Source organism: Ancylobacter vacuolatus (assembly GCF_030813595.1).
Taxonomy (GTDB): Bacteria; Pseudomonadota; Alphaproteobacteria; order Rhizobiales; family Xanthobacteraceae; genus Ancylobacter; species Ancylobacter vacuolatus.
The window spans coordinates 452,129-507,899 of sequence record NZ_JAUSUH010000003.1 but is presented as its reverse complement, the minus strand read 5'-3'; the positions used below and the strand labels follow the sequence as shown (position 1 = coordinate 507,899).

The window sequence follows — 55,771 nt, the reverse complement described above, 5'->3', positions numbered from 1 at the left end:
TCTTCACCCAGAAGCCGAAGGAGGAGCTTGCCGATTTCGCCGGCTGGGCGAAGCAGGTGACGCCCGGCCAGGGCGACGACCTCTACCGCAGCAATGGCGCCGGCGAGATGCTGGTCTATTCCGCTGCCGATTTCGAGGATTTCCGGGTCGAGCGCCCCAACATGCCCGCGAGCATGGAGGCCGACCTCGAACCCGTCATCCGCCTGCTGGCCGAGAACCGCTGGCCTTGGCGGATGCACGCCACCTATGACCAGACCATTTCGCGCGCGCTCGACGTGTTCGAGAAGGTCAATCGCGATGTGCCGCTGGAAGGGCTCAACTGGTTCTTCGACCATGCCGAGACCATCACCGACCGCAATATCGCGCGCATCGCCGCGCTCGGCGGCGGCATCGCGGTGCAGCACCGCATGGCCTTCCAGGGCGAGTATTTCACCGAGCGCTACGGCCCCCGCGCCGCCGAGCGCACCCCGCCGGTGCGGCGCATGCTTGATATGGGCGTGAAGGTGGGGGCGGGCACCGATGCCACCCGCGTCGCCTCCTACAATCCCTGGGTCTCGCTCGCCTGGCTGGTCACCGGCAGGACGGTGGGCGGGCTCGCCCTCTACCCCGCCGCCAACCGGCTGGACCGGGAGGCGGCGCTGCGCCTGTGGACGCATGAGAACACCTGGTTCTCCAATGAACAGGGCAAGAAGGGGCAGATCGCCGCCGGCCAGCTGGCCGATATTGCCGTGCTGTCGGATGATTATTTCACTGTCCCGGACGAGGCCATCGCCGACATCAGCTCGGTTCTGACGCTGCTCGGCGGCACGCCGGTGCATGGCGCCGGCGACTTCAAGGACCTCGCCCCCGAGCTGCCGCCGGCGATGCCGGACTGGTCGCCGGTGCGCACCTTCGGCGGCTATCAGCAACGCGCGGAAGCGGGCGCCACCCGGCACGCCTTCGCCCGGCTGTGCGGCTGCGCGAGGGAATGCAACGTCCACGGCCATGCCCATGCGGGGGCCTGGCAGGCCGAGGTGCCGACCTCGGACGCGCCCGGCTTCTGGGGTGCGCTCGGCTGCGCCTGCTGGGCGGTCTGACAGGCGCCGGGCGCGCGAGGAGGAGACGAAATGAGCAAAGCCACCGCGTCACCTGCGCCGCCCGCCGGCAGCTTCGCGCCATTGCGGCGCCCGGTCTTCGCCGTGCTGTGGGCGGCCACCGTGCTGGGCAATACCGGCAGCTTCATGCGCGATGTCGCCAGCGCCTGGCTGGTGACTGACCTTTCCGCCTCGCCCGCCGCCGTCGCCGCCGTTCAGGCGGCCGGCATGCTGCCGATCTTCCTGCTCGCCATACCGGCCGGCGTACTGTCCGATATTCTCGACCGGCGCAAATTCCTGATCTTCATCCAGATCATGCTCGGCTGCGTCAGCGCCACGCTGATGCTGCTGTCGGCGAGCGGCCTCGTCACCGTGTCGGGGTTGATCATGCTCACCTTTGTCGGCGGCATCGGCGCGGCGCTGATGGGGCCGACCTGGCAGTCCATCGTGCCCGAACTTGTGCCGCGCGGCGAATTGAAGAGCGCGGTGGCGCTCAACTCGCTGGGCATCAACATCGCCCGCTCCATCGGCCCCGCCGTCGGCGGCCTGCTGCTCGCCGCCTTCGGCGCGGCCGTGACCTATGGCGCCGATGTCGCCAGCTACCTCATCGTGATCGCTGCCCTGCTGTGGTGGAAGCGGCCGGCGAACACGCAGGACGAACTGACCGAGCATTTCGGCGGCGCGTTCCGGGCCGGGCTGCGCTATGCCCGCTCCAGCCGCGAACTGCATGTCGTGCTGCTGCGCGCGGCCGTGTTCTTCGCCTTCGCCAGCGCCGTCTGGGCGCTGCTGCCGCTGGTGACGCGGCAATTGCTGGCGGGGGATGCCGCGTTTTATGGCCTGCTGCTCGGCTCGGTCGGCGTCGGCGCCATTGGCGGCGCGCTGGCCCTGCCGATGGCGCGCGAGAGGCTGAGCCCGGACGGGCTGATGCTCGCCGCCGCCCTGGCCACCGGCGCCGCCTCCATCGCGCTCGCCCTCGGTCCGCCCAAAGCGGCGGCGGTGCTGGTGCTGCTGGTGATGGGCGCGGCCTGGATCGTCGCCCTGACCACGCTCAACGCCACGGCGCAGGCGATCCTGCCGAACTGGGTGCGCGGGCGCGCGCTCGCCGTCTACCTCACCGTGTTCAACGGCGCCATGGCCGGGGGCAGCCTTGGCTGGGGCTTTATCGCCCAGGAGATCGGCCTTTCCGCGACGCTAGGGGTGGCCGCCGCCGGGCTGGTGCTGTCGGGCCTCATCGTGCACCGCATCGCCCTGCCCAGGGGCGAGAGCGACCTCGCGCCGTCCAACCACTGGCCCGAGCCGCTGCTCGCCCAGCCCGTGCCGGGCGATCGCGGGCCGGTGCTGGTGCTGATCGAGTACCAGATCGCTAGCGAAGACCGGCCCGCTTTCCTGAAGGTGCTGGAACGGCTGTCCCACGCCCGCCGGCGGGACGGCGCCACCTCCTGGGGCGTGATGGAGGATGCGGCCGAGCCGACGCTGATAACGGAATGGTTCATGGTCGAATCCTGGGCCGAGCATCTGCGCCAGCATCACCGCGTGTCGCAGGCCGATGCCGATGTGCAGCAGCAGGTGCGCGCCTTCCACCGGATCGAGGGGCCGCCGGTGGTGCGGCACCTGCTCGCGGTCCCGGCGGGGCGGGGAGGGTGAGATGGGCGCGCGATCAGAGGGCGAGCCGCCAGAGCCGGCGCTGCGCGAACTGATCGAGGCGCTGACCGCGGCGACACTGGCGACGGAGGCCTATCGGCGCTGGCGCGCACGAACGGGGGCGGCGAGCCGGGAGGCGACGGCCGCTCTTGAGATCATCCGGAGCACCACGGCGCGCATCGAGGCTTCGGCCCATCTGCTGCTGGCGCGGCCGGAGGCCTAGGGCGTCGCCCCGGTCAATCCGCCATCTGCGCTTCCTGCTGGAGGGCGGCCAGCAGCGTCATGAAGCGCTCGCCCTGCACCAGCACATGGGCCCGGATTCGCTCGGCAGCGCTGGCACCGTCGCCGGCGAGCAGCGCCTCCAGAATGGCCTCGTGCTCGGCAAGCGAGGTGGCGATCCGGCGCGGCACTTTCAGTTGCAGGCGCCGATAGGGCTGCAGGGAGGTTTGCAGCCGTGTCGCCTCGGCCCGCAGCACGCGGTTGCCCGTCGCCGCGTAGATCGCGGCGTGGAAATGGGCGTTGGCGGGGTAATAGGCGTCGTCGTCGCCCGCCGTTACCGCCTGCTGGCAGGCGACATGCGCCTCTGAGATCGCGGCCCGGTCCGCCGGCCCCAGCCGCTGCGCCGCCAGCCGTGCGCAGGAGGCTTCGATCTCCGCCATCAGCTCAAAGGATTCGACCAGCTCGCGCGGCCCGAGCAGCGCGACATAGGCCCCCCGCCGGGGCCGCATCTCGATGAGGCCGGAGGCGGAGAGCTGGATCAGCGCCTCGCGGATCGGCGTGCGGGAGACATGGAAGCGCTCGGCGAGACCAGCCTCGTCAAGCCGTTGCCCCGGGCGCAGCCGCCCGGCGACGATGTCTTCCTCAAGGGCTTCGCGAAGCCTCGGCGTCTGTTCACCACGCACGGCATACCTCCGCGCAGAGAAAGCCATTTCCCGTGCTGCAATGCAAGAGGCATCATCTTGTATACTTGATGGTTGACTGGCGATGCAATTCCGTCATCATTCCATACAGAGGGCTGCGCTCCGGCGTGGCCATTGGCAAATTTCCACCGCTGGAACGGCCATGGGATCGAACACCTCCTTCGTGGCAGACCTGCTGGCCTCCATCGCCGAGCGCGGACGCACGCTGCTCGACCGCTCGCACCGGGTGAGCGGGGCGACGCGGGTGGAGACGCTGGCCGAGCGCTGCCAGACGCTGCTGTCCGGGCGCGGCGAAGCCTCCGGCGTCGCCCTCGCGGCCGATATTCTCGATCGCTACGCCCATATGAAGACCGGCGAGGCGATCGCCTTCTTCGAGGTGCTGGCCGAGAAATTCGGCCCCGATCCCGAAAGCCTCGCCGCCGCGATCGAGGCCTATGGCCGCAAGGTGCCCTCCGCCGTCGCGGACTTGCACCGGGCCAGCGAGCCGCGCCGGCAGGAGCTTTTTCGCCGCTTCAATCTCGCGCCGGGCGGCACGCTCTCGCTGGTGCGGATGCGCGAGCAGCTGATGGAGGCGATGGTGCGCCGGCGCGACCTCGCCGAGGTCGACCGCGATTTCGCGCACCTGTTCTCCTCCTGGTTCAATCGCGGCTTCTTGGTGCTCAAGCGCATCGACTGGTCGACCCCGGCCAATGTGCTGGAGAAGATCATCCGCTACGAGGCGGTGCATGCCATCCGCGACTGGGACGACCTGCGCGCGCGGGTCGATTCCCCGGACCGGCGCTGCTACGCCTTCTTTCACCCGGCGCTGGTCGACGAGCCGCTGATCTTCGTCGAAGTCGCGCTGATGAAGGAAAGCCCCGGCGCGATCTTCCCGATCCTCGACCCGGCCCGGCCGCTGCTGCGGCCGCAGGACGCCACCACGGCGGTGTTTTATTCCATCTCCAACTGCCAGAAGGGCCTTGCCGGCGTCTCCTTCGGCAATTTCCTCATCAAGCAGGTGCTGGACGAAATCGCCCGCGAACTGCCGGCGCTGACCACCTTCGTCACCCTCTCGCCGGTGCCGGGGTTCCGCAAATGGCTGGAGGCCGAGCGCCGGGCCGAACAGAGCGTTGTGCTCTCCGCCGCCGACCGCAAGGCGCTGGAGGCGCTCGACGCGCCGGACTGGGCGGAGAAGCCGGAACTGCGCGAGGAACTGGCGGGCGTGCTCGCCCCCATTGCCGCTTATTACTTCCTCGCCGCCCGCACGCCGAAGGGTACGCCGGTCGATCCGGTCGCCCGCTTCCATCTCGGCAATGGCGCCCGGCTGGAGCGCATCAACCCGATGGGCGACCTCTCGCCCAAGGGCCTCGCCCAGGCGGTGGGGCTGATGGTGAACTACCGCTACACCCCCGCCGATATCGAGAAGAACCACGAAGCCTTCGCCGGAAAAGGCGCGATCGTCGCGAGCACGCAGGTGCGCAAGCTGCTCAAGGTCGATCCCGCCTCCCGCGCCCTCGTCCCCGTCACCTGAAAAGCGTCATGTCCGACAATCATCTGTTCTCCGCCCTGGCGTCCGCCGCCCCCTCTCTCGACAAGAAGCTGGCCCTGCTGGCGGACGGTTCGGCCGTCACCTATGGCGAGATGCTGGCGCTTTCCGCCCGGCTCGCCGGCCTTCTCGTCGCGCGCGGGGTGAAGCCGGGCGACCGGGTGGCGGTGCAGGTTGAGAAATCCTGGCCCTGCCTCGCCCTTTATCTCGCCACGGTGCGCGCCGGCGCGGTCTACCTTCCGCTCAACACCGGCTACACCCTCAACGAGGTCAGGTACTTCCTCGGTGACGCCGAGCCGGCGCTGTTTGTCTGCCGGCCGGAAATCGAGGCCGAGGCCCGCGCGCTGGCGGGCGAGCTCGGCGTGGCCGCCGTCGAGACGCTGGATGGCGAGGGCGCCGGCTCGCTGATGGACGCCGCCGCCCGGTTCCCGTCTGACTTCGACGACGTGCCGCGCGGGCCGGACGACCTTGCCGCCATCCTCTACACCTCGGGCACCACTGGCCGCGCCAAGGGCGCCATGCTCAGCCATGGCAATCTGCTCTCCAATGCGCAGGCGCTGAAAGAATGCTGGCGCTTCACCGAGGCGGACGTGCTGATTCACGCTTTGCCGCTGTTCCACACCCACGGCCTGTTCGTGGCGGTGAATATCGTCCTGCTGAGCGGGGCGTCGATGTTCTTCCGCGCCAAGTTCGACCCGCGCGAGGCGATCGCGCTGATGGAGCGCGCCACCTGCCTGATGGGCGTGCCCACCTTCTACACCCGCCTGCTCGACCAGCCGGGCCTCACACGCGCGGCGACCGCGCCAATGCGCCTGTTCGTCTCCGGTTCCGCCCCGCTACTGGAGGAGACGCACCGGGCGTTCCGCGAGCGCACCGGCCATGCCATTCTGGAACGCTACGGCATGACCGAGACCTGCATGAACACCTCAAACCCCTATGACGGCGAGCGGATCGCTGGCACGGTCGGTTTTCCCCTGCCGGGCGTGACCCTGCGCATCACCGATCCCGCCACCGGCGCCGAACTCCCGGCCGGCGAGATCGGCATGGTGGAGGTGCAGGGCCCGAACGTGACCAAGGGCTATTGGCGCATGCCGGAAAAGACCGCGAGCGAATTTCACGACGGGTTCTTCGTCACCGGCGATCTCGGCCGCATCGATGCGCGCGGCTATCTCAGCATTGTCGGCCGCGGCAAGGATCTCGTGATCACAGGCGGCTTCAACGTCTACCCCAAGGAGGTCGAGGGCGAGATCGACGCCATTGACGGCGTGGTGGAAAGCGCCGTCATCGGCGTGCCGCATCCCGATTTCGGCGAGGGCGTCACCGCCGTGGTGGTGGCCGGCACGGGGGCTGATCTGACCGAGCAGGCCGTGCTGCAGGCGCTCGAAGGCCGGCTGGCGAAGTTCAAGCAGCCCAAGCGGGTGTTCTTCGTCGAGGAATTGCCCCGCAACACCATGGGCAAGGTGCAGAAGAACATCCTGCGCGACAGCTACAAGGATATCTACCGCCGGAGTGCCTAGCCGGCTGCGGAAAACGCGACAAGGTGGCGGATCAACCGCCCGACGCGACGATACCGAGGAAACGCCAACAGTCCGCCGGAAGGCGGCGACACGGAGGAAACCATGAACGCATCGCGACGCCTTGCGCGCGCCCTGACCCTTGGCTGCGCCCTCAGCCTGGCCGGTGGCCTCGCCCTTGCTACTTCGTCCTTCGCCCAGGACATTACCCTGCGCGCCTCGCACCAGTTCCCGGGCGGCAAGGGCGATCCCCGCGACGAGATGGTGCAGATGATCGCCCGCGACGTCGAGGCGGCCAATGTCGGGCTGAAGATCCAGGTCTTCCCCGGCTCATCGCTGTTCAAGGCGAACGAGCAGTGGGGGGCGGTCACCAAGGGCCAGCTCGATATCACCTCCTTCCCGCTCGACTATGCCTCGGGCCGCGTGCCGCAATTCTCCGCCACGCTGATGCCGGGGCTGGTGCGCAATTTCGACCGCGCCGACCGCCTCAACGAGTCGCCCTTCATGCAGGAGATCAAGGCGCTCATCGAGAAGAACGGCGCCCTCGTCATCGCCGATGCCTGGCTCTCGGGCGCCTTCGCCTCGAAGAAGGGCTGCATCACCGGGCCCGACAGCATCAAGGGACAGGTGACGCGCGCCGCCGGCCCCGCCTTCGAGCAGATGCTCGCCGCCGCCGGCGCCTCCATCGCCTCGATGCCGTCCTCGGAAATCTATTCCGGCATGCAGACCGGCGTGCTCGACGCCACCAACACCTCCTCGGAGAGCTTCGTCTCCTACCGCCTCTACGAGCAGGTGAAGTGCCTGACCGCGCCCGGCGAGAACGCGATCTGGTTCATGTATGAACCGGTGCTGATGTCCAAGCAGTCCTTCGACCGGCTCAACCCGGCGCAGCAGAAGGCGCTGCTCGACGCCGGCAAGAAGGCGCAGGCCTGGTTCGCCAAGGAAGTGCGCAAGGGCGACCAGAAGCTGATCGACACCTACAAGAAGGCGGGCGTCGAAGTGGTGGAAATGTCCGCCGCTGATTACGACGCCTGGCTGAAGGTGGCGCAGGAAAGCTCCTACAAGAACTTCGCCGAGAAGGTGAAGGGCGGCGACGAGCTGATCAAGAAGGCTCTGTCCGTCCAGTAACCCGCCCGTCCCGCGGCCCCGCCGGGCGCCGCGGGACTTTGGCCTGCGTAAGCTGTGAGGGCGCAGCCCCGCGATGAGGCGGGGGCGTCGTCCCCGCGCCGCGCCCCCTCCCTTCGACAAGCGAAAGCGCCCCATGGTCAGCCTGTTCCTGCGAGCGGTCGATCTTCTCTCCAAAGTCGCGGCCCTCCTTGCCGGGCTGTTGCTCATCGCGGCGATGCTGGTGATCTGCGAGATGATCTTCCTGCGCTACGTGTTCCGCGCCCCCACCATCTGGCAGACCGATTTCGTGGTGTTCTCCGCCACGGCCGCCATGTTCCTCGGCGCGCCCTATGTGCTCAAGACCCGCGGCCATGTAGGCGTCGACGTGATCGAGATCGCGCTGCCGCCCGGCCCAAGGCGGGCTCTCGGCATCATTGGCGCGCTGCTCGGCCTCACCTTCGCGGTGCTGATGACCATCGCCAGCGCGATGTTCTTTCACGAGGCCTATGTCAACGAATGGCGCACCTCGACGGTCGCGGCCATCACCCTGTGGATTCCGCTGCTGCCGCTGCCGGTCAGCTTCGCGCTGCTGTCGCTGCAATATCTCGCCGAGCTGGCCCGCCGCCTGAGCGGCGCCTATGAAGCCGAGGGTCACGCATGATGAGCCTTTCCCCCACTCTGTCCGGCGGGCTCATCATCGGCCTGCTGTTCCTGCTGCTCGCCACCGGCATGCCGATCGCCTTCGCGCTCGGCCTCACCGCCATTGGCGGGCTCTTGATGGCGAACGGCATCGGCGTGTTCGAGGTGCTGGCCGAGACCATGTTCGCCGGCATCGCCAACCTCGCTTATGTCTCGATCCCGATGTTCGTGCTGATGGGCGCGGCGGTGGCCGCCACCCCGGCCGGGCGCGATCTCTACGAGGCGCTGGACCGCTGGCTCAACCGGGTGCCGGGCGGGCTGGTGCTGTCCAATATCGGCGCCTGCGCCATCTTCGCCGGCATGACCGGCTCCAGCCCGGCGACCTGCGCCGCCATCGGCAAGATGGGCATCCCGGAGATGCTCAAGCGCGGCTACCCCGCCTCGGTCGCCACCGGCTCGATCTGCGCCGGCGGCACGCTGGGCATCCTCATTCCGCCGTCAGTGACGATGATCGTCTACGGCATCGCCACCGAGACCTCGATCGGCCGGCTGTTCCTGGCCGGCGTCATGCCGGGCCTGATGCTCACCGCCATGTTCATGGCCTGGGCGCTCTATGACTGCCGCCGCAAGAATTTCGATTTCGACGCGCGGGGCCGGCGTTTTTCCTTCGGACAGAAGATTGCGGCCCTGCCCAAGGTCACGCCCTTCCTCATCATCATCGTCGGCACGCTCTATGTGCTCTATGGCGGCGTCGCCACGCCCTCCGAGGCGGCCGGCGCGGGCGCCTTCCTCACGCTCGGCGTCGTCATCATCATGTACCGGCTGTTCCAGCCGAAGCCGATCTTCGAGATCTTCTCCTCCACCCTGCGCGAAAGCGTGATGATCATGATGATCATGGCGTCGGCGGAACTCTTCGCCTTCGCCCTGTCCTCGCTGTTCATCACCCAGACCGTCGCCGCCGCCATTGCCGGGCTCGACGTGAATCGCTGGGTGCTGATGGCGCTGATCAACCTGTTCCTGCTGGTGTCCGGCATGTTCCTGCCGCCGGTCGCCATCATCGTGATGTCGGCGCCGCTGCTCTACCCGATCATCGTGTCCTCGGGCTTCGACCCCTATTGGTTCGCGGTGGTGCTGACCATCAATATGGAGATCGGCCTCATCACCCCGCCGGTCGGGCTCAATCTGTTCGTGGTCAAGGCCATCGCGCCGCAGGTGCCGGCCCAGCAGGTGCTGCGCGGATCGGTGCCCTATGTGGTGCTGATGCTGATGGGCATCGTCATTCTCAGCCTGTTCCCGGAAATCGCCACCTGGCTGCCCACCTATGTCATGGGCCCGCTGTGAGGGCGGTCCCTGCCAGCCTGATCACGTCCGGCAGGCGCGGCCGCGCCCCTGCCGGACGTAAAGGCGCCTTGCAGATTTGATTCCTTCTAAATCATTGTTATTGCGTGGAAAAACCGATCCGGCTATTCCCATTCCGCTGTGACCCTGGGTCAATGTTGTCGGCATGGGACGAAATGACTGGTCGGGCCTCTACGCCTCGCATCGCTCGGCGCTGGTCGCCTATGCGACGCCGATCCTTGGCTCGCGCGAGGCGGCCGAGGACGTGGTGCATGACGCCTTCCTCAAATTCCCGCCCGCGAATGACGAGGCCGAGCGCGGCATCGGCTATCTCTACCGCATCGTTCGCAACCTTGCCTTCGACAGCTTGAAGCGGCGCAGGCTCGAATCCCGTACGCAATCGGACGCGCTTCCCGACTGGGCGCAGCCGGCGCCGGAAGCCTCGCCCGAGCGGCAGCTCATTGACCGGGACGAGGTCCGGCGGGTCGCGCGGCTGGTGAGCGAACTGCCGCCCGAGCAGCGCAAAGCGCTGGAAATGTACCGTTTCGCCGGCTGCACGCTGGAGGAGGTCGCCGCCCGGCTGGGCATTTCGGTGGCAACCGCCCATCGGCATGTGCGCGCGGCGCTGGCGCGACTGGCGCAGGAGCTCGACCGGGCGGGCGGGTGACAATCGCGATGTGGACATGAAAACTAGCGCGCAGCAGATCGTCTTCTGCATGGTAACGGTGCCGCTTCCTGAGAAGCGCGAATGAGCGGCGATGACGCGCCTTGACTGACGATGCAACATTGTCGCTCCACGAGGTGGCGGCGGACTGGCTGATGCGGGTGCGGGAGGCGCCCGGCGATGCCGCGCTGGCGCGCGCTCTCGCGCAATGGCTGGAGGAGCGGGACGAGCATCGCCGGGCCTATGCCAGCGTCGAGCGCTCCTGGCAGCTCATGGCCGCGCTGGCGCCGGCCGCTGCCTCGCCGCTTGCCGATGAGCGGCAGGAAGCTCCCCATTCCCGCGTCATGTCCTTCCCGCGACGGCTGTGGCGTCCGCTCGGCATAGCCGCGGCGCTGGCCGCCGGCCTGGCGGCTTTTCTCGCTTTTCCCGCGCTGCTTCTGCTGTTGGAGGCCGATTACCGCACCGGCACGGGCGCGCGGCAGGCGCTTGCGCTCGACGATGGCAGCCGGATCGAACTCGGCGCCGACAGCGCGGTGGCGGTGGACCTCAACGGCACCACGCGCCTCGTCCGCCTGCTGGCGGGCGAAGCCTTCTTCGAGGTGCGCCCCGATCCGGCGCGGCCCTTCGTGGTCGATGCCGGTGGTGTTGACGTCACCGTGCTCGGCACCCGCTTCAATGTGCGGCTCACCTCCACCGATGCCGGCGTCGAGCTGGCAGAGGGGGCGGTGAGCCTGGACTATCCCGGCCATGGGCAGGCGCATGCCCGGCTGGCGCCGGGGGAGAGCGCGCGTGTCGACCTGCGCACCGGCGCGCTGGTCAAAGGCGAGATCGCGGTGGACGACATCGCCGTGTGGCGCGAGGGCCGGCTGTTCGTCCAGGACGCGACGATCGCCGCCGTGGTCGAGCAGCTGCAGCGCTACCACCGCGCCTGGATCACCGTGCCGGACGGCGCCCTGGCGCAGCAGCGCGTCACCGGCCTTTACGATCTCACCGATCCCGACCGCGCTTTGCGCGCGCTGGTGGAGCCGCATGGCGGCCGGATGCGGGAAATCTCGCCCTATATGCGGGTTCTCTCGCGCTTCTAGGAGATTTTGCGCGGCGGGATGAAAAACCGCGCGGGCTCGATCGTCTGACTCCCGGGATGCGTTCGCTGAACGCACGGAACGATCTGGGGAGACGACTTGATGAGCGCGCCGATGCGCCCCGCCGACACTGTTGCGGCGCCGTCCACACCGAACCGCCGCGCGCTGCGCCTGATGGCGACCACCGCCTTCATCTGCCTCGCCGGCGTGACGGACGGCCTCGCCCAGACGGCGGCGCCGGTCGCCACCAGCGCGGCCCGCCCGTTCAACATTCCCGCCCAGCCGCTCGCCAGCGCGCTGAATGCTTTCGGGCGCCAGTCCGGCCTGCAGGTGACGCTGGCCTCCGCGACCTCGCGCGGCGTCACCTCGCGGCCGGTGCAGGGCAGCCTCACGCCGCACCAGGCCCTTGCCCGCATGCTGGAAGGCACCGGCATCGCCTTCCGCATAACAGGCGAAGGCACCGCCGTGGTCGGCCAGAGCGCGCCGGTGGAAAGCCATGCCGATGGCGCGGTCGAGGGCGAGCTGCTGGATGTCATCTCGGTCGCCGGCGACGGCATCAGCCGGGGCGGCGTGGCCGAGACGGTGATCGGCCCGCAGGCGCTGGAGCGGCTCAACCCGCAGAACCTCGCCGACGTGTTCCGCGAGCAGCCCGGCATCGAGGTCGGCAGCTCGGTGCCGATGTCGCAGAAGGTCTATGTCCACGGCATCGAGGAGACCAACCTCGCCGTGACCATCGACGGCAGCCGGCAGAACAACAAGGTGTTCCACCATATGGGCACCAACCTGATCGATCCCGGCGTGCTGAAGGCCGTGCGCGTCGATGCGGGCGTCGCCCCGGCCGATGCCGGCCCCGGCGCGCTGGCCGGCACCATCGCCTATGAGACCAAGGACGCGCGCGACTTCCTCGAGGCCGACGGCTTCGGCGGCATCGGCAAATACTCGTTCAACTTCAACGGCGACACCTCGCTCGCCAACATCACCGGCTATGCCCGCCAGGGCGGCTTCGAGACGCTGGGCTATTTCAATGTCGGCCAGGGCAACGAGTTCACCGCCGGCAATGGCGATGTGGTGATGGGCACCAGCACCAACCTCCTCAACGGCATCGGCAAGGTCTCCTATGAGGCCCCCACCGGCGACCGCTTCAGCCTCAGCTATGAGAGCGTCAGCGACGACGCCCCGCGCCCCTACCGCGCCAATGGCTCGGACTTTCCCGGCGCGCGGCCATGGGACCCGGAGCTGACGCCTTACGATATCCAGCGCCAGAACACGGTGTTCACCTACACCGACTCCACCCCCGAGGGCTGGTGGGACCCCAAGCTGGTGCTCGCCTACAGCTCGACCGAAATCTCGAAGCTCACCTATCTTAACCCCCGTTCCGGCCTGCCCTCGCCCTATACGGCCTCCGGCAAGACCGACAGCTTCAACGGCAAGTTCGAGAACAAGTTCGCCTTCGGCATCGGCGATGTCATCGCCGGCATCGACTTCTATGACGACACCGCCCAGCTCTACGATCCCTATGACGCCGCCACCGAAAAGGCGACCAATGTCGGCCTCTACGCGCAGGCGCGGCTGGAGCCGTGGGAGCGCACCCGCCTGTCCTTTGGCGGCCGCGCCGATAACCAGTGGTTCACCGGCACGACAGGCGAGTCCTGGGACAATGCCGGGCTGAGCGGCAATGTGTCGGGCGAGTACGACGTGGTCGAGAACTTCCTGACCGCGCGCGCCGGCTATTCCCATGTTTGGGCCGGCATTCCGCTGGCCGAGAATTTCTACATGAACCCGGCCTGGGACTATGACGGCGGCGCTGAGCCGGTGACCTCGAACAACGCCATGGCGGGGCTGAAGGCGACCTATCAGGGCTTCACCCTGGAGGGGAGCGTCTTCCGCACCGACATCTACAATGCCCGCGTCGTCACCTACAGCAACCGCGTCCTGGGTGCGATCCGCGCCCGCGACATCGAATCGCGCGGCTTCGAGCTGGCCGCCGGCTATGAATGGGACACCGGCTTCATCAGGGTGAAATACGCCGATATCGACGTCACCATCGACGGCGAGGCGGCGGATTCGGACACCGGCAACTACCTCGCCACGCCGGTCGGCCAGATGATTACCTTCGTCGCCGCCCACAGTATTCCCGAATGGGGCCTCACCATCGGCGGCAACATCGAGGTGGCGCTGGAGATGGACGACGTGCCGGCGCTGCTGCCGGATGGCGAGACGCTGACGACGACCATACCCGGCTACACCGTCGTCAATGTCTATGCCGAGTACCGGCCGGTCACCGCGCCGCACCTGATGCTGCGGCTCGACATCAACAATCTGTTCGACGAGACCTATGCCAGCCGCGGCACCTATGGCCAGGACATTGCCGATGTCGTGCCGCTCTACCAGCCGGGGCGCTCCTTCATCGTCACCGCCTCGGCGAAGTTCTGAGCCGCCGATGACGCCTCGTTCTGCCGCGCACGCCGCCGCGCTTGTCGCCCTGCTCGCCGCCGGGCTGGTGGCGCTCTGGCCGGCGGCGGCGGCCGCGCGGGAGATCGTCGACCTCGCCGGCCGCACGGTCACCGTGCCCGACAAAGTGGAGCGCCTCATCATCGGCGAGGGCCGCTATATCCCGGCCCTTGCCATTCTCGACCGCGACGAGCCCATCGGCCGCGTCGTCGGCATGATGGGCGACTATGAGCAGGTCGATCCGGCGACCTATGCCCGCTTCCGCGCGCGCTTCCCCGCCATCGCCGACATTCCCCGCTTCGGCCGCGCCTCGCCGGACAGTTTCAGCGTGGAGCGGGCTTTGGCGCTGCGCCCGCAGGTCGCCATTTTCGGGCTCGACGGGCACGGGCCGGGCGCGAGCAATGCGCGGGTGATCGAGGTGCTCGAACAGGCCGGCATCGTCCTCGTCTTCATCGATTTCCGCACCGATCCGCTGGTCAACACGCCCAAAAGCATCGAGGTGCTCGGGGCCGTGCTGGGCCGCGAGCGTGAGGCGGCGTCGTTCGTCGCCGAGTGGCGCGCCGCCTATGACGTCGTGCGCGATCGGCTGGCGCGGCACCGCCCGCCGGCACCGCGCGTCTTCATTGAGAGCCGGGTGGGCCTCATGCCCTGCTGCGAGACCATGGTGCGCGGCATGATGGGCGATTTCGTCACCGCGGCGGGCGGCACCAACCTCGCCGCCGGCGTCATCCCGGCCGATGCCGGCACGGTCAGTCTCGAATATCTGCTGGTCAACCCGCCGGACATCTATATCGGCACCGCTATCGGCAGCGCATCAAGCCCGCCCGACAGTCCGTGGATCGCGCTTGGGCCGGATGTCGCGGCCCAGCAGGCGGCCGAGAGCCTCGCCCGCGCCACAAGGCGCGTCGGCATCGCCGAACTGCCGGCGGTGAAAGCCGGCCGGGCGTTCGCCGTGTGGCACCATTTCTACAATTCGCCGTTCAATGTCGCGGCGCTGCAGGCGTTCGCGAAGTGGCTCCACCCCGAGCTGTTCGCCGATCTCGACCCGGAAGGCCTGCTGCACCGGCTGCACCAACGCTTCCAGCCCTTCCCGCTGGAAGGCACCTACTGGACCTCGTTGCAACAGCCGCCCTAGGCCGCCACGCGACAGTCGAACATCTTAAAGGCGCGCGAACAGAACGCTTGTCTTGCGTCCACGTGTCGGTTATCGTCGACATATGGACACGGATCAAGCTCTTTCCGCCTTCGCCGCGCTGTCGCAGCCGACCCGGCTCGATGTCTTCCGGCTGCTCGTCGCCCATGAGCCGGAAGGGCTGGCGGCGGGCGAGGTGGCGCGCCGGCTCGATGTGCCGCACAACACGCTCTCCACCCATTTTGGCATTCTCGCCCGCGCCGGGCTGGTCGCGGCGGAGCGCCAGAGCCGGCTCATCATCTACCGCGCCCAGCTGGAGGCGGTGCGTCATCTGGCTTCCTTCCTCCTGAAGGAGTGTTGCGGCGGCAAGCCGGAGATCTGCGCCCCGCTCATCGCCGATCTTCAGCCCTGCTGCCCCGCCGGGGCGCATCCGGCCGACGCCTATGACGCCCAAGGAAACTCCACTAAGGAGGCCTGCGATGTCGCCTGACAGTGCCGACGTCACGATCTTTCACAACCCCGCCTGCGGCACCTCGCGCAACGTGCTGGGGCTGATCCGCAATGCCGGGATCACGCCTGTGATCATCGAATATCTCAAGACACCGCCAACTCGCTCCGAACTGGTTTCGCTCATCGCCCGCATGGGCATTCCGGTCCGCGCCGTGCTGCGCGAGAAGGGCACGCCCTATGCCGCGCTCGGCCTCGACGACCCTGCCCTGAGTGACGAGGCGCTGCTCGACGCGATGATGGCCCATCCCATCCTCATCAACCGGCCGATTGTCGTCACCCCGCGCGGCGTCAAGCTGTGCCGGCCGTCGGAGAGCGTGCTCGACCTTCTCGACGCGCCCCAGCGCGGCGAGTTTCGCAAGGAGGACGGCCAGCTGGTCATCGACATCAACGGCAACCGCGCCGCCTAGAGCACTTCCCCGATTCATTGTATCGGGGAAGTGCTCTAGGCTATTGAATCCACGCGTTTTCTTGACGCGAACCGGTATCCACTTCGCTCGAAAACGCTCTGAACCCGAACCGGAACCCCCGATGTCCCAGACCCTGGCGCTCACGCCCCGGCCCGCCGCGCGGCTGTCCTTTCTCGACCGCTACCTCACCGTGTGGATCTTCGCGGCGATGGCGCTCGGCGTCGCTCTCGGCACGGTGTTCACCGGCCTGCCGGAGGCGCTGAACACGCTCTCGGTCGGCTCCACCAACATTCCGATCGCGATCGGGCTGATCCTGATGATGTACCCGCCGCTGGCCAAGGTGCGCTACGAGGAGTTGCACCTTGTGTTTGCCGACAAGCGGGTGCTGGTGCTCTCGCTGGTGCAGAACTGGCTGATCGGCCCGACGCTGATGTTCGCCCTGGCGGTGATCTTCCTGCGCGACTACCCGGAATACATGACCGGGCTGATCCTCATCGGGCTCGCCCGCTGCATCGCCATGGTGCTGGTGTGGAACCAGCTCGCCAAGGGCGACAACCAATATGTCGCCGGCCTGGTGGCGTTCAACTCGATCTTCCAGATCCTGTTCTTCTCCACCTATGCCTGGCTGTTCCTCACCGTGCTGCCGCCCTTGTTCGGGCTGGAGGGCAGCGTGGTGGATGTCAGCTTCTGGACCATCACCGAGGCGGTGCTGATCTATCTCGGCATTCCGTTTCTGGCCGGGTTCCTCACCCGCCGGCTGCTGATCGCCCGCAAGGGGCCGGACTGGTACGCCAACGTGTTCCTGCCCAGGATCAGCCCGATCACGCTCGGCGCGCTCTTGTTCACCATCGTCGCCATGTTCAGCCTGAAGGGCGGCGATCTGGTGCGCCTGCCGATGGACGCGGTGATCATCGCCATCCCGCTGACCATCTACTTCATCGTCCAGTTCCTCATCAGCTTCGCGATGGGCCGACTGATCGAGGCGGATTATCCGCGCACCACGGCCATCGCCTTCACCGCCGCCGGCAATAATTTCGAGCTGGCGATCGCGGTCGCCATCGCCGCCTTCGGCCTTGCCTCGCCCGTGGCGTTTGCCGCCGTCATCGGGCCGCTGGTCGAGGTGCCGGTGCTGATCCTCCTCGTGCATGTCGCGCTGCGGCTCGGCAGAAGGTGGTTTCCACGGACAGCGCCCGACGCCTGAGGGGCGCCGGCTGATATTTCGACAATTGTCGAAACAGAGCTTGACCGGCGATGGCGACGGCGCCTAGCTTATTTCCATGAATCTCGAACAAGCCGCACGCCAACTTGAATCCCTGGGCAATCCGACCCGCCTGCAGATCTACCGGACGCTGGTGCGGGCGGGTCATGCCGGCCTGCCGGTCGGTGGCCTGCAGGAGCGGATCGGAATCGCCGCCTCCACGCTGTCGCATCATCTGAAGCGCCTCGTCGACACCGGGCTGGTGACGCAGGAGCGCCACGCCACGACGCTGATCTGCCGCGCGCATTATCCCGCCATGGACGCGCTGATCGGCTATCTCGCCGACGAATGCTGCGCCGATGCCGGCTGCGTCGCCTCCGAAGCCGCGGCGAGCTGACTCTCTGGGCCTGTATTTCCAAGATGCCGGAAGGATAGAAAATGGACCCCGCATCGAAGCCCGACCTTCCGGTCGCCATCATCGGCGCCGGCCCTGTGGGGCTGGCCGCTGCCGCCCACGCCGTGCGGCGCGGCTTGACGCCGCTGATCTTCGAGCGCGGCCCCAGCATAGCCACCGCGCTGCGCAGCTGGGCGCATGTGCGTGTGTTCACGCCGTGGCGATACAATGTGGACGCCGCCGCCCGGGAGCTGCTGCTGGAGCGGGGCTGGCAGGCGCCCGATCCCGACGCCTTGCCCACCGGTGCCGACATCATCCGCGACTATCTGGAGCCGTTGGCGCGTCATCCCGCCCTCGCGCCGCATCTGCGCTGCGCTGCGCAGGTGCGCGCCATCGCCCGCGTCGGCCTCGACAAGCTCACCACCGCCGGCCGGGAGAAGGCGCCGTTCCAGGTCATCTGGCATGGGCCGGAAGGGGCCGAGCAGCGCACCGAGGTGCGCGCCGTGCTGGACGCATCAGGCACCTGGCACCAGCCGAACCCGCTTGGCGTCGATGGGCTGCCTGTTCCCGGCGAGCGCGAGGCGCAGGACCTCATCGCCTATGGCATTCCTGACATTCTGGGGTCTGCCCGCGCCGACTATGCCGGTCGTCGCGTGCTGGTCGTCGGCAGCGGGCATTCCGCCATCAATGCGGTGCTCGACCTGCTACGCCTGCAGGAGGAGGCGCCGGAGACCCGCATCCTCTGGGCGCTGCGCCGCAACGGGCTGCAAAAGGCGCTGGGCGGCGGTCTCGATGACAAGCTGGCGGAGCGCGGGGCGCTTGGGCTCGCGGCGCGGCGGGCGGTCGAGACGGGCCGGCTCGCCGTGCTCTCTCCCTTCACGACCGAGCGGCTGGAGCGGGCGGGCGAGGCGCTGGCCCTGACAGCGCGGGTGGACGGCGACCCGCGCAGCCTCACCATTGACCGCCTCATCATCGCCACCGGCTCGCGGCCCGACCTGTCGCTGTGCCGTGAAGTGCGGGCCGCACTCGATCCGGTCGTCGAGGCCCCGCTGGCGCTCGCGCCGCTGATCGACCCCAATCTGCATTCCTGCGGGACCGTGCCGCCACATGGCGCGACGGAGCTGGCGCATCCGGAACCCGGCTTCTACATTGTCGGCTCGAAATCCTACGGACGGGCGCCGACCTTTCTGATGATGACGGGTTACGAACAGGTCCGCTCCGTCATCGCCGCGATCGCCGGCGATCACGCGGCGGCGCGTGACGTGCAGCTGGTGCTGCCCGAGACCGGCGTGTGTAGCACCGCCCCGCGTGAAACCGGCGCCGCCTGTTGCGCGCCTCCCACGCCGACGATGCCCGCCGCCTCCACGGCCTGCTGTGGAGTGCCGGCGTGAGCGAGAATGTTCTTGTCGCCGGTGCCGGCGAGCATCGCCCGCCCGGCGCCCGCAGCCTGTTCGTCACCGGGCTCGGCATCGGGCAGGTCTGCTCCTGGGGCTCGCTCTATTACAGTTTCCCGCTGATCGCCGAGGCGATGGGCCATGAGCTCGGCTGGTCGAAAAGCGCGCTCTATGGCGCGGCGACGCTGGGGCTCGCCTTCGCGGGGCTTGCGGCCTACCCCATCGGCGCCGCCATCGACCGGGGCCATGGCCGGCTGATCATGACCACAGGCTCGGTTCTGGCCGGGCTGCTGCTGGTGCTGTGGTCGCAGGTTGAGAGCCTCGTTCTGTTCTATGTCGCGGTGGCCGGCATCGGCGCGCTGCAGGCGGCGACGCTGTACGATCCCGCCTTCGCCGTCATCGCCCGCCGCTCCGGCCCCTCGCATGCGCGGGCGGGGATCACGGCGCTGACCCTGTGGGGCGGCTTTGCCTCCACCGTGTTCATCCCGCTGGTGCAGCTGCTGCTCGATACGGTGGGCTGGCGCGAGGCGCTCATGGTGCTGGCGGCGATCAACATCCTCGTCTGCGCCGGCTGCTACTGGTCGGTGATCGACCCCGCCGCCGACGCGCCGACGCACCGCTCCTCTTCCTCGCCGGCCCCGCTCAGCGGCCGGGCGGCGGTGGCCTGGGCGGCGCGCCAGCCGGTGTTCTGGGCGCTGGCGGTGGCCTTCACTGCCTATTCCGCCGCCTTCTCGGCCTTCACCTTCCATCTCTACCCGATGTTGGTGGAGAAGGGGTTCGAGGTCTCCGCCGTGGTCGCGGCGATGACGCTGATCGGCCCGGCGCAGGTGGCGGGGCGCGTTGCCATCTGGGTGTTCGCGCCGCGCGCGCCGGTGCGGCTGATCGGCTCGGTCACTGTGGCGGTGTTCCCGCTGGCGCTGGTGGCGCTCGATGTGCTGCCGCCGAGCTTCCTGCTGATCGCGCTCGTCGCTTTGTTCTATGGCGCGGCCAACGGCATCACCACCATCGTGCGCGGGCTCTCCGTGCCGGAAATGCTCACCCGCGAGGCCTATGGCGCGGTGAACGGCGCGATGTCGGCGCCGAGCACGATCTCGCGCGCGGTGGCCCCGCTGGCGGCGGCGCTGATCTGGTCGATGTCCGGCTCCTATGACGGCGTGCTCCTTGCCATCATCGTCCTGACCCTGCTGCTCGCCGTCGGCTTCTGGCTGGCCGCCTTCCTGTCGCGCCGCGCATCATCCGAGGCTGCCCGATGACCACAGACGATTTCACCGACGCGCTCGACCCCGCCCATTTCGACCGGCCGGACGCGGACAAGCTGGCGCCCGCTAGCCCGCTGACGCATCCCCCGCGCATCCTGCTGCTGTATGGTTCGCTGCGGGAGCGGTCCTATAGCCGGCTACTGGTCGAGGAGGCCGCGCGCCTGCTCACCGCCATGGGGGCGGAAACGCGCATCTTCGATCCGCACGGCCTGCCGCTGCCGGACAGCGTGCCGGCGGAGCATCCCAAGGTGCAGGAGCTGCGCAGCCTGTCGGAATGGTCGGAAGGCCAGGTCTGGTGCAGCCCGGAGCGGCACGGCACCCTCACAGGCGTGTTCAAGTGCCAGATCGACTGGCTGCCGCTGGAATATCGCGGCATCCGCCCGACGCAGGGGCGCACGCTGGCGGTGATGCAGGTGTCGGGCGGCTCGCAATCCTTCAACGCGGTGAACACGCTGCGCGTGCTCGGCCGCTGGATGCGGATGATCACCATCCCCAACCAGTCTTCGGTCGCCAAGGCGTTCGAGGAATTCGATGAGGCCGGGCGGATGAAGCCGTCGCCCTATTATGACCGGGTGGTCGACGTGATGGAGGAACTGATGAAGTTCACTCTGCTCACCCGCGACCGCCGGGACTATTTCACCAGCCGCTACAGCGAGCGCCGCGAGGCCGCGCTCAAGGCGGCGGTGGCGGCGGAGGCGGATCTTTCCACCATCGCCATGACCGGGACGGCCCCGTCGCGGTGACAACGGCGGCTGATTATGTCGATCCGTCCCGAAATAAAGCCGATAGAAACAGCGCTTATCCGCCATTTCGCGCTCCAGAGGCGCTGACACTGTCACGGAACTGTCATCCCGGGCTGCTACGGCGCAGCGAGCCGCGAGAGATCGCGCGCGTCAGCCAGCCGAGAGGAAACCGGGCATGAGAGTCGGCATCAACGGCATGGGGCGGATCGGGCGGCTGGCGCTGCGGGCGGCGATGGGGGCCGCCGAGCGGCAGGCAAGCGATCCGCGCGCCGGCAACCGGCTCGACATCGTTCATCTCAACGAGATCAAGGGCGGCGCAGCGGCCACCGCGCATCTCATCGAATTCGACAGTGTGCAGGGCCGCTGGCGGGCACAGATCGAGGCGTCGGGCGAGGAGGCCATCACCATTGAAGGCACCCGCCTTTCCTTCTCCGCCCAAGCCGCGCCGGCCGATATCCCGTGGGGCGATCTCGGCGTCGATGTGGTGCTGGAATGCACCGGCAAGTTCCTCACCCCGGCCGCGCTGCAGGGGCATCTGGACCGGGGCGCCAGGCGCGTCATCGTCGCCGCGCCTGTTAAGGACCCCTCGGTGCTCAATGTCGTCGTCGGCGTCAACGAGCAGCTTTATGAGCCGGCGAGGCACCCCATCGTCACGGCGGCGTCCTGCACCACCAACTGCCTCGCCCCTGTCGTGAAGGTGGTGCATGAGGCGATCGGCATCCGCCACGGCCAGATCACCACCATCCACAACCCGACCAACACCAATATGGTGGTCGACGCCCCGCACAAGGATCTGCGCCGCGCCCGTTCCGCCCTGCTGTCGCTGCAGCCGACCACGACCGGCAGCGCCACCGCCATCGCGCTGATCTACCCGGAGCTGAAGGGCAAGCTGAACGGTCATGCGGTGCGCGCGCCTGTTCTCAACGCCTCGCTCACCGATGCGGTGTTCGAGATGCAGCGCCCGACCAGCGTCGAGGAAGTGAACGAGCTGTTCCGCGCCGCCGCGCAGGGCCCGCTCAACGGCATTCTCGGCTATGAGCCGCGCGCGCTGGTGTCAGTCGACTATGCCCGCGACACCCGTTCCTCCATCGTCGACGGGCTGTCGACCATGGTCACCGATGAGACGCTGCTCAAGGTCTATGCCTGGTACGACAATGAGATGGGCTATGCCTGCCGCATGGTCGATCTCGCCTGCCACATGCGCGAGGTCGGGATCTGACGATGACCGTTTCCTCAGTGGGTTCCTCCGGCAGCGGGCTGCGCAACTACGCCATCGTGACGGCGGCCTATTGGGGCTTCACCCTCACCGATGGCGCCCTGCGCATGCTGGTGCTGTTCACCTTCTTCCAGCTCGGCTATTCGCCCTTCACGCTCGCCTTCCTGTTCCTGCTCTATGAGGCGGCGGGCATCGGCGCCAATTTCATCGGTGGCTGGCTGGCGGCGCGCTACGGCATCACCCGCATGCTCACGGTGGGGCTGGTGACGCAGATCGCCGGCTTCCTGCTGCTGTCGGCGGTGTCGCCGGAATGGGGCAGCACGCTGCTGGTCACCTGGGTGCTGCTGGCGCAGGGCGTGTGCGGCGTCGCCAAGGACCTGACCAAGACCGCCTCGAAATCGGCGATCAAGATCACCGAGTCGCAGGCGGGCGGGCAGGCGGAGGGCCGGCTGTTCAAATGGGTGGCCTGGTTCACCGGCTCGAAGAACGCGATGAAGGGTGTCGGCTTCTTCCTCGGCGGCCTGCTGCTGCAGCTGGTCGGCTTCCGCTACGGGCTGTGGCTGATGGCGGGGGCGCTGTTCCTCGTCATGCTCGGCGTGGTGTTCTCGCTCCCCGCCATGATGGGCAAGGCCAAGGCCAGCGCCAGCGCCCGCGAACTCTTCGCCAAGTCGAAGGGCATCAACCTGCTGGCGGCCGCACGCGTTGCTCTGTTCGGCGCGCGCGACGTGTGGTTCGTGGTCGGCGTGCCGGTGTTTCTCTATGCCAATGGCTGGACCTTCACCATGGTCGGCGCGTTTCTGGCGCTGTGGACCATCGGCTATGGACTGGTGCAGGCGGCGGCACCCTCGCTGGTGGCGCGCAGCCGCGATGGCCTGTCGCGCGAGGTGCCGGCGGCGCGTATGTGGTCGCTGGGGCTCGCCCTCGTGCCGGTGCTGATCGCCGCCGCGCTGGCGCTCACCCCACCCGACCCGACACTGGTGCTGGTCGTCGGTCTTGCCGTGTTCGGCGTCGCCTTTGCGGTGAATTCCTCGGTGCATTCCTATCTCGTGCTCGCCTATGCGGGCTCGGAGAAGGCGGCGGAGGATGTCGGCTTCTACTATGCTGCCAACGCCGCCGGGCGCTTCCTCGGCATTCTCGCCTCCGGCTTCCTCTACCAGCTCGGCGGTATCACCGCCTGCCTCCTCGGCTCGGCGGTGATGTTGTTCGTCTGCTGGCTGGTGACGCTGGCGCTGCCGACCCAGGCGGACGCGCCGACATCGACCGTTCGTCCCGTCCGGTGACGCGCGCCTAGGCGAGGAGGGCTGGCGCAGCGGCTGCGCCGCGCGTGTTGACGAAGATGGCGTAGAGCGAGGTGTGGCCGCAGATGAACAGCCGGTTGCCGGCCGCGCCGCCAAAGGCGAGGTTGCCGACGCGCTCGGGCACGCGGATCTTGCCGAGGAGTTGCCCTTCCGGCGTGTAGCAGTGCACCCCGTCGCCGGCACTCGACCACAGTCGCCCGGCCTCGTCGACGCGAAACCCGTCCGGGGCATGGGGCGTCACCTCGGTGACGACCCGGCCATTCTCCAGCGTGTTGTCGGCGCGGACGGTGAAGGCGCGGATATGGCGGTTGCCGGCCTCGCGGCCGATGCCGCCGGAATCGGCGATATAGAGCACGCGTTCATCGGGTGAGAAGGCAAGGCCATTGGGCTGGTCGAAATCGTCGGCCACCACGGCCAGCGTGCCCGCGCGCGGGTCGAGGCGGAACACATAGCGCCCCTCCTGCTCGGGCTCCGCCCGGCCGCCCTCATAATCCGAGGCGATGCCATAGGTCGGATCGGTGAACCAGATCGTGCCGTCCGACTTCACCACCACGTCGTTCGGTGAATTGAGCCGCCGCCCCCGGTAGCGGTCGGCCAGAACGGTGAGCGTGCCGTCCGGCTCGGTGCGGGTGAGGCGACGGGTGCGGTGCTCGCAGGTCACAAGCCGCCCCTGCCGGTCGCGCGTATTGCCATTGGCGAAGTTGGAATCGGCCCGGAACACGCCGACGGCCTGCGTGTCCTCGCACCAGCGCATCAGCCGGTTATTGGGAATGTCGCTCCAGATCAGGCAGCGCTGGTCGGCGAAATAGACCGGCCCCTCGCACCAGCGCATCCCCGAATGCAGGCGCTCCAGCCAGGCGATGGGGAGGACGAGGTCGCGGAAGCGGGGATCGATGATCTCGAAGACATCAAGCATCGGGGTAGCCTCGGTGGAGATGGGGAGAGCCTGCGGCATGCCGGAGACAGAGGAACCCGGCCGACGGGCTTGCGCAACTGGTATAATGAGATACTCTTGCTACCATCGAGCGGCAGAAGACCGCCGATGCCTGGGAAATCCATCAAGAGCCCCAACAACGGGGCCAATGGGAGGAACGATATGCGCCTGAAAACCCTTTCGCGCGCCTGTGCGACAGCCTGCGCGACCTTTGCCCTCGTTGCCGCCGGCGCCCTGCCGGCGCTGGCCACGCCTGATAAGCCGGTGATCGCGCTCGCCAACGCCTATTTCGGCAATAGCTGGCGCCACCAGATGGTCGACGCCTTCAAGGAAGCCGCCGAGAAGGCCAAGGCCGATGGCAGGATCGCCGACTACATCATCCTGAATGGCGACGGCACCGTCGCCCAGCAGAACAGCCAGATCGCCGAGCTGATCCTGAAGAAGGTCGACGCCATCGCCGTCGACGCCGCCTCCGAGACGGCGGTGAACGGCATCATCGAGAAAGCCTGCAAGGCCGGGATCAAGGTGGTGTCGTTTGACTCCATCGCCTCCGCCCCGTGCAACTGGCAGCTCAATTTCGACTTCAAGGGCTATAAGCGCGACCAGGCCGAGTGGGTGCTGAAGAAGATCGGCGGCAAGGGCAATGTCATCGTCGTGCGCGGCGTGAAGGGCTCGGCGCCGGATGCCGACATGTATGGCGCGCAGGAAGCCGTGCTGAAGAACTACCCCGACGTGAAGGTGGTGGCGACCGTCTATGGCCAGGCCACCGCCTCCGTCGCCCAGTCGGCAGTGGCCAATGCGCTGCCCAGCCTGCCGCATGTCGACGCGGTGCTCGGCCAGGGCGGCTCGGACGACACCGGCATCGCCCAGGCCTTCGACCAGTATGGCGGCGAGTACGCCAAGAAGATGCCGGTGATCGAGGGCGGCGGTTCCTCCAACTTCATCCAGTGGTGGGCGAAGCAGAAGGACGCCAACGGCTATTCCACCATCTCGATGAACACCACCCCCGGCATTGGCGGCGCCGCCTTCTGGCTGGCCTATGAGCTGGTCAAGGGTGCCAACCCGCCCAAGCTGATGATCATGCCGGTCGCCACCGTCACCGACGACAACCTCAAGGACTATCAGAGCCTTCCGGCCGGCGTTATCGTCAGCCCGTCCTATTCCCAGCAATGGGTGCAGGACAATCTGCTCAAGGCGAAGGCGGGTAACTGACCCGCCGGCCGATCGCTTCCCGAGGCAGACCACGGAACCTGATGATGACGGCAGTCTTTCCTGCCGCGCAGGACACCCCGGCCGCCAGGGCCGGGGTGTCGGCGCCGCTTCGCCGCTCGCCCCCCGCCACCGGGATGGACCCTGGCGCCCCCCACCCGCCGGTCGTGCGTCTGTCCGGCATCTGCAAGGCGTTCGGCCCCACCCGGGCCAATGACGGCATCGACCTTATGGTCGCGCCCGGCGAGGTGCTGGGCCTCGTCGGCGGCAATGGCGCCGGCAAGTCAACGCTGATGCGCGTGCTGTGCGGCGTCACCCGCGCCGATGCCGGCAGCCTGCAGATCCGCGGCGTCGACATCGCCCCCGACCTCTATGACACCGCGCTGGCGCAGGCCGGCGGCATCCGCATCGTCCATCAGGAGCTGTCGCTGTGCGACAATCTCTCGGTGGCCGAGAATTTCTTTCTGGAAGCGCCGGAGGCGGCGCGGGCGCTGCCCGGCTGGCGCCGCATCTTTCGCGCCCGCGCCCGCGCCGCGCTGGACGAGGTGTTTCCCGATCACGGGATTTCGGTCGACGCCCGCGTCGCCCATCTCGCCATAGGCCAGCGGCAGATGGTGGAGATCGCCCGCGCCGTCGCCACCCCACAGGTGCGGCTCGTCATTCTCGACGAGCCGACCTCCTCGCTCGGGCTGGAGCGCAGCCGCCAGCTGCGCGCCTTCATCAAGGCCCGCACCAGAGAGGGGCTCGCCTTCATCTTCATCAGCCACAAGCTGCAGGAGGTGGTGGACATCGCCCACCGCGTTCTGGTGCTGCGCAATGGCCGTTCCGTCTGGTCCGGGCCGGCCGTGGAGGCGAGCGTGGAAGCGCTGGTGCAGGCGATGGGCGGCCCGGCTGAGGGGGTGATGCTGAGCCGCCGCGCCGCCCGCCCCGCCATCGGCGAGGGGGCGCGCGAAAGGGTCCGCCTGAGCGGCGCCCTCATTGCCCCGCTCGGGCGCGATGTGGTGCTGCGCGCCGGCGAAGTGGTCGGCCTTGCCGGGCTGGAGGGCTCGGGCCAGCGCGACCTGCTGCACGCGCTGCATGGACGGCCCGGCTCGGGCATCTCCCGCGCCGGCAAGGCGAGCTTCGTCTCCGGCGACCGGCAGAAGGAAGGCGTCTTCCCGCTCTGGAGCGTGCTCGCCAACATCGCCCTCGGCCGGCTGGAAAGCCGGGCGCCGCTGGGGCGGGTCGATGACGGGCAGGAGCGTGACGCCGCCCGCGCCGCCGCCGAAAAGCTGAAGCTCGATCCCGCCCGGTTCGATTCCCCCATTCTCGACCTGTCCGGCGGCAACCAGCAGAAGGCGCTGGTCGCCCGGGCGCTGGTGGGCGAGGCCGAGACGATCCTGTTCGATGATCCCACGCGCGGCGTCGATGTCGCGGCCAAGGAGGATTTCTACGCGCTCATCGGCTCGGTGGCACGGGCCGGGCGCCTCGTCATCTGGCACTCGACGGAAGATATCGAGTTCCTGGAGTGCGACCGGGTGCTGGTGTTCTCAGGCGGGCGCATCGTGCGCGAGCTGGTGGGCACCGCGATCACCGAGAAGGCGATCGTCGATGCGTCCTTCGCCGGCACCGGCGCTTTGGAGCGCGACGCCACCGCCGGCGCGCGCGGGCCGCTGGACCGGCTGGTCGATCTCGCCCCCTTTGCCAGCCTCGCCGCCGTCTTCGCGCTGATGGCCTGGGTGAACCCGCTCACCGTCTCGATGTTCGGGCTCGAATTGCTGCTGGGCCCGGCGATCGCGCTGGTGCTGGTGGCGCTGGCGCAGATGTTCGTCGTCGGCGGCAGCGAGATCGACCTCGGCGTCGGCGCCTTTGCCGGCCTCGTCAATGTGCTGAGCGCCACGCTGCTGTTCGACACGCCCTGGCTCGGCGTGGCGGCGCTCCTCGCCAGCGTCCTCGCCTATGGGCTGATCGGCGCGACGATCCAGCTGCGGCGCATCCCCGCCATCGTCGTCACTCTGGGGGCGTCCTTCATCTGGCTCGGCCTTGGCTACACGCTGCAGCCCACCCCCGGCGGCGCCGCGCCGGAATGGCTGTCGGCGGCCTTCGCCTGGACGCTGGCCGATGTGCCGGCGACGCTCATCCTCATCGCCGTGGCGGCCATCATCGCCCTGGCGATCGACCGCTCGCCGTTCGGCGTCGTGCTGCGCGGCTTCGGCAATAACGCGCAGGCGATGACGCTGGGCGGCTGGTCGCCGCTGCGCTACGCCATCCTGCGCTACATGCTGGCGAGCCTGTTCGCGCTGGCGGCGGGCCTGTCGCTCACCGCCATCAACACCGCCAGCGACATCAATGCCGGCGGCCCGTTCACCCTCATCAGCGTCGCCGCCGTGGTCATGGGCGGCTGCGCGCTGATCGGCGGGATGATCTCGCCGCTCGGCGTGGTCGCGGGCGCGCTCACCCTCGCTTTGGTGGGGGCGCTGCTCGGCGCGCTCGGCGTCTCCACAGACTATAACGCCGCCGTGCAGGGCTGCCTGCTGCTGTCCATGCTGGCGCTGCGCGCGCTCGCCGATCGCCGGGAGGCTCGCCGATGACCGCGCTGATGGAACGGCTGGAGCGCCACCGGTGGGTCTGGTCGGCGCTTGGCGTGCTGCTGCTCTGGGCGGTGCTGGCGATCACCACCGGGCGCTTCAGCCTGCATTCGCTGTCCGGGGTGGCGATCTCGGCGAGCTTTCTCACCCTCGTCGCCCTCGGCCAGATGCTTGTTGTCACCACAGGGCGCGGCAATATCGACCTGTCGATCGCCAGCGTGCTGACGCTGAGCGCCTATGCCAGCATCGTGGTGGCCGCCGGATCGGACGCCCGCCTGCCGCTGGCGCTGGCGGCGGTGCTCGGCATCGGCCTGGTGACGGGGCTCGCCAATGCGCTGCTGGTCGTCGTGCTGCGCATCCCCGCCATCATCGCCACGTTGGCGACCGGCTATATTCTCGCCACCGCCACGCTGATCGCCAATCGCTGGGCGGCGGGCTTCTCGATGAGCCCCTTCCTGAAGACGCTGGCCGCCGGCCGGGTCGAGGGCGTGCCGCTGATGCTGGTCATCGCGCTGATCGCGGTGGCGCTCGCCGGCCTGCTGCTGGGCCGCACCGTCTATGGGCGCCGGCTCTCCGCTGTCGGGCAGAATGAGCGCGCGGCGGCGCTGGCCGGCATCCGCACCGGCCGCGTCGTCACCGGCGCCTTCCTCGCCTCCGCCCTGCTGGCGGCGCTCACCGGCATGCTGCTCGGCGCCTATGTCGGCGGCGCCTTTCTGGAGATGGGCCAGCCCTATCTGCTGCAGTCGCTCGGCGCGGTGGTGCTCGGCGGATCGCTGATCTTCGGTGGTTCCTCCACCGCGCTCGGCACGCTGTGCGGCAGCTTCCTGCTCATCCTCATCGTCACCACCATGCAGATCGCCGGCCTGCCGGCGGGGACGCAGGACATCGTGCAGGGGCTCGTCGTCATCGCCGTGCTGGCGCTGGCGGGCGGGCGCGCGGTGCGCCGCCGCCGCGCCGCCCCCAAGCCGGAGGCTGTGGCGCCATGACCGCCGCCGTTTCTCCCGAGGCGCGCCTTCTGGCGCTGTTCGGCACAGAAGAGCCGGAGCCGCAGGCTCACCTGCTCAAGGCCGGAGCGCTGAGCGCCGAACTGATCGACGGCAATCTGCGCAATATCCGCTTCCACGGCGTCGAGGTGCTGCGGGCGATTTCCTTCGTGGTGCGGGACAAGGACTGGGGCACCTATGCGCCCGTGCTCCATGATCTCGTCATCGAGGAGGGGGCGGACCGCTTTCAGGTCCGCTACCGCGCCGCCTGCGTCGGGGCCGGCGGCGAGACGCTGGTCTATCGGGGCCGCATCGAGGGCCGCCACACCGGCCTCGTCTTCGAGGGCGAGGCGGTGCCGGAGGGCGACTTCCTCACCAATCGCTGCGGCTTCACCGTCCTTCACCCCGTGGTCGGCCTCGCCGGCACCGAGGTGGAGGTGGAGCATGTCGACGGGCGCCGCGTGCCGGCGCGCCTGCCTGAGCTGATCGACCCGGCGCAACCCTTCAAGGACATGCGGGCGATCACCCACAATGTCGCGCCGGGGGTGCGGGCGACCTGCCATATGGAGGGCGACGCCTTCGAGATGGAGGACCAGCGCAACTGGTCCGATGCCTCCTACAAAACCTATGTCCGCCCGCTGGCCTTGCCCTGGCCCTATGTCCTGCCGGCCGGCGTGCCGGTGCGGCAGCGCGTGACGCTCGCCATCGTCGCGGAAGCCGCCGCCACGCTGCCACCATCCGGCGACGCGCCGGTGGCGCTCACATCAGGCGCGACGCGGGGGCGGCTGCCGATCTTCGGGCTGGTGATCGCCCCCGAGGAGGCCGCCGCGACGCGGGGCGCCGGCGATGAGCTGGCTCACATCGCGCCGCAAAGCCTGCTGTTTCATTTCGACCCCACCGCCGGGCACGGGCCGGCGGAACTCGCGGCCTTCGCCAAGCTCGCGGCCGCGCAGGGCGGGGAGTGCGTGCTGGAATATGTGGTCCCGTGCGCGCGGCCGCTGGACGAGGAGTTCGGCGACCTCGCCGGGCAGGTGGCGGCGGCCGGGCTGCGGCTCGACGCCATCGCCGTCAGCCCCTCGGTCGACCGTCGCTCGACCCCGCCCGGCAGCGCCTGGCCGCCCTGTCCGCCGCTGGAGGAGGTCTATGCCGCCGCCCGCCGCGCCTTCCCCGCGCTGCGGCTCGGCGGCGGCATGTTCAGCTATTTCACCGAGCTGAACCGCAAGCGCCCGCCGGTGGCGCTGCTGGATTATGTCACCCACTGCACCTGCCCGATCGTGCATGACGCCGATGATCGCTCGGTGATGCAGACGCTGGAGGCGCTGCCCTTCATCCTGCGCTCGGCGCGGGCCATCATCGGCGCGCGCACGCCCTACCGCATCGGCCCCTCGACCCTCGGCATGCGGCAGAACCCCTATGGCGCGCGGGTGATGCCGAACCCCGAGCGCCGGCGGGTGCCGATGGCGCAGATCGACCCACGGCAGGACGGCCTGTTCGCTGCCGCCTGGATGGTCGGCACCGCCGCGCGCCTCGCCGAGGCGGGGGTGGAGAGCTTCACCGGCGCGGCCCTCACCGGCCCGTTCGGCCTGCTGGCCGGGCCGGGGGAGGGCGGGCGCCGCCCCGTCTTCCATGCCGCGCGGTGGCTGGCGGCGATCGGTGGCGCGCCGGCGATCGCCATGGCTTCCGCCGATCCGTCACGGGTGCTGGCGCTGGCCGGCGCGACGCGAGCCGGCGACCGGGTACTGCTGGCCGCGAACCTGACGCCACGCGAGCAGGCCCTGGCTCTGCCCTTTGGTGGCCGCGCCCTGCTGCTGGATGAGACGAGCGTGCATGCCGGCGAAGGCCCGCGCCCGGTGCAGGCGACGGGCAAGACCGTCACCCTGCCGCCCTATGCCGTGCTGCGGGTCGAGGGCTGAGCCTCAGATCATTTCACTGTTTCACGGAAACGGCGAAATGATCTAATTCTTTGTTTTGCCGCGTTTTCTTCACGCGAACCGGTACCCACTTCGCTCGAAAACACTTTAGCCCTGCCGGGTGAACAGCGCGCTGGAGCGGTCGAGATGCTTGACCATCAGCGCCTCGGCGCCGTCGGCATCGTGGCGGGCGATGTGGTCGATGATCTCTGCATGCTCGACCAGGGTGACGTTTTCGCGGCCGGACCAGGTGAGCATTTCCGTATAATATTGGCGCAGCCAGGACAGCATCGCCTCGCTCACCGCCTCGAAGATCGTATTGCCGGAGATCGCCGCGATCTGGGTATGGAAGCGCATGTCATAGGCGATGAACTGCTTGGGCTCGCTCACCGCCTTGGCCTGCTGGTCGAGAATGCCGCGCAGCCGCGCCACATCCTCGGCGGTGGCGCGCTGCGCCGCCTCGCGGGCCATGCCGCGCTCGAAAAAGCGGCGGGCCTGCTTGAGATGTTCGAGGCTGTCCGGCGAGGCGGAGAGCAGGATCTGCGCCGTGAGGTCCACCTGCTGGAACAGCGAGCGCGCCGAGAGCTGCTGCACCCGCGCCCGCTCGCCATGGGTGATGGCGATGAGGCCGATATTGGCCAGCGCCTGCATCGCCTCGCGGATGGCGGGGCGGCCGACGCCGAAGCGCTCCATCAGGTCGCGCTCGGAAGGCAGGGCGTCGCCCGGGCCCAGCTCGCCCGAGGTGATCAGCGTCTTCAGGCGGTCGAACACCTCATGGGACAGTTTTCGTCGCACTATGGTGTCGGAAACATCAGCCATTCACACGCTCCTGCCAGGTCTGGGCCGTCTCGCCTCGGATCGGCATGTTGAGCATACCAGTGGCGTCTTCCGCGGGCCAGCAAGCGTTGTGCCCGCTCTCCCGGCCTCACTGCATCGCCTTGGCGCTGTAGGGCAGCCAGGTGGCGATGCCCGGCACGGCGATGATGAGCAGCACCACGACGATCAGCGCCAGGATGAACGGCGCCGCCGCCTTGCTGCCGCGCAGCAGGTCGGTCTTGGCGATGCCGCAGGTGACGAACAGGCAGGCGCCGACCGGCGGCGTGATCAAGCCGATGGCGAGGCCGATCACGGTGACGACGCCGAACTGGACGGGATCGATGTCGAGCCGCTTCACCAGCGGCCACAGCACCGGCACCAGGATGATGATGTTGGCGGCGAGGTCCAGCAGCATGCCGGCGATGAGATAGACGCACAGGATCAGCAGCAGCACCAGCTGCGGGTTGTTGGTCAGCTCCAGGATGAACTGCGCCGCCGCCTGCGGAATCTGTTCGCGGGTGACGATCAGCCCATACACCGAGGCGGCGGCGATCATCAGCATCACGATGCCTGTCGTGACGGCGCTGTCGAGAATGATGCCCGGCAGGTCGCGCCAGGCGATGGTGCGGTAGACATAGCGCCCGACCAGCATGCCATAGACGACGGCGACCACCGAGGCTTCGGTCGGCGTGGCGATGCCGTAGCGGATCGAGCCGATGATGACGACCGGCATCAGCAGGCCCCACACGCTGGCGCGGGTGGCGCGGGCGATGGAGCCCAGCGTCGGGCGCGGGCCGCGCTGATAGCCCTGCCGCACCGCGATCAGCCAGGCGGTGACCATCAGCGCCACCGTCATCAGAATGCCCGGCACGATGCCGGCGATAAACAGGTCGCTCACCGAGACGCCGGTGACGACGGCGAACACGATCATCGGGATCGAGGGGGGAATGACCACGGAAATGGTCGAGGCCGCCGCCGTCACGGCGGCGGTGAAGGGCGCGCCATAGCCTTTCTTCAGCATGGGAGGGATCAGCGCGCCGCCGGTGGAGGAGGCTTCCGCCACCGCCGAACCCGTCATCCCGCCCATCAGCATGCCGGCGCCGATATTGGCGTGCGCCAGCCCGCCGCGCATCCAGCCGACCAGCGTGTCGGCGAAGTCGATGATGTCGCGGGCAATGCCGCTGCGGGCCATCAGATGCCCGGCGAGCAGGAAGAACGGCACCGCCAGCAGCACGAAGCTGTCCATGGCGGCCGTCATTTTCTGCACCACCAGCGCCAGCGGCAGGCCGCCATAGAGCAGCGCCATCACCGACGCCACGGCGAGGGCGAAGGAAACCGGCATGTTCAGGATGAGCAGCGCGGCAAAGGCGACGAAGAGAACCGTGGCCATGGATCTTACTCCTGGGGAACAGCCGGCGAGGGCGGGCGGGCGCCATAGGCCCAGCCGATCAGGATGTCGCCGATGATGAGGACGCACATGGCCGCATAGCCGGCATAGACGGTGCTCATCGGCACGTCGAGCACGGCGGAGGGCTGGTTGCTGGTGAGGCGGAGGAAGCCGAGGCAGGCGTAAAGCGTCCAGCCGCAATAGACGAGGACCAGCGCCTCGACGATCCGGCCGCAGGCCCGCTCCAGCCCCGGAAGGCGCAGATAGGTCACCGCGTCGAGCGCGATATGCGCCCGCTTGGTCCAGGCGAACCAGGCCGAGAGATAGCCGACCCAGACAAAGAGGTAGCGCGCCAGCTCCTCCGACCATGTCAGCGGATCGTTGAAGACGTAGCGGGAGATCACCTGGCCGAGGCACACGAGCACCATGGCGCTCAGCAGGGCGCAGAGCAGGCCGCGCGCCAGCCATTCTACGGAGGTCCAGAACTTCAAGAGCATGTCACACCTCTCCCGTGGAGGCGGGGGCCTCCGGGCTGCGGCTGCGTTGGCTTGCACACGGGCCGCCCCCCCGCGAGGGAGCGGCAATTTTGGCTGACGAACCGGCCGCAGCTGTGAGGGCTGCGGCAATTTTGGCTTGCGAACCGGCCGCAGCCGTCAGGGCTGCGGCAATCCTGGCTTGTGAACCGGCCGCAGCCGTGAGGGCTGCGGCAATCCTGGCTTACGAACCGGCCGCAGCCGTGAGGGCTGCGGCAATCCTGGCTTACGAACCGGCCGCAGCCGTGAGGGCTGCGGCCGGCGCGCGCGGCTCAGTTCGCGGCGGCCTTGATCTTGGCCACGACAGCGGGATCGATGTTCTTGAACGCCGAGGCGGTGTTGGCCGTGGCTTCCTGGAACGGGGTGATGTCGACCTGCTCGACGATCATGCCCTTGTCGGCCAGCAGCTTCAGCTGCTCGGTTTCCAGCCGGGCCGAAGTCTGGCGCTGGAAGGTCGTCGCCTCGATCAGGGCTTCCTTCAGGATGGTCTGCTGCGCCGGGGTCAGGCGGTCCCACACCTGCTGGCTGAACAGCACGAGGTGCGGGCCATAGACGTGGCGCGTCAGCGTCATGTACTTCTGCACCTCCCACAGCGAGTTGCTGTAGACGATGGTGACCGGGTTCTCCTGCGCGTCGATCACCCCCTGGCTGAGGCTGGTGAACACTTCGCCCCACACCATGGGTATCGGCGAGGCGCCCAGCTCCTTGAAGGCGGCGATGTGCACCGGGTTCTGCATGGTGCGCAGCTTCATGCCCTTGAGGTCGGCCGGCGACTTGACCTCCTTCTTGCTGGTCAGGCTGCGCCAGCCATTCTCCCACCAGGCGAGGCCGACAATGCCGCGGTCCTGGAACTTGGCGAGCAGGTCCTGCCCGACCTCGCCGTCCAGCACCTTGTAGGCATGCTCCGAGCTCTTGAACAGGAAGGGCAGGTCCACCGTGCCGAGCGCGGGCACGAAGGCGACGAGCGGGCCGGTGGAGACCACCGCCATGTCGACCGTGCCCAGCTGCAGGCCCTCGACCATCTCGCGCTCTTCGCCGAGCTGCCGGTCGGGATAGATCTCGATCTTCAGGTCGCCCTTGCTCTTCTCGGCGACGATTTCAGCGAATTTCTGCAGGGCGATATGGGTGGGGTGCGCGGTCTGCGTGCCGTGGCCGGCCTTGATGATGGTGGTGGCGAGCGCCGGCGTGGCGAAGGGCACGGCGGCGAGGCTGAGCGCGGCGGCGGCCGCGAGGGCGATGATCCGGTTCATGGCGTTCCTGTCCCTGTTGGATTTGATGCGTCCGGGGCCGTCGAGGGCCCCGGACGAGCCGGGCGGTTAGGCCCGGTGGCTGCCTCAGGCGGCCTTGGGCGGGTTGCAGATTTCCTCGACCGAGCGCTGCACGGCCTTGGGATCGAAGATGCGCTCCAGCCAGCCCTCGCGGAAAATCTGCGGCCGGGCCTGGTCGATGGCATAAAGCGCGCCGTCGGAGAACTTGCCTTCGGGGAAGATCTCGAAGGCGATCGCCAGCTCGATGGTGAGGTGGCCGAGCAGGAAGTCGGTGGCCGCCTGGCGCGGCACGCCGCGGCGCACCGCCTCCTCGGTGGCTTCGCGCAAGGCGAGGCACAGCGTGGCGCCGATGGTCTCGGCCAGCGCCGGCTCCATGATGGCGATCTGTTCGACCGTGCAGCGATGCGCCCGCATGACGGGCTTGTAGATGGTGCGGGCGATCTGCTCGCATTGGGCATAATGCTCGTCCGGGCCCTGCATCAGCGCGCAGACAATGTGCTGCTTGGCATGCACCCCGCCGAAGAAGTCGCTCTTGGCTTCCGCCGTCACTTCGTCGTTGAAGATCGGCGGGTGGCAGGGATGGGTGACGAAATAGGTGACGTCGTCGCGCTTGGGCAGTTCGCCCGCATGCGGGGCGGCGGCGTCCAGCATGATGATCGCGGTGCCGGGCTTCACCTTCTCGATGAAGGTGTGGGCGATCTTGCCGATCAGCCGGTCCGGCACGGCCATGAGCACAGCATCGGCATCGGCCAGCGCGTTGTCGCCGTCGACGCAGTCGAGCCCGGTCTTTTCCTTCAGGCGGGCACGGCCGGCCTCGGTCGGCTCGACATGCATCACCTCATAGGGCGAGCCCTGGAGATTGGTGGCGAGCCGGACGCCCATCTTTCCGCCGGCGCCCAGCAAGGCGATCTTTTTCATCTGAGGTCCTCTCCCTTGATCAGTGGTTGGTGGCGCCGCCCTTCGCGGCGCTGAAGAAGTCCGGCCGGCCCATCTGGCCGCCCTTGAACGCGATTTCGAGCCCGTCATGGGCGCCTTCGGCATAAGCGCGGCAGAGCGGCGAGCCGGGCGCCAGCGGCGCCAGCGCGGTCACCGCATAGATGCCCAGCGCCATGCCGGCATGGCCTGACGTGTCGCCGCCGGAAATGATGGCGCGCGTCAGCCCCGCCCGGCGCACCACCTCGTCAAGCACGCGCCCCAGCCCGTCGCCGATGCGCGCATTGACGAGCGACGGCGCGACGCCCGCCGCGTCGATCGCCTGCCCCAGCGCCGGCACGGCCGGGTCGTCCGGGCCGCTGGCGGTGAACACCAGCGGGTCCTGCCCGGCCTCCAGCACGTTGAGCGCCGCCGCCGCCCCGCGCGTGACCTCGGCCGCCCACGCGCCCGCCTCCACCGCGCGGGTGGCGTCGAGGCGGACGCCGCCAAAGCCATGGTCCAGCGCGTGGCGGATCTGCGCCGCCGTGATCGGCGAGCAGGAGCCGGAGACCACGGCGATACGTTCCGTGCGGGCGGGGGCCGGCGTCGGCACTTCCGCCGCCAGCAGGCCGGCGCGGCGCCAATAGGCGACCAGCGCATATTCCAGCCCCTGCGAGCCGAGGGCGAACAGCCGCGCGCCGCGATGTTCCCACACCAGCCGTCCGGCTTCGGCCAGCGTCTCGTCGTCGAGCACGTCGAGCGCCAGGAGGCGGGCGCCCGCCGCCCGCTCGGCCGCGAGCTGCTGCTCGGCCCGGCCGGTCTTCATGGCGACGAAATCGACAAGCCCGACCGGCATGTCGGTCTGCCGCGACAGGTGCAGGCGCACATCCGCCTCGTTCATCGGCGTCACCGGATGGCGCGCCATGACCGGGTGGCGGTCGAGCCGGTAGCCGGTGCCGTCAATACAGGCGAACAGGTTGCCGAAGGCCTGGTAGCGGGCAATGGCCGGCGCGCCGACAATAAGCGGATGCCAGGCCCCGCCAAGAAGGCGCTCGCCGATTTCGGCGGCGCGGCCGATCGAGCCGACATGCGGGGCGGAATCGAAGGTGGAGCAGACCTTGTAGTGGTTGATCGGCGCCTTCAGCCGGGCGAGCTGTTCAAAGATCGGCGGCAGCTGCGCGTCCATCCATTCCGGCGGCTGCGAGCGGGCGACGCCAGCAATGCCGATGGCGCGCATGTCATTGAATCGGGCGAGCTGCGCTGATGTCGGCGGGCCGAGGAACAGCACGGTCGGCAGGCCGGCAAAGCTCAGCACCTCCATCACCGCCGACGAGCCGGTGTAGTCGTCACCATAGAAGGCAATGAGCGGGCCGCCCGGCAACCGCGGGGCGGAAGCGCGCGGGGAGGGGCTCATGCCGCGTAGGTCTCCAGCGCGCGGGCGAGCGCGGAATGGTCGCGGGCATAGTCGGCCAGCGGCACATCGGTGATCGCCGCTTCCCAGGCCTGCCGCAGCGAGGCGACACCGGCGGCCGGGCCGTCCGGGTGGGCCATGATGCCGCCGCCGGCGGCGAAGATCAGGTCCGCCGTGCCGAGCGCGGCATAGGTGCCGGGCGCCTGCTTGGCCGACTGGCCGGAGGAGAACACCGGCATGGCGATGCAGGGCTTGTCGTCGAACAGCGGCGTGAGGCATTCGCGGGCGGAGGCGATCACGCTGTCATCGGCCTCGGAGAACTTGTTGGAGAGGCCGTTGACATGCATGTGGTCGGCACCGGCCAGCCGCCAGATCTTCTGCCAGGCGACATAGGACCAGCCGAGCATCGGCGCGCGCGAGAGATAGCCCCAGCCATTGCGGTGGGCGTGCAGCGGCAGCTGCGTGAAGCGGCCCAGCTCGATCATGCCGACAAGGCCGACCGAGTTGAGGCTGGCCATGACGCAGGTGCCGCCCAGCTCCTGCACGAGATCGTGGCGGCGGCGCATCTGGTCGATTTCGCCGGTGATGTTGAAGGCGAACATCACCTTCTTGCCGGTGCGGTCGGCATGGTCGTTGATGACGCGCATCACCGCGCGGGCGCGGTCCTCGAACGGGCATTGCGGCCCGTCGGACTGCAGCTCGTCATCCTTGATGAAGTCGATCCCCGCTTCGGCGAGCAGCTTCACCAGCTCCGCCGTCTCAGTCGGCCCGAAGCCGACGCTGGGCTTGACGATGGTGCCGATGATCGGACGGCCCTCGATGCCGGCGAGGCGGCGGGTGCCTTCAATGCCGAATTTCGGCCCGCCATAGGCCTGCGCGAACGCCTGCGGCAGGCGGATGTCGAGAAGGCGCAGGCCGGAGAACTGCTTCAGCTCGAACAGATTGCCGGCGACGGTCGCGAGCAGATTGGGCAGTGAGGGGCCGAGATTGTCCAGCGGCCAGGAAAGGGTGACGCGGGCGCGCTGGATTACCCCGCCCTGGGGATGGCCGGCGCCGGGGAGGGAGGGCTCGTCGACCGTTCCCAGCAGCTCCAGCGCCTCGATACGGGCGGCGGAGCGCTCCTTCAGTTCCGGCGTCTCGCCGGGAATGGCGACAAAGGTGCCGCTCGACTGCTCGCCCGCCATCGCCTCGGCGGCGCGGCGCGGATCATAGGCGGTCTCGATCAGATAGTCGGCTTCAATGCGGTGGGGCGCGGGCATGCGGCACTCCTGGCTCGGCACGCAAAGCCGCTCCGCCGCGCGTTTCCGCGCCGCCGCCTCAGCCTTCCATGCGTTTCCTCTTACGGTGAGTCTGCGCTCACTCATATCTTGAGGTAGTGATTATACCAGTTGACCCATCGAGACAAGCCGCCGCGCGCGCCGTTCCCGCAGTTCTCAGGCCGCAATAAGCGGGTTTACGAGGCGGGCCCGGCTGCGGGGCGGCGGCAGCCGGGGGAAGTGGCGGCCGGGCGGGCGGTTCGGCTGTACCGCCCCATCGCGCTCTGCCCCCGGCGCCGCCCGGTCGCGCGCAAAGAAAACATTTCCCCCGCCGCCCGGCTGCGGTATATCTCATCACGTAATACGTCGATCCGTCCCGACATATTGATACAAAGGTGATCCCATGCGCCGCTCGCTTCTCCTGATCGCCGCCGTCCTGCTGGTCCTGGCGCCGGGCGCCCGCGCCGACGACCTCACCGGCGCCGGCTCCACCTTCGCCTACCCGATCATCTGGAAATGGTCGGAGGCCTTCCGCGCCGCCACCGGCACCGACGTGGCCTACCAGTCGGTCGGCTCTTCCGCCGGCGTGAACCGCATCCGCGCGAAAACGGTGGATTTCGGTGCCTCCGACAAGCCGCTGAAGCCCGAGGATCTCGATCGCCTCGGCCTCGGCCAGTTTCCCATCGTGTTCGGCGGCGTCGTTCCGGTGGTGAACCTCGCCGGCGTGGCGCCGGGCACGATGCGCTTCACCGGCGCGGTGCTGGCGGACATCTATATGGGCAAGATCACCCGCTGGTCCGATCCCGCGCTGAAGGCGCTGAACCCGGACCTCGACCTGCCGGACACGCTGATCGCCGTCATCCACCGCTCGGACGGCTCGGGCACCACCTTCAACTGGGTGTCCTATCTCGCCAAGGCCAGCGCGGACTGGAAGCGCGAACTGGGCGAGGGCAGTTCCGTCGCCTGGCCGGTCGGCAGCGGCGCACGCGGCAATGAGGGCGTCGCGCTGGAGGTGAAGCGCACGCCCAACGCCATCGGCTATGTCGAGTTCACCTATGTGACGCAGGCCGGCCTCACCTATGGCCTGGTGCAGAACCGCGCCGGCCGCTTCATCGCCCCGAGCGCGGCCTCGTTCCAGGCGGCGGCGCTGGGGGTGGACTGGGCGCAGACCCGCGATTTCTACGCCACCATCAATGATTCCGCCGTTCCCGAGGCCTACCCGATCGCCGCCACCACCTTTGTCCTGCTGTACAAGGCGCCGGCGGATGGCGCGGCCAACCGGACGGCGCTGGACTTCTTCGACTTTGCGCTCGGCGAGGGCAGCGACTATGCCTCACAGCTCGGCTATGTCCCGCTGCCGGCGCCGCTGGTGCAGCAGGTGCGGACCTATTGGGCGGCGACGTTCAAGAGCGGAAGCGGAGCGGCGAACAGGAGGGCGGCGATGCAGGGTCAGGCGAATCTCGGGCAGGCGATTCTCGGGCAGGCTGGCGGTGTGCGGCGTCTTCTGTCGGATGACGCGGTGGCGATGTTCGATGCCCTCGCCCAGCCGACCCGCTTCGATGCCTTCCGCCTGCTGCTGCGCTACGCCCCCTTCGGGCTGAACGCCGGCGATGTCGCCCGGCTGCTGGCGGTGCCGCACAACACCATGTCGACCCATCTGGCGCATCTGGAACGGGCGGGCCTGGTCGCCTCGCGCCGCGAGGGCCGCTCGATCATCTACACCGCCACGGCGGGGAAGGCGGCAGAGGTGATGGAACTGCTGCTGGGCGAACTGCCGGCGCTGGCCGATGCCGGCGCCGCCTTTCCGCGCCTGCGGCCGGGCGAGGCGGCGGAGCGCCGCTATAATGTGCTGCTCGTCTGCTCGCATAATTCCGCCCGCTCGATCATGGCCGAGGCGGTGCTGAACCGCGAGGGCGGCGGGCGTTTCCACGCTTTCTCCGCCGGCAGCGTGCCGCGCGGCGCGCCGCACAAGCTGGCGCTCGAACTGCTGCGCAACCTCGGCTACACCACCGACGATCTGCGCTCCAAGAGCTGGGACGAGTTCGCCGGCCGCGCCGCCGAGCCGATGGATTTCGTCATCACCGTCTGCGATGCCGCCGCCGGCGAGAGCTGCCCGGTTTTCCCCGGCCACCCGCTGAGCGCGCATTGGGGTCTTGCCGATCCCGCCGCCGGCGCCGGCACCGAGGCGGAGCTGCGGGCGGCGTTTGTCCGCAGCTACCGGCAGATCGCCGCGCGCATGTCCGCCTTCGTCAACCTGCCGCTGGAATCGCTCGACCTTGCCAGCCTCAAGGCCCGGCTCGGCGCCATCGCCATCATGGACGGCGCCACCGAGATGACGCTCGCCGCCCGCGCCGCCGCTTAACCCTTGCCCTTGGCCGGCTCCGGCGTCACCGGCAGCACATAGATCTCCATCAGCGCCACCAGCGGTGGCAGCAGGAAGCACCACATGCCGGCCAGCAGATAGAGCAGCGCCGCCATGGCGCAGCCGGCGGCGAAGCTGGCGAGGAACACGCCGAAGCGCCGCAGCCGCTCGCGCACCTGTCCCGGCTCCGCGCCGGGATGCGGCTTCCACACATGGGTGAGGTCGAGCAGCAGCTGGGTGATGGTGCCCGTCATCACGGTGGAGGGTGGCGCGTCGGTGAGATGGGTGCGGTGCAGCGCGTTCTGCAGCGCCATGGCGCTCACCAGCGTCATGCCCATCATAATGGCGTTGGGCGTATCGGCCGCCAGCGGCGCACCGAACTGGATCGCCACCAGCGCGGCATGGGCGAGCAGGATCAGCTTGGCCGCCATCAGGATGCGGAAATCGTCGTAGCCGCGCGTCACCAGCCAGCGGCTGACCAGCCGCGCGGCGACGACGACGAAGCAGAACACCGGCACCGCGATGATCTTGGAGAGCGAGGGCATGTGGCCCTCGGCGATGGCGGCGGCGAAGGTGACGAGATTGCCGGTGACATGGGCGGTGAACAGGCCGTGCAGCGTCACGAAGCCGGCCGTGTCGACAAAGCCGGCATTGAAGCAGAGCAGGCCGGGCAGAACATATTTCATCGGGAAACCCCGCCGGAAGGAACGCACCCGGCAGGGCATAATCCAATACCCCGGCGAGGCAAGCCTCGGCCCGGCGAGGCACGCCGGCGCGGCGTCCTCCCGCACGCCCGCGCGGGGCAGGGAAGGGTAAGCCCGGTTCAATGCGCGGCCAGCAGCACCGCCTCGCCGAGGTCCAGCATCAGCGCGATCGGCGCCCCCACCGGGTGCGCGGAGACGATATCGGCGCCGGTCACGCGGGTCTCGATCAGGCCGAGCCCGTCCACCTCCACCCGGGTGATGGTGTGCGAGCCCTGGTAGATATGCGCCGCCACCACGCCGCTCACGGTGTTGGGGCCGGCCTCGTCAGGCAGGGCCGGGCGCACATGTTCAGGGCGCAGGAAGGCCCGCACCGCGCTGCCATGGATCAGGCCGCTGTCCCGCGCCGGTGCCGCCAGCCGGCCGACACCCGGCAGCACCAGCGCGGCCTCGTTCCCCGTGCGCTCATAGCGCGCCACGGGGAGGGCGTTGATCTCGCCGATGAAGGAGGCGACGAAGCCGTTCGCCGGGGTGCGGTAGAGCTCGATCGGGCTGGCCACCTGCTGCACCTCGCCCCGGTTCATCACCACGATGCGGTCGGAAAGGCTCAGCGCCTCGCCCTGGTCATGAGTGACGAAGATGGTGGTGAGCCCGGTCTTGCGGTGCAGCTCGGACAGTTCGACCTGCATCTGCGCCCGCAGATTCTTGTCGAGCGCCGAGAGCGGCTCGTCGAGCAGCAGCACCTTGGGGCGGATCACCACGGCGCGCGCCAGCGCCACCCGCTGCTGCTGGCCGCCGGAAAGCTGGCTCACCCGCCGCTCGGCGAAACCGTCCAGCTTCATCATCTCGATCGCCCGGCGCACCTCGGCCGCGATCTCCGCCTTGGGCAATTTGCGCATGCGCAGGCCGAAGGCGATGTTGTCGAACACATTCATATGCGGGAACAGCGCATAGGACTGGAACACCATGCCGATGTCGCGCCGGTAGGGCTCCACATCGGTGATGTCGACGCCGTCCACCACGATCTTGCCGGCGGTGGGAGTGAGGAAGCCGGCGATCATGCCGAGCAAAGTCGACTTGCCGCAGCCGGAAGGGCCGAGCAGGGTGAGGAACTCGCCCTGGCCGATCTTCAGCGACACATCGGCGACGCCGACCGCGCTGCCGAATTCCTTGCGGACGCGGACAAGCTCGACGGCGGCGGGGGCTTGGCTGGTGGCGGTCATAGGCGTCGGCTCTCCGGCAGTGCGGTCAGTGCGTGCAGTCAGTGGGTGTCGATCGCCAGCACCCGGCGCAGGCCGAAGGCCCGGTCGGCGATGAACATGATGAGGGTGGTGGTGATGATCAGCATCGCCGACACCGCCGACACGGTCGGGTCGGCATATTCGCGGATGTAGTTGTACATCGCGACCGGCAGGGTCTGGGTCCGGCTCCCCGTGACATAGAGCGAGGCCGTGAACTCGGTGAGCGAGAGCACGGCGGCGATCAGCCAGCCGCCCGCCATGCCCGGCAGCACCAGCGGCAATTCGATCCGGGTGAGCACATGGAAGGGCGAGGCGCCGAGATTGGCGGCGGCGCGGGCGAGGTTGGGGTCGATGGTGGCGAGGCTGACATAGACCGCGCGGGTGACGAACGGCATCACCAGCACCATGTGCGCCAGCACGATCATCCCATAGCCCTGCTGCAGCTTGAACGCCCCGCCGAGCAGCAGGAAGCCGAAGCCGAGGGTGAAATGCGGGATGATGAGCGGCGACCACAGCACCGCCTCCAGCACGCCGCGCCCGCGAAAGCTGTAGCGATAGACCAGCCAGGCGAAGGCCGAGCCGACGATCAGCGCCAGCGTCGAGGCGAGTGAGGTGACGATCAACCCGTTCTTGAACGCGCGCTGGAAGTCCGGGTAGGTCAGCGCCTTCTCGTACCACTGGAACGACACGCCCTCGGGCGGGAAGGCGAGGATCTCGGTCGGGTTCACCGAGGTCATCAGCACCACCAGGGTCGGCAGCGTCATATAGGTGAGGATGGCGACGACGAGGCTCCAGAAGCCGAGGGAGCGCAGGCGGGCAAAGGTCATGGCGTTCTCCCTCAGCGCACCGCCAGCCGCTTTTCCAAGCGGCCGGTCAGCGCTTTCATCAGCACGAGGCTGCCGAGCGCGGCGATCAGCGCGATCAGGCTCAGCGTCGCGGCGAAGGGCAGGTTCAGCACCGAGAAGCCCTGGAGATAGACGAGGTTGGAGATCATCAGCACCTTGCCGCCGCCGATCAGCTGCGGGGTGGAAAAGGCGCTCATCGTCCAGGCGAACACCACGACGATGCCCGACAGCATGCCCGGCAAGGTGAGCGGCAGGGTGATGCGCCAGAACACCGCGCCGGGGCTGGCGCCGAGATTGGCGGCGGCCTTCTCGCAGTCGCGGTCGACATGGCTGATCGCGGTGGCGAGCAGGATGATCATGACCGGCATGGAGAACTGCACCAGCGCCACCACGACGCCGAGCCGCGTGTACATGATCAGCAGCGGCAGATCGATCAGCGAGAGCTTGCGCAGCAGCGAGTTGATGAAGCCGTCCGAGCCCAGCATCAGCATCCAGGAAAAGGTCCGCACGATCTCGCCGGTGAACAGCGGGGTGATCGAGAGCGAGACCAGCAGCGAGCGCACCCAGTCGCGCTTCGCCCGCACCAGCGCGAAGGCGACGGGATAGCTCAGCAGCAGCGAGAAGATCGCGGTGAGCAGGCTGATGTAGAAGGTGTCCAGCAGTACCCACCAGTAGATCGGCCGGTTGATGCGGGTGAAATTCTCCAGCGTGAAGCCGCCGACATTCAGCGAGCCGGGCACGAATTCCCGCACGCTGTACTGCAGCACCTCGAACAGCGCCGCCGCCAATATCACCGCCGTCACGACGGCAGGGGCGAGAAAGGTGAGGAAGAAGGGGCGGCGCTGGATCATGGGGGCCCGAACGATTGAAGGCAGAGGTGGCGGTGTCGTGCGTGCTTCGAGACGCGGGGCGGCGCCCCGCTCCTCAGCATGACGAGGGTGCGGGGGCCGCGAGAGCGACGAAGGCCGTTCAGCCCCCGTCATCAGGGCCCCGACATGAGGCCCACATCATCCCGAGGTGCCCGGCGCAGCCGGGCTTTGAGGGACGCAGGCCCGGCCCGCCCCACCAGATGGCGTCATCCCGGACGGCCGGAGGCCGATCCGGGATCGCAGCGACGTCCGGGGCCGCCCGGCTTTGAGGGCGATCCCGGCTCTTCGGCTACACCTCCGGCCGGGATGACGCTGTGGGGGCATCGCCTATCGGGTCGCCCCACCCCTCAATGCATCATGTTCTCGGTGAACCACGCCTTCCACTGCGGCAGCAGAGTGGCGTAGGTCTTGTCCTCAAGCACGATGGTGCCCTTCTCGATCGCCTCCTGGCTGGTGAAGATGCCGGGCAGGCTGGCGATGGCGGGGTCGAGCTTGGCCTCGGCGGTCATCGGCGAGCATTTGTGGAAATTGCACAGCTGCGCCAGCATGGCCGGCTCCAGCGCGATGTTGAGGAACTGCAGCGCCAGTTCCTTCTTCTTCGAGCCGGCATTGATGCCCCACACATCGGTGCCGGCGACCGCGCCTTCCTTCGGCACGTCGATCTCCACCGGCATGCCGAGCTTTTCGAGATGGTAGCCATTGATGTTCAGCAGCACCTGCACCGGGGTTTCGCCGGTGCGCATCAGGTTCTGGCTGGTGGCGTCCGACTGGTAGAACGCCTTGATGTTCTTCTTCAGCTCGATGAGCTTGGGCTTCACCTTGTCCCATTCTTCCGGCTTCACGCCGGCGAGGCGGGTGGCGGCGATGATGATGTGGCTGGGGTCGAAATCGGGCAGGCCGAGCTTGCCGGCGACCTCAGGGCTCCACAGATCTTCCCAGCTCGAAATCTTGAAGCCCTTCGGCATCAGGTCGGTGCGGAAGGCAGGGGTGTAGACATAGACATAGTCCGCCACCGTATAGTCCGAGCGCTTGGCCATCGGGTAGAGCTTGGCGGCGTTCGGGATCTTCGACCAGTCGAGCTTTTCCATCAGCCCGTCGGAATAATAGAGATAGCCGACATGGGCGGTGGTGTTGATCAGGTCGGATTCCGGGTTGTCGCGCGCCACCTTCGCCTTGGCGAGCCGGTCCAGCGTGCCGCCGGTGATGTACTCCACCTCGACGCCGGTACGCTTGGTGAATTCCTTGCCGACGATCTCGACGCCGGCCTTCCAATTGCCGCCCCAGGTGCTGATGACCAGCTTTTCCTGCGCCGAAGCGGGAAGGGCGGCGCCGGCGGCCATGACGGCCAGGGCACCCAGTGCAATGCACAGCTTCTTCATGTTCCACCTCTGTGATTGGGGCGGCGGACCGCCCGATAGTCTGGCCGCGCGCCTTCAGGCGGGCGCGCTTTGCGCAGGTCGTGCCGTCGCGCCCTCGGGCGCGAAGGGCGTGTTCAGTAGCCGCGGCCGGGATCGACCTCGTGCAGCGGCGGCAACCCGGCCCGCACGCGGCGGATGCTCTCGGCGACATCCCGCGCCGCCAGGGCCGGCACGGTGATGCTGGCCATGTGCGGGGTGATCAGAACGTTATCGAGGCTCCACAGCGGGTGGCCCTGCGGCAGCGGCTCGGTGTCGAACACGTCGAGCGTGGCCTCGCCCACCTGCCCCGAGCGCAGCGCCGCGATCAGCGCGGCTTCAACCACCACCGCGCCGCGCGAGGCGTTGATGAATTTCGCGCCCGTCGGCATCAGGGCGAATTCGGCCTCCCCCAGCAGGCCGCGCGAAGAGGGGGTGAGGGGCAGCAGGCTGACGATGATCTCGTTCTCAGCCAGCACACGTTCCAGCCCCGCGCGCCCGGTATGGGAGGCGACGCCGGCAATGTCCTTGGGCGAGCGCGACCAGCCGCTCACCGTGAAGCCCATCGTCGCCAGCATGCGCGCCGCCGGCCCGCCAAGCTCGCCGAGGCCCAGCACCGCCACCTTGATCTGCGACAGCGCGCGCGGGTGCACATAGTCCCATGCGCCGCGCGCCTTGGCGCGCTCGAACACCGGGATGTCGCGGGCATAGCGGGTGACGGCGAAGACGATATAGCTCGTCATCATCGCCACCATGCCGGGGTCGGACAGGCGGGAGAACTTCACCGGCACCAGATCGTCGCGCCGCACCAGCGCATCGACGCCGGCACCGAGATTGGTGACGAGCTGGAGGTTGGGAAAGCGGGCGAAAAAGCCCTGCGGCGGCAGCCAGGCCAGCGCATAGCGGATGTCAGCCGGATCGCCGATCTCGGGGTCGACGCGGAAGTCGAGATCCGGCAATTCGGCGGCCAATGCGTCGCGCCAGGCGCGCGCATCGTCCACCGGGCTGGTGAACACCAGTGCATCGCGGCTCATAGGCGCGCCTGACGCAACGTCGCGACGCCATGGCCACGCGCGGCCGGCCCATGCCGCCGGGCATGTTCCCGCTTCATCAATCCCGTCTCCGAAGGCTTTGTTATTTTTCCTGTCAGGAAATGGTGCGCTGCGGAGATTGGATCGGAAAATACTTTTACCCGTTACATAACATAGGCAGTTCTTATGCAGCGTCGCCGCGCGCGCCGGTCGGGGTGAGAAAGGCGACGAGCGCCTCGCCGGTGGGGTCGCAGCTGATCCGCAGCGTCTGCGCGTCGCCGGCCAGCAGCGTCTCGCCGGGGCGCACCAGCGCCGAACCCGCCGCATCGCCGACCTGCCAGGTGCCCGTCACCGCGTGCAGCACCACCAGCCCGCCTTCGGGCGCGGCGAGCAGCGGGCCGTGGCCGGCGGCGGCGGGCATCACCTGCGCGTGCCAGCGCCCGCGCCGGGTCATCACATTGATCACCTCGGCCGGCCCCTCGGTCAGCACCGAGCGCGGCTGCAGCACGCTGTCGAAATAGAGCGGTTCGAGCCGCGCCAGCGGCCGCGTCTCCTGCGCGAAGGCGAGGCTGAGCGGCGCCCGGCTCAGCCTGGTGATGTGGCGGTCAATGCCGGGGAAGGAGGAGAAGGGGCCTTCCTCGACAATGGGCGCCAGGCTGATGCGGATGTCGAAATCCTCATGCGTGGCGCCGTCGGGCAGCAGCAGCACATCCTGCGTGACGCCGCCGCCATTCTTCCACGGCACGCGCTTGTAGTCCGACGGCCCGATCACCCGCAACGCGCTCATTGCCCCTCGCCCCTGCTCATCCTGTCCCGGTCTAGAGAGCCGCCGGCCCTTGAGGCAATCGCTGCGGGAAACAGTTTGCGGATGCACTGGATAGGCGCGGCCTATCGCTAGCGCACCGTCGCGCGCGGCGAGAGCGTGCCGGGCTCGAAAATGCCGCCGGGCGCGAAGGCCGCCTTGAGGTGGCGGGCGAACACTTCCACCGCCGGGCGCGGCGCCTGCCGGCGCAGGCGCAGGCTCACCAGCCGCACGGGCGGCAGCGTGTCGGTCAGCGGCACCGAGGCGACGCGCCCGCCATCATGGGTGATCTGGGTGCGCGGCAGCACGTTCTGGATCGTGTAGCCGCGCCCATGGCCGACCAGGCCGCGCGTCAGCTCATAGGCCCGCGAGCGGAAGGCGATCTGCGGTTCCACCCCGACCGAGCGGAACAGCCCCATGAAATAGTCGCGCGAATGCGGCAGGTCGAGCAGGATGAACGGCTCGTCGCGCAGATCCGCGAGGCTGATCCGCTCGCGCTGCGCCAGCGGGTGGTCCGGGTGCAGCACCGCATAGGGCGGCAATTCGGCCAGCGGCTCGGCCATCACTTCCTCCGGCCGGGCGAATTCATAGGACAGCGCCATCTCGGTGCGGCCAGACACCACCGCGTCGAGAATCTGCTGCTGGTCGCCCTCGTCGAGGCTCACCGTGATGCCGGGATGCGAGCCGGCGAAGGCCGAGAGCAGGCCAGGCATGAAATGGGTGGCGATGGTCCAGAAGCAGCCGACCGCGATCTCGCCGCGCACCTCGTCGGCCATGGCGCGGGCGTTCTGGCCGAAATCGCGGGCATGGTTCAGCAGCAGGCGCGCCTCATTGACGATGCGGGTGCCGGCGATGGTGGTCGTCACGCCTTTTGCATGGTGCCGCACGAAGACCTGCACGCCGTACTCCGCCTCGAACTGGGCGATGGCCGCCGAGATCGAGGGCTGCGAGACGTTCAGATGCCGCGCCGCCTCGGTCAGATTGCCGAAATCGGCGGTGGCCACGACGTAGCGCAGGGCGCGCAGCGAGATGTTCATCAGGATTTTCTATGTCGAGGAATGAATCAAAATATTTTACCGATCTATCGGCCCAACGCAATATTTCCTGACAGGAAAAGGATGCTTCAATGATCCGCACAGGGCAGGACTATCGGCAGGGGCTTCAGGACGGTCGCGAAGTCTGGATGGACGGCGAGCGGGTGAAGGATGTCACCACCCACCCCGCCTTCAAGCCGATCGTCGACGTGCGCGCGCGCATGTACGACATGGCGCATGAGGCGACCTATCAGGACCGCCTCACCTATGTCGAAGAGAACAAGCGCAACACCATCTTCTACAAGCCGCCGCGCGAGACCAAGGACTGGAACGACAAGGTCGAGGCCGTCGATCTCGTCATGAAGGACATTGGCGGCGTCGTCACCCGCGTCGGCGACGAGACCATCGGCGAAGTCTGGTCGCTGATCGACGGGCGCGACGTGCTGGCCGAATATGACCCGCGCTTTGCCGACAATGTCGACAAGCATGTGCAGAACATCTTCGACAACGACATCTTCCACATCTCGGCCAACACCGATCCCAAGGGCGACCGCTCCCTGCCGCCGCAGGAGCAGGACCCCGACATGATGGTGCACGTGGTCAAGGAGACCGATGCCGGCATCGTCATTCGCGGCGCGAAGTACGAGACCGCCGCCGCCTATGCCGACCAGGCCTTCCTCAAGCCCACCGTCGGCGCCTGGACCAATGAGACGCTGTCCGACTATGCCGTGGGTGGCATCATCTCGATGAGCGCGCCGGGGGTGAAGCAGATCTGCCGCTCCTCCTTCGCCGGCCGCACCGACCCGCAGGACTACCCGCTGGCCAACAAGTTCGACGAGGTCGAATCCCTCGTCATCTTCGACAATGTGCTGATCCCGTGGGAGAACGTGTTCTTCTACCGCCACACCAAGGCGGCGCAGTACATCCGCGCCACGCTGCACCGTTACTCGGCGTTTCCTTACGTCCACCGCCTGCTCTATGTCGCCGACATGATGATCGGAGCGGCGATGTGGAACGCCAAGCAGACCGGCCTCGACAAGCTGCAGTCGGTGCGGGAGAAGCTGGCCGATCTGGTGGTCTATCGCGAGGGCATCAACGCCCATCTCACCGCCTCGATCGCGCTGGCGGAGAAGAGCCCGGGCGGGCTGCTGATGCCCAACCAGTCGATGCTCTATGCCGGCCGCGTGCATGGCTGCGCCAACCTGCCGGCGATGATGCACATTGCCCGCGAATTGTGCGGCGGGCAGATCTGCGTCACCCCGAACGCCGCCGCCTTCCACAATGCCGGCTCGGGCGACTGGCTGAAGAAGTTCTACACGCTGAACAAGCAGTGGGAATCGGAAGACCGCCGCAAGCTGCTGGCCTTCGCCCGCGACCTCCTGAACTCCGACTATGCCGGCCACCGGCTCACCTTCGTGCAGTTCGCGCAGGCGCCGCACTTCAATCATCTGAACGCCGTCTACAACGCCTTCGACTTCTCCGGCCCGCTCGATTTCGTCCGCAAGGCGGCCGGGCTGTCGGACAAGGTGGTGGGCAAAGTCACTGGCACCAACTAGGGACCCCCGCCTATGCACGCCATCGACCCCGCCGCCTTCCGCCACGCCATGGGCCGCACCGCGGCCGGCGTGACCGTGGTGACGAGCGACGGGGCGCATGGCCGTGTCGGCGTCACCGTATCCAGCCTGTCCTCGCTGTCGTTGGAGCCGCCCTCGCTGCTGTTCTGCCTGCACCGCGACAGCCGCTGCCTGCCGGTGCTGCTCGCCAATGGCGTGTTCGCGGCGAACATCTTGGCGCAGGGCCAGCAGCGCGTGGCGGATAGCTTCGCCGGGCTGGTGCCGGAACTGCGCGAGGACCGCTTCGGCGCCGGGCAATGGGACGGCCTCACCACCGGCGCGCCGCTGCTGCAGGGGGCCTTGTGTCGCTTTGACTGCCGTCTGGCTGAGGTGTTCGACTACGGCACCCACCGCATCATCACCGGCGACGTGGTGGCGATCGAAACCCATGCCGAACACCCGCTGGTCTATTCCAACCGCAGCTACCGCCGGCTCGAAGTGGCGTGAGCGCCGTCCCCTGTCTCTTCATTCTCCAGCAAAGAGCCCCTTCATGCCGACGCACACGCGCATCCGCCCCTTCAACACCAAGGAAACCTACCCCGAGCAGAAGCTGAACAACGACCTCTCGCAGGGCGTGGTGGCGCGCGGGACCATGGTGTTCCTGCGCGGGCAGGTGTCGCAGGACCTCGACACGCGTGAGAGCCTCCATGTCGGCGATGCCGGCGCGCAGACCGCCAAGGCGATGGCCAATATCAAGATGCTGCTGGAAGAAGCGGGCAGCGAGATGAGCCATATCTGCCGCATCGTCGTCTACCTCACCGATATCCGCTACCGCGAGGCGGTGTATCAGGAAATGGGCAAGTGGCTGGCCGGCGTGTTCCCCTGTTCCACCGGCCTTGTGGTGCCCGCTCTGGCGCGGCCGGAATGGGTGGTGGAAATCGAGATCACCGCTGTCATTCCCGATCCCGCGTGAGGGCGCGGGCATGACCTTCTCCATTTCCGCCCGCTGCCCGCGCACCGGCCAGTTCGGCATCGCGGTGTCCTCCTCCTCGCCCTGCGTGGCGGCGCGCTGCGCCCATGCCCGCGCCGGGGTGGGGGCGGTGGCGACGCAGAACATCACCGACCCCACCCTGGGGCCCAAGGGGCTGGATTTGATGGCGTCCGGCCTGTCGGCGCCGGAAGCGCTGGCCCGGCTGCGGGCCGAAGGTTCGCATATCGACTATCGCCAGGTCGCGCTGGTCGATGCGCAGGGCCGCACCGCCGGCTTCTCCGGCGCCAGGACGCTCGGCACCCATCACATCGCCGAAGGCGAGGGCGTGGTGGCGGCCGGCAACCTCCTCTCCTCGCCGCATGTGCCGCAGGCCATGATCGAGGCCTTCGCGGACGCGCATGGACCCCTCGGCGATCGCCTGATCGCTGCCATGAACGCCGCGCTGCTGGCCGGCGGCGAGGAGGGCCCGGTGCATTCGGTCGGCATGCTCATCGTCGACAAGGTGGCGTGGCCGGTGGCCGATCTGCGCGTCGACTGGCATGAGAGCGACCCGATCGGCGCGCTGGCCGCTCTGTGGGAGCTGTGGAAGCCGCAGATGGAGGCCTATGTCACCCGCGCCCTCGACCCCTCCACCGCGCCGTCCTATGGCGTGCCGGGGGATGAGTGAGCGCGCCTCGAAGCACGCATCCCTCTCCGCCTGCCCCCTCCCGCCAGCCCCGCGAGGCCCCATGTCCGTCACCCGCCCGGCCCTGAAGCTCACCCATGAGGGGGCGCTGAAAATGCTTGCCGCCGCCGTCGCCAAGGCGAGCGCGATGGGGGTGCCTCAGAACATCAACATCGTTGATGAGGGCGGCAATCTCCTCGCCTTCGTGCGGATGGACGGCGCCAAGCTGCTCTCGCGCGAGACCTCGCTGTCGAAGGCGATCACCGCCGCCTCGCACCGCCAGCCGAGCTCCCGGCTGAACCCGGCCGACGAGATCAAGCTCTCGCTCGCCGCCGGCCAGCGGCTGACCAATCTGGAAGGCGGCCTGCCGATCATCATCGACGGCGTCTGCGTCGGCGGCATCGGGGTGGGCTCGGGCAAGGGGGCGGAGGATGTCGAAGTGGCGCGCGCCGCGCTGGCCGCCATCGGGGCGGAGGACCAGATCCCGTGAAGCTGCTGCACGCCCCCACATCGCCTTTTGTGCGCAAGGTCATGGTCGTCGCGCGGGAGACCGGCCTCACGGAGCGGATCGAGATCGTCTTCAACGCCGCCAGCCCGCTCGAGCGCGACCCGGCGCTGACGGCGCTGAACCCGCTCGGCAAGATCCCGGCGCTGCTGCTGGATGACGGCACCGCGCTCTATGACAGCGCCGTCATCTGCGAATATCTCGCCGACCTCGCCGGCGACACCGCGCTCTTCCCCACCGGCCCGGCGCGCTGGCCGGCGCTGACCCTGCAGGCGCTTGGCGACGGCCTCCTCGATGCCGCCGTCGGCCTGCGCTATGAGAGCGTGATGCGCCCGGAGCCGCTGCGCTGGCCGGACTGGTCACAGGGGCAGATGGCCAAGATCGCGGGCGGGCTCGATGTGATCGAGCAGGCTGCACACACTGGCCTCATTGCACCGACACTCCACCACATCGGCCTGATTACGCTTGGCTGCGCGCTCGGCTATCTCGACTTCCGCTATGCGGATTTGCAATGGCGGCAGGGCCGGCCGGCGGCGGCGGCATGGTTCGCCGCCTTCGATGCGCGCCCTTCCATGGCCGCCACCCGCCCGCATGAGCGCGTTGCCTGACCCGTCCCGGAAAAGCGTTAGATATCATGAGCCTGTCGCCCGTCCGCCTGTTCGTCCTCAGCGGTGCCAACACCAATCTCTATGGCCTCGACCCCACCGGCCCCTATGGTTCGCTGACCCTTGAGGATATCGCGCAGGACTGCCGGGCGCGGGCGCAAGCCCTTGGCGCAACGGTGGATTTCCGCCAGTCCAACCATGAGGGCGTGCTGGTCGACTGGATTCAGGAGGCACAAATGGGGGCGGACGGCATCGTCATCAATGCCGGCAGCCTGTCCTATACCTCGATCGCCCTGCTCGACGCCCTCGCGGCCGTGGCAAAGCCGGCGATCCAGGTGCATGTGAGCAACGTGTTCCAGCGCGAGAAATTCCGCCACCACGCCCCTCTGGCGGCGGCGGTGATGGGCTGCATCATCGGGCTGGGGCCCTCCGGCTACGGCGTCGCGGTGGAGGCGCTGATCGCGCATATACGACGGAAATGAAAAGTCAGTTCATTGTTTTAGAAAGATAATTTATCATATTGTGCTGCACGACGATATGACTCTATGATCCTCCCTCTCGACGGCAGGAGGGATCATGCTCAGGCTCGGCTACAAGGCGTCGGCGGAACAGTTCGACGCGCGCAGGCTGCTCGACTACGCCGTTCTGGCGGAGCGCTGCGGCTTCGATTCCGTCTTCGTCAGCGATCATTTCCAGCCCTGGCGCCACACGGGCGGGCACGCCCCCTCCGCCCTCGCCTGGCTCGGCGCATTGGGCGCCTCGACCTCGCGCATCGTAATGGGCACGAGCGTCCTCACCCCCACCTTCCGCCACCACCCCTCCATGGTCGCCCAGGCCTTCGGAACGCTGGGGCAGCTTTACCCCGGGCGCGTCATTCTCGGTGTCGGTTCCGGTGAATCGCTCAATGAAGTCCCCGCCACCGGCGCGCCGTGGCCGGAGATGAAGGAACGTTTCGCCCGCCTGCGCGAGGCCGTGCGTCTGATCCGCCAGCTCTGGAGCGAGGAGCGCGTAAGCTTCGAGGGAGCGTTTTACCGGACCGAGCGCGCCACCATCTATGATCGACCGGAAGAACCCGTGCCGATCTACATCGCCGGTGCCGGGCCGATGGTGGCGAAATTTGCCGGGCGCGCCGGTGATGGCTTCATCTGCACCAGCGGAAAATCCTGGGATTTGTACCGTGACACGCTGCTTCCCAACGTCGCCGCCGGGCTGGAGGAGGCCGGCCGGGCCGGGGATTACGACCGGATGATCGAAATGAAGGTCTCTTTCGACACCGACAAGGCCCGCGCGCTGGCCGACACGCGCCACTGGGCGGCGCTGGCGCTGTCGCCGGAGGAGAAGCACTCGGTCGAGGACCCGCTGGAGATGGAGCGCCTCGCCGATGCGCTGCCGGCCGAGCGGGCGGCCAGCCGCTGGATCGTCTCCGACGACGCCGACGAGCATGTCGAGCGCATCCGCCCCTATGTCGACCTCGGCTTCCGCCATCTGGTGTTCCACGCCCCCGGCGAGGACCAGGAGCGGTTCCTGCGCCTCTATTCCAGCGCCGTGCTGCCCAAGCTGCGCGCGGCCTTGGGCTGAGCCATGCCCGCGACCCCCGCCCGCCTCGAACTCATCGCGCTGCCGGATTTTCCCTTTGTGAACCAGGGAGATGATCTCTCCCGCTTGGTCGTCGAAGGTGTGGCGCGGGCGGGCGTGCCACTGCAGGATGGCGATGTGGTCGTGCTGGCGCAGAAGATCGTCTCCAAGGCCGAGGGCAGGCTCGTCGACCTTGCCGCCATCGAGCCTTCTGCGGAGGCGAAAACGCTGGCCAGTCAGGTGCTTAAGGACCCGCGCCTGGTCGAACTGGTGCTGCGCGAAAGCCGCCGGGTGGTGCGCGCCCGGCCGCATGTGCTGATCGTCGAGCACCGGCTCGGGCTGATCATGGCCAATGCCGGCATCGACCAGTCCAATGTCGATTCAGACGGGCGTGACGTGGCGCTGCTGCTGCCTGACAACCCGGACGCCAGCGCGGAAAGTCTGCGGGCGCGGCTCCATGCGGCGAGCGGGGCGGCGGTCGGCGTGGTAATCAATGACAGTTTTGGCCGGCCCTGGCGGCGCGGCACGATGGGAATCGCCATCGGCGCGGCCGGCCTGCCGGCGCTGATCGACCGGCGCGGCGACCCGGATTTGTTCGGCCGGGCCCTTCAGGTCACGATGATTGGCTTCGCTGATGAAATTGCCGCGTCGGCCTCGCTGCTGATGGGGCCGGCGGATGAGGGGCGGCCGGTTGTTCTCATGCGCGGCCTCACCTGGCGCGCGCCGCCGAACCCGGCGGCTGAACTCCTGCGCCCCGAAACCGAGGATTTGTTCCGATGAGCGGGCAGGTGATCGCGCTTTCCGGCGGTATCGGCGGCGCCAAGCTGGCGCTGGGCCTCGACCGCGTGCTGGCGCCGGGGGAGCTGACCATCATCGCCAACACCGGCGACGATTTCCGCCATCTCGGC

53 protein-coding genes and 1 pseudogene (2 of these 54 cut by a window edge) are annotated in these 55,771 nt (G+C 68.3%); 37 read left to right on the top strand and 17 right to left on the bottom strand.

Features of this window, described 5'->3' with window-relative positions; genetic code table 11:
- The 3 genes in view from J2S76_RS10120 to J2S76_RS10110 are tightly spaced (at most 30 nt apart) and all read left to right on the top strand, a layout consistent with a single transcriptional unit that may run on beyond the window.
- A protein-coding gene (locus tag J2S76_RS10120; protein ID WP_307060053.1) for an amidohydrolase crosses the window boundary here: on the top strand, positions 1-1,076 show its 3' portion. Its footprint begins 790 nt before the window's first position; the window shows 1,076 of its 1,866 coding nt (coding positions 791-1,866); the start codon falls outside the window, past its left edge; its stop codon occupies positions 1,074-1,076.
- A gap of 30 nt (positions 1,077-1,106) precedes the next feature.
- Complete coding sequence (locus tag J2S76_RS10115) at positions 1,107-2,717, top strand: MFS transporter (protein ID WP_307060051.1); 1,611 nt, start codon at positions 1,107-1,109, stop codon at positions 2,715-2,717.
- Position 2,718: 1 nt separating this feature from the next.
- Positions 2,719-2,937, top strand: coding sequence for a hypothetical protein (locus J2S76_RS10110; protein WP_307060049.1), 219 nt, complete (start codon positions 2,719-2,721; stop codon positions 2,935-2,937).
- A 13-nt stretch (positions 2,938-2,950) separates the two neighbouring features.
- Here J2S76_RS10110 and J2S76_RS10105 read toward each other — a convergent pair whose 3' ends face one another.
- Entirely contained in the window at positions 2,951-3,616 is a 666-nt protein-coding gene (locus J2S76_RS10105; protein ID WP_307060047.1) for a GntR family transcriptional regulator, read from the bottom strand.
- Between the two features lie 160 nt (positions 3,617-3,776).
- Between J2S76_RS10105 and J2S76_RS10100 the strand changes: the two genes are divergently transcribed.
- The 18 genes from J2S76_RS10100 (at position 3,777) to arsJ (ending at position 23,487) form a co-directional block, all read left to right on the top strand.
- Positions 3,777-5,144: a malonyl-CoA decarboxylase gene (locus J2S76_RS10100; protein ID WP_307060045.1), complete on the top strand. Its 1,368-nt coding sequence runs from the start codon at positions 3,777-3,779 to the stop codon at positions 5,142-5,144.
- 8 nt (positions 5,145-5,152) lie between these two features.
- Positions 5,153-6,676 (top strand): malonate--CoA ligase, encoded by a 1,524-nt coding sequence (locus J2S76_RS10095; protein ID WP_307060044.1) that lies wholly within the window; start codon positions 5,153-5,155, stop codon positions 6,674-6,676.
- A gap of 102 nt (positions 6,677-6,778) precedes the next feature.
- Complete coding sequence (locus J2S76_RS10090) at positions 6,779-7,801, top strand: TRAP transporter substrate-binding protein (RefSeq protein ID WP_307060042.1); 1,023 nt, start codon at positions 6,779-6,781, stop codon at positions 7,799-7,801.
- A 133-nt stretch (positions 7,802-7,934) separates the two neighbouring features.
- Entirely contained in the window at positions 7,935-8,441 is a 507-nt protein-coding gene (locus J2S76_RS10085) for a TRAP transporter small permease (protein ID WP_307060040.1), read from the top strand.
- On the top strand, positions 8,438-9,760 hold the full coding sequence (locus J2S76_RS10080) for a TRAP transporter large permease (protein ID WP_307060039.1): 1,323 nt from the start codon (positions 8,438-8,440) through the stop codon (positions 9,758-9,760). The genes J2S76_RS10085 and J2S76_RS10080 overlap by 4 nt, the downstream gene beginning before the upstream one ends.
- 163 nt (positions 9,761-9,923) lie before the next feature.
- Positions 9,924-10,424: an RNA polymerase sigma factor gene (locus J2S76_RS10075; RefSeq protein ID WP_307060037.1), complete on the top strand. Its 501-nt coding sequence runs from the start codon at positions 9,924-9,926 to the stop codon at positions 10,422-10,424.
- A gap of 101 nt (positions 10,425-10,525) precedes the next feature.
- Positions 10,526-11,506, top strand: coding sequence for a FecR family protein (locus J2S76_RS10070; protein WP_307060036.1), 981 nt, complete (start codon positions 10,526-10,528; stop codon positions 11,504-11,506).
- A gap of 99 nt (positions 11,507-11,605) precedes the next feature.
- The gene (locus tag J2S76_RS10065) at positions 11,606-13,936 is read left to right on the top strand and encodes a TonB-dependent receptor (protein WP_307060034.1); all 2,331 of its coding nucleotides are present in this window, start codon (positions 11,606-11,608) and stop codon (positions 13,934-13,936) included.
- 7 nt (positions 13,937-13,943) lie between these two features.
- Positions 13,944-15,089 (top strand): TroA family protein, encoded by a 1,146-nt coding sequence (locus J2S76_RS10060; protein ID WP_307060032.1) that lies wholly within the window; start codon positions 13,944-13,946, stop codon positions 15,087-15,089.
- Between the two features lie 82 nt (positions 15,090-15,171).
- Positions 15,172-15,576, top strand: coding sequence for an ArsR/SmtB family transcription factor (locus tag J2S76_RS10055; RefSeq protein ID WP_307060030.1), 405 nt, complete (start codon positions 15,172-15,174; stop codon positions 15,574-15,576).
- The gene (gene arsC / locus J2S76_RS10050; RefSeq protein ID WP_307060028.1) at positions 15,566-16,003 is read left to right on the top strand and encodes an arsenate reductase (glutaredoxin); all 438 of its coding nucleotides are present in this window, start codon (positions 15,566-15,568) and stop codon (positions 16,001-16,003) included. The genes J2S76_RS10055 and arsC overlap by 11 nt, the downstream gene beginning before the upstream one ends.
- 121 nt (positions 16,004-16,124) lie before the next feature.
- Entirely contained in the window at positions 16,125-17,204 is a 1,080-nt protein-coding gene (gene arsB, locus J2S76_RS10045; protein WP_307060026.1) for an ACR3 family arsenite efflux transporter, read from the top strand.
- Positions 17,205-17,280: 76 nt separating this feature from the next.
- Positions 17,281-17,598 carry an ArsR/SmtB family transcription factor gene (locus tag J2S76_RS10040; RefSeq protein ID WP_307060024.1) on the top strand — a complete coding sequence of 106 codons (318 nt, stop codon included), beginning with the start codon at positions 17,281-17,283 and terminating at the stop codon, positions 17,596-17,598.
- 41 nt (positions 17,599-17,639) lie between these two features.
- The gene (locus J2S76_RS10035) at positions 17,640-18,986 is read left to right on the top strand and encodes an FAD-dependent oxidoreductase (RefSeq protein WP_307060022.1); all 1,347 of its coding nucleotides are present in this window, start codon (positions 17,640-17,642) and stop codon (positions 18,984-18,986) included.
- Positions 18,983-20,242, top strand: a complete 1,260-nt coding sequence (locus J2S76_RS10030; RefSeq protein ID WP_307060020.1) for an MFS transporter — start codon at positions 18,983-18,985, stop codon at positions 20,240-20,242. The genes J2S76_RS10035 and J2S76_RS10030 overlap by 4 nt, the downstream gene beginning before the upstream one ends.
- Complete coding sequence (gene arsH / locus J2S76_RS10025; protein ID WP_307060018.1) at positions 20,239-20,991, top strand: arsenical resistance protein ArsH; 753 nt, start codon at positions 20,239-20,241, stop codon at positions 20,989-20,991. The genes J2S76_RS10030 and arsH overlap by 4 nt, the downstream gene beginning before the upstream one ends.
- 175 nt (positions 20,992-21,166) lie before the next feature.
- Entirely contained in the window at positions 21,167-22,210 is a 1,044-nt protein-coding gene (locus J2S76_RS10020) for an ArsJ-associated glyceraldehyde-3-phosphate dehydrogenase (RefSeq protein WP_307060015.1), read from the top strand.
- 2 nt (positions 22,211-22,212) lie between these two features.
- Positions 22,213-23,487 (top strand): organoarsenical effux MFS transporter ArsJ, encoded by a 1,275-nt coding sequence (gene arsJ, locus J2S76_RS10015; protein WP_307060013.1) that lies wholly within the window; start codon positions 22,213-22,215, stop codon positions 23,485-23,487.
- Positions 23,488-23,494: 7 nt separating this feature from the next.
- On the opposite strand, the gene J2S76_RS10010 is transcribed toward arsJ, so the two are convergent.
- Positions 23,495-24,421: an SMP-30/gluconolactonase/LRE family protein gene (locus tag J2S76_RS10010; RefSeq protein WP_307060011.1), complete on the bottom strand. Its 927-nt coding sequence runs from the start codon at positions 24,419-24,421 to the stop codon at positions 23,495-23,497.
- 180 nt (positions 24,422-24,601) lie between these two features.
- Here J2S76_RS10010 and J2S76_RS10005 point away from each other — a divergent pair, with 180 nt between their 5' ends.
- The 4 genes from J2S76_RS10005 to apnL are packed head-to-tail and all read left to right on the top strand — an operon-like array spanning position 24,602 to position 31,111.
- A complete protein-coding gene (locus J2S76_RS10005) occupies positions 24,602-25,651 on the top strand; it encodes an ABC transporter substrate-binding protein (protein ID WP_307060009.1) in 1,050 nt (349 codons plus the stop codon).
- Between the two features lie 41 nt (positions 25,652-25,692).
- Positions 25,693-28,218 (top strand): ATP-binding cassette domain-containing protein, encoded by a 2,526-nt coding sequence (locus J2S76_RS10000; protein ID WP_307060006.1) that lies wholly within the window; start codon positions 25,693-25,695, stop codon positions 28,216-28,218.
- Positions 28,215-29,201: an ABC transporter permease gene (locus J2S76_RS09995; RefSeq protein ID WP_307060004.1), complete on the top strand. Its 987-nt coding sequence runs from the start codon at positions 28,215-28,217 to the stop codon at positions 29,199-29,201. Before J2S76_RS10000 ends, J2S76_RS09995 begins: the two co-directional genes overlap by 4 nt.
- Positions 29,198-31,111, top strand: a complete 1,914-nt coding sequence (gene apnL, locus J2S76_RS09990; RefSeq protein ID WP_307060002.1) for a D-apionate lactonase — start codon at positions 29,198-29,200, stop codon at positions 31,109-31,111. The genes J2S76_RS09995 and apnL overlap by 4 nt, the downstream gene beginning before the upstream one ends.
- A gap of 105 nt (positions 31,112-31,216) precedes the next feature.
- Here the strand turns inward: apnL and J2S76_RS09985 are convergent, their stop codons facing one another.
- The 7 genes from J2S76_RS09985 to J2S76_RS09955 all read right to left on the bottom strand — a co-directional run bounded on the left by J2S76_RS09985 (position 31,217) and on the right by J2S76_RS09955 (position 38,694).
- Positions 31,217-31,927, bottom strand: coding sequence for a transcriptional regulator NanR (locus J2S76_RS09985; protein ID WP_307060000.1), 711 nt, complete (start codon positions 31,925-31,927; stop codon positions 31,217-31,219).
- A gap of 106 nt (positions 31,928-32,033) precedes the next feature.
- Positions 32,034-33,314: a TRAP transporter large permease gene (locus J2S76_RS09980; RefSeq protein WP_307059997.1), complete on the bottom strand. Its 1,281-nt coding sequence runs from the start codon at positions 33,312-33,314 to the stop codon at positions 32,034-32,036.
- Positions 33,315-33,319: 5 nt separating this feature from the next.
- The gene (locus J2S76_RS09975; RefSeq protein ID WP_307059995.1) at positions 33,320-33,808 is read right to left on the bottom strand and encodes a TRAP transporter small permease; all 489 of its coding nucleotides are present in this window, start codon (positions 33,806-33,808) and stop codon (positions 33,320-33,322) included.
- Between the two features lie 308 nt (positions 33,809-34,116).
- Positions 34,117-35,094 (bottom strand): TRAP transporter substrate-binding protein, encoded by a 978-nt coding sequence (locus tag J2S76_RS09970; RefSeq protein ID WP_307059993.1) that lies wholly within the window; start codon positions 35,092-35,094, stop codon positions 34,117-34,119.
- A gap of 84 nt (positions 35,095-35,178) precedes the next feature.
- Positions 35,179-36,030 carry a phosphogluconate dehydrogenase C-terminal domain-containing protein gene (locus J2S76_RS09965; protein WP_307059991.1) on the bottom strand — a complete coding sequence of 284 codons (852 nt, stop codon included), beginning with the start codon at positions 36,028-36,030 and terminating at the stop codon, positions 35,179-35,181.
- A gap of 19 nt (positions 36,031-36,049) precedes the next feature.
- Positions 36,050-37,438 carry a four-carbon acid sugar kinase family protein gene (locus J2S76_RS09960; RefSeq protein ID WP_307059989.1) on the bottom strand — a complete coding sequence of 463 codons (1,389 nt, stop codon included), beginning with the start codon at positions 37,436-37,438 and terminating at the stop codon, positions 36,050-36,052.
- Positions 37,435-38,694, bottom strand: coding sequence for a ribulose-bisphosphate carboxylase large subunit family protein (locus J2S76_RS09955; protein ID WP_307059987.1), 1,260 nt, complete (start codon positions 38,692-38,694; stop codon positions 37,435-37,437). The genes J2S76_RS09960 and J2S76_RS09955 overlap by 4 nt, the downstream gene beginning before the upstream one ends.
- A gap of 400 nt (positions 38,695-39,094) precedes the next feature.
- Here J2S76_RS09955 and pstS point away from each other — a divergent pair.
- Both pstS and J2S76_RS09945 read left to right on the top strand, forming a co-directional pair.
- Positions 39,095-40,108, top strand: a pseudogene (gene pstS, locus J2S76_RS09950) (phosphate ABC transporter substrate-binding protein PstS); the annotation flags it as partial.
- Between the two features lie 24 nt (positions 40,109-40,132).
- Positions 40,133-41,053 carry a metalloregulator ArsR/SmtB family transcription factor gene (locus tag J2S76_RS09945; protein ID WP_307060219.1) on the top strand — a complete coding sequence of 307 codons (921 nt, stop codon included), beginning with the start codon at positions 40,133-40,135 and terminating at the stop codon, positions 41,051-41,053.
- Here the strand turns inward: J2S76_RS09945 and J2S76_RS09940 are convergent.
- The 8 genes from J2S76_RS09940 to J2S76_RS09905 form a co-directional block, all read right to left on the bottom strand.
- Positions 41,050-41,739 (bottom strand): YoaK family protein, encoded by a 690-nt coding sequence (locus J2S76_RS09940; protein ID WP_307059985.1) that lies wholly within the window; start codon positions 41,737-41,739, stop codon positions 41,050-41,052. The genes J2S76_RS09945 and J2S76_RS09940 overlap by 4 nt on opposite strands.
- A gap of 137 nt (positions 41,740-41,876) precedes the next feature.
- Positions 41,877-42,977: an ABC transporter ATP-binding protein gene (locus J2S76_RS09935; protein WP_307059978.1), complete on the bottom strand. Its 1,101-nt coding sequence runs from the start codon at positions 42,975-42,977 to the stop codon at positions 41,877-41,879.
- Between the two features lie 38 nt (positions 42,978-43,015).
- Positions 43,016-43,822, bottom strand: coding sequence for an ABC transporter permease (locus J2S76_RS09930; protein ID WP_307059976.1), 807 nt, complete (start codon positions 43,820-43,822; stop codon positions 43,016-43,018).
- Positions 43,823-43,833: 11 nt separating this feature from the next.
- Complete coding sequence (locus tag J2S76_RS09925; RefSeq protein ID WP_307059974.1) at positions 43,834-44,691, bottom strand: ABC transporter permease; 858 nt, start codon at positions 44,689-44,691, stop codon at positions 43,834-43,836.
- A 365-nt stretch (positions 44,692-45,056) separates the two neighbouring features.
- On the bottom strand, positions 45,057-46,088 hold the full coding sequence (locus J2S76_RS09920; protein ID WP_307059973.1) for an ABC transporter substrate-binding protein: 1,032 nt from the start codon (positions 46,086-46,088) through the stop codon (positions 45,057-45,059).
- Positions 46,089-46,201: 113 nt separating this feature from the next.
- Entirely contained in the window at positions 46,202-47,137 is a 936-nt protein-coding gene (locus J2S76_RS09915) for a 2-hydroxyacid dehydrogenase (RefSeq protein ID WP_307059971.1), read from the bottom strand.
- Positions 47,138-47,318: 181 nt separating this feature from the next.
- Positions 47,319-47,921, bottom strand: coding sequence for a HutD/Ves family protein (locus J2S76_RS09910; protein WP_307059969.1), 603 nt, complete (start codon positions 47,919-47,921; stop codon positions 47,319-47,321).
- Between the two features lie 107 nt (positions 47,922-48,028).
- Positions 48,029-48,973 carry a LysR family transcriptional regulator gene (locus J2S76_RS09905; RefSeq protein ID WP_307059968.1) on the bottom strand — a complete coding sequence of 315 codons (945 nt, stop codon included), beginning with the start codon at positions 48,971-48,973 and terminating at the stop codon, positions 48,029-48,031.
- 89 nt (positions 48,974-49,062) lie between these two features.
- Between J2S76_RS09905 and J2S76_RS09900 the strand changes: the two genes are divergently transcribed.
- The 10 genes from J2S76_RS09900 to cofD form a co-directional block, all read left to right on the top strand.
- Positions 49,063-50,526 carry a 4-hydroxyphenylacetate 3-hydroxylase family protein gene (locus J2S76_RS09900; RefSeq protein ID WP_307059965.1) on the top strand — a complete coding sequence of 488 codons (1,464 nt, stop codon included), beginning with the start codon at positions 49,063-49,065 and terminating at the stop codon, positions 50,524-50,526.
- 12 nt (positions 50,527-50,538) lie between these two features.
- Entirely contained in the window at positions 50,539-51,030 is a 492-nt protein-coding gene (locus J2S76_RS09895) for a flavin reductase (RefSeq protein ID WP_307059964.1), read from the top strand.
- Positions 51,031-51,073: 43 nt separating this feature from the next.
- Positions 51,074-51,496 (top strand): RidA family protein, encoded by a 423-nt coding sequence (locus J2S76_RS09890; RefSeq protein WP_018389501.1) that lies wholly within the window; start codon positions 51,074-51,076, stop codon positions 51,494-51,496.
- 10 nt (positions 51,497-51,506) lie between these two features.
- Positions 51,507-52,181 (top strand): DUF1028 domain-containing protein, encoded by a 675-nt coding sequence (locus J2S76_RS09885; RefSeq protein ID WP_307059962.1) that lies wholly within the window; start codon positions 51,507-51,509, stop codon positions 52,179-52,181.
- 61 nt (positions 52,182-52,242) lie between these two features.
- The gene (locus J2S76_RS09880) at positions 52,243-52,668 is read left to right on the top strand and encodes a GlcG/HbpS family heme-binding protein (RefSeq protein WP_307059960.1); all 426 of its coding nucleotides are present in this window, start codon (positions 52,243-52,245) and stop codon (positions 52,666-52,668) included.
- A complete protein-coding gene (locus J2S76_RS09875; protein WP_307059958.1) occupies positions 52,665-53,291 on the top strand; it encodes a glutathione S-transferase N-terminal domain-containing protein in 627 nt (208 codons plus the stop codon). Before J2S76_RS09880 ends, J2S76_RS09875 begins: the two co-directional genes overlap by 4 nt.
- 26 nt (positions 53,292-53,317) lie before the next feature.
- Positions 53,318-53,770 (top strand): type II 3-dehydroquinate dehydratase, encoded by a 453-nt coding sequence (locus tag J2S76_RS09870; protein ID WP_307059955.1) that lies wholly within the window; start codon positions 53,318-53,320, stop codon positions 53,768-53,770.
- A gap of 94 nt (positions 53,771-53,864) precedes the next feature.
- Entirely contained in the window at positions 53,865-54,866 is a 1,002-nt protein-coding gene (gene fgd / locus J2S76_RS09865; RefSeq protein WP_307059953.1) for a glucose-6-phosphate dehydrogenase (coenzyme-F420), read from the top strand.
- 3 nt (positions 54,867-54,869) lie between these two features.
- Positions 54,870-55,643 carry a coenzyme F420-0:L-glutamate ligase gene (cofE, locus tag J2S76_RS09860; RefSeq protein ID WP_307059952.1) on the top strand — a complete coding sequence of 258 codons (774 nt, stop codon included), beginning with the start codon at positions 54,870-54,872 and terminating at the stop codon, positions 55,641-55,643.
- Positions 55,640-55,771: the 5' portion of a 2-phospho-L-lactate transferase gene (gene cofD, locus J2S76_RS09855; protein ID WP_307059950.1), read on the top strand. Its footprint extends 804 nt past the window's final position; the window shows 132 of its 936 coding nt (coding positions 1-132); it begins with the start codon at positions 55,640-55,642; its stop codon lies off the right edge, out of view. Before cofE ends, cofD begins: the two co-directional genes overlap by 4 nt.

What these genes read in the sequence shown, in the direction of transcription:
- J2S76_RS10115 (WP_307060051.1), top strand. Translation starts at nt 1,107, where the DNA reads ATGAGCAAAGCCACCGCGTCACCTGCGCCGCCCGCCGGCAGCTTCGCG.
- J2S76_RS10110 (WP_307060049.1), top strand. Translation starts at nt 2,719, where the DNA reads ATGGGCGCGCGATCAGAGGGCGAGCCGCCAGAGCCGGCGCTGCGCGAA.
- J2S76_RS10100 (WP_307060045.1), top strand. Translation starts at nt 3,777, where the DNA reads ATGGGATCGAACACCTCCTTCGTGGCAGACCTGCTGGCCTCCATCGCC.
- J2S76_RS10095 (WP_307060044.1), top strand. Translation starts at nt 5,153, where the DNA reads ATGTCCGACAATCATCTGTTCTCCGCCCTGGCGTCCGCCGCCCCCTCT.
- J2S76_RS10090 (WP_307060042.1), top strand. Translation starts at nt 6,779, where the DNA reads ATGAACGCATCGCGACGCCTTGCGCGCGCCCTGACCCTTGGCTGCGCC.
- J2S76_RS10085 (WP_307060040.1), top strand. Translation starts at nt 7,935, where the DNA reads ATGGTCAGCCTGTTCCTGCGAGCGGTCGATCTTCTCTCCAAAGTCGCG.
- J2S76_RS10080 (WP_307060039.1), top strand. Translation starts at nt 8,438, where the DNA reads ATGATGAGCCTTTCCCCCACTCTGTCCGGCGGGCTCATCATCGGCCTG.
- J2S76_RS10075 (WP_307060037.1), top strand. Translation starts at nt 9,924, where the DNA reads ATGGGACGAAATGACTGGTCGGGCCTCTACGCCTCGCATCGCTCGGCG.
- J2S76_RS10065 (WP_307060034.1), top strand. Translation starts at nt 11,606, where the DNA reads ATGAGCGCGCCGATGCGCCCCGCCGACACTGTTGCGGCGCCGTCCACA.
- J2S76_RS10060 (WP_307060032.1), top strand. Translation starts at nt 13,944, where the DNA reads ATGACGCCTCGTTCTGCCGCGCACGCCGCCGCGCTTGTCGCCCTGCTC.
- J2S76_RS10055 (WP_307060030.1), top strand. Translation starts at nt 15,172, where the DNA reads ATGGACACGGATCAAGCTCTTTCCGCCTTCGCCGCGCTGTCGCAGCCG.
- arsC (WP_307060028.1), top strand. Translation starts at nt 15,566, where the DNA reads ATGTCGCCTGACAGTGCCGACGTCACGATCTTTCACAACCCCGCCTGC.
- arsB (WP_307060026.1), top strand. Translation starts at nt 16,125, where the DNA reads ATGTCCCAGACCCTGGCGCTCACGCCCCGGCCCGCCGCGCGGCTGTCC.
- J2S76_RS10040 (WP_307060024.1), top strand. Translation starts at nt 17,281, where the DNA reads ATGAATCTCGAACAAGCCGCACGCCAACTTGAATCCCTGGGCAATCCG.
- J2S76_RS10035 (WP_307060022.1), top strand. Translation starts at nt 17,640, where the DNA reads ATGGACCCCGCATCGAAGCCCGACCTTCCGGTCGCCATCATCGGCGCC.
- arsH (WP_307060018.1), top strand. Translation starts at nt 20,239, where the DNA reads ATGACCACAGACGATTTCACCGACGCGCTCGACCCCGCCCATTTCGAC.
- J2S76_RS10020 (WP_307060015.1), top strand. Translation starts at nt 21,167, where the DNA reads ATGAGAGTCGGCATCAACGGCATGGGGCGGATCGGGCGGCTGGCGCTG.
- arsJ (WP_307060013.1), top strand. Translation starts at nt 22,213, where the DNA reads ATGACCGTTTCCTCAGTGGGTTCCTCCGGCAGCGGGCTGCGCAACTAC.
- J2S76_RS10010 (WP_307060011.1), bottom strand. Translation starts at nt 24,421, where the DNA reads ATGCTTGATGTCTTCGAGATCATCGATCCCCGCTTCCGCGACCTCGTC.
- J2S76_RS10005 (WP_307060009.1), top strand. Translation starts at nt 24,602, where the DNA reads ATGCGCCTGAAAACCCTTTCGCGCGCCTGTGCGACAGCCTGCGCGACC.
- J2S76_RS10000 (WP_307060006.1), top strand. Translation starts at nt 25,693, where the DNA reads ATGATGACGGCAGTCTTTCCTGCCGCGCAGGACACCCCGGCCGCCAGG.
- J2S76_RS09995 (WP_307060004.1), top strand. Translation starts at nt 28,215, where the DNA reads ATGACCGCGCTGATGGAACGGCTGGAGCGCCACCGGTGGGTCTGGTCG.
- apnL (WP_307060002.1), top strand. Translation starts at nt 29,198, where the DNA reads ATGACCGCCGCCGTTTCTCCCGAGGCGCGCCTTCTGGCGCTGTTCGGC.
- J2S76_RS09985 (WP_307060000.1), bottom strand. Translation starts at nt 31,927, where the DNA reads ATGGCTGATGTTTCCGACACCATAGTGCGACGAAAACTGTCCCATGAG.
- J2S76_RS09980 (WP_307059997.1), bottom strand. Translation starts at nt 33,314, where the DNA reads ATGGCCACGGTTCTCTTCGTCGCCTTTGCCGCGCTGCTCATCCTGAAC.
- J2S76_RS09975 (WP_307059995.1), bottom strand. Translation starts at nt 33,808, where the DNA reads ATGCTCTTGAAGTTCTGGACCTCCGTAGAATGGCTGGCGCGCGGCCTG.
- J2S76_RS09970 (WP_307059993.1), bottom strand. Translation starts at nt 35,094, where the DNA reads ATGAACCGGATCATCGCCCTCGCGGCCGCCGCCGCGCTCAGCCTCGCC.
- J2S76_RS09965 (WP_307059991.1), bottom strand. Translation starts at nt 36,030, where the DNA reads ATGAAAAAGATCGCCTTGCTGGGCGCCGGCGGAAAGATGGGCGTCCGG.
- J2S76_RS09960 (WP_307059989.1), bottom strand. Translation starts at nt 37,438, where the DNA reads ATGAGCCCCTCCCCGCGCGCTTCCGCCCCGCGGTTGCCGGGCGGCCCG.
- J2S76_RS09955 (WP_307059987.1), bottom strand. Translation starts at nt 38,694, where the DNA reads ATGCCCGCGCCCCACCGCATTGAAGCCGACTATCTGATCGAGACCGCC.
- J2S76_RS09945 (WP_307060219.1), top strand. Translation starts at nt 40,133, where the DNA reads ATGCAGGGTCAGGCGAATCTCGGGCAGGCGATTCTCGGGCAGGCTGGC.
- J2S76_RS09940 (WP_307059985.1), bottom strand. Translation starts at nt 41,739, where the DNA reads ATGAAATATGTTCTGCCCGGCCTGCTCTGCTTCAATGCCGGCTTTGTC.
- J2S76_RS09935 (WP_307059978.1), bottom strand. Translation starts at nt 42,977, where the DNA reads ATGACCGCCACCAGCCAAGCCCCCGCCGCCGTCGAGCTTGTCCGCGTC.
- J2S76_RS09930 (WP_307059976.1), bottom strand. Translation starts at nt 43,822, where the DNA reads ATGACCTTTGCCCGCCTGCGCTCCCTCGGCTTCTGGAGCCTCGTCGTC.
- J2S76_RS09925 (WP_307059974.1), bottom strand. Translation starts at nt 44,691, where the DNA reads ATGATCCAGCGCCGCCCCTTCTTCCTCACCTTTCTCGCCCCTGCCGTC.
- J2S76_RS09920 (WP_307059973.1), bottom strand. Translation starts at nt 46,088, where the DNA reads ATGAAGAAGCTGTGCATTGCACTGGGTGCCCTGGCCGTCATGGCCGCC.
- J2S76_RS09915 (WP_307059971.1), bottom strand. Translation starts at nt 47,137, where the DNA reads ATGAGCCGCGATGCACTGGTGTTCACCAGCCCGGTGGACGATGCGCGC.
- J2S76_RS09910 (WP_307059969.1), bottom strand. Translation starts at nt 47,921, where the DNA reads ATGAGCGCGTTGCGGGTGATCGGGCCGTCGGACTACAAGCGCGTGCCG.
- J2S76_RS09905 (WP_307059968.1), bottom strand. Translation starts at nt 48,973, where the DNA reads ATGAACATCTCGCTGCGCGCCCTGCGCTACGTCGTGGCCACCGCCGAT.
- J2S76_RS09900 (WP_307059965.1), top strand. Translation starts at nt 49,063, where the DNA reads ATGATCCGCACAGGGCAGGACTATCGGCAGGGGCTTCAGGACGGTCGC.
- J2S76_RS09895 (WP_307059964.1), top strand. Translation starts at nt 50,539, where the DNA reads ATGCACGCCATCGACCCCGCCGCCTTCCGCCACGCCATGGGCCGCACC.
- J2S76_RS09890 (WP_018389501.1), top strand. Translation starts at nt 51,074, where the DNA reads ATGCCGACGCACACGCGCATCCGCCCCTTCAACACCAAGGAAACCTAC.
- J2S76_RS09885 (WP_307059962.1), top strand. Translation starts at nt 51,507, where the DNA reads ATGACCTTCTCCATTTCCGCCCGCTGCCCGCGCACCGGCCAGTTCGGC.
- J2S76_RS09880 (WP_307059960.1), top strand. Translation starts at nt 52,243, where the DNA reads ATGTCCGTCACCCGCCCGGCCCTGAAGCTCACCCATGAGGGGGCGCTG.
- J2S76_RS09870 (WP_307059955.1), top strand. Translation starts at nt 53,318, where the DNA reads ATGAGCCTGTCGCCCGTCCGCCTGTTCGTCCTCAGCGGTGCCAACACC.
- fgd (WP_307059953.1), top strand. Translation starts at nt 53,865, where the DNA reads ATGCTCAGGCTCGGCTACAAGGCGTCGGCGGAACAGTTCGACGCGCGC.
- cofE (WP_307059952.1), top strand. Translation starts at nt 54,870, where the DNA reads ATGCCCGCGACCCCCGCCCGCCTCGAACTCATCGCGCTGCCGGATTTT.